Source organism: Roseovarius tolerans (genome assembly GCF_028885395.1).
Taxonomy (GTDB): Bacteria; Pseudomonadota; Alphaproteobacteria; order Rhodobacterales; family Rhodobacteraceae; genus Roseovarius; species Roseovarius tolerans.
Genome location: NZ_CP118494.1, coordinates 620,787 through 676,567, shown reverse-complemented (window position 1 = coordinate 676,567; position 55,781 = coordinate 620,787). Strand labels below are relative to the sequence as shown.

52 protein-coding genes (1 of these 52 only partly in view) are annotated in these 55,781 nt (G+C 65.8%); 21 read left to right on the top strand and 31 right to left on the bottom strand.

The window, feature by feature from the left end:
• Window positions 1-234: 234 nt before the first annotated feature.
• The 3 genes from aroA to PVU19_RS03215 all read right to left on the bottom strand — a co-directional run bounded on the left by aroA (window position 235) and on the right by PVU19_RS03215 (window position 4,500).
• Window positions 235-1,581, bottom strand: a complete 1,347-nt coding sequence (gene aroA / locus PVU19_RS03225) for a 3-phosphoshikimate 1-carboxyvinyltransferase (RefSeq protein WP_050662389.1) — start codon at window positions 1,579-1,581, stop codon at window positions 235-237.
• An 82-nt stretch (window positions 1,582-1,663) separates the two neighbouring features.
• Window positions 1,664-3,259, bottom strand: a complete 1,596-nt coding sequence (gene serA, locus PVU19_RS03220; RefSeq protein WP_050662343.1) for a phosphoglycerate dehydrogenase — start codon at window positions 3,257-3,259, stop codon at window positions 1,664-1,666.
• Window positions 3,260-3,345: 86 nt separating this feature from the next.
• Window positions 3,346-4,500: a phosphoserine transaminase gene (locus PVU19_RS03215; RefSeq protein WP_050662344.1), complete on the bottom strand. Its 1,155-nt coding sequence runs from the start codon at window positions 4,498-4,500 to the stop codon at window positions 3,346-3,348.
• Between the two features lie 159 nt (window positions 4,501-4,659).
• Between PVU19_RS03215 and serB the strand changes: the two genes are divergently transcribed.
• Both serB and PVU19_RS03205 read left to right on the top strand, forming a co-directional pair.
• The gene (gene serB, locus PVU19_RS03210; RefSeq protein ID WP_050662345.1) at window positions 4,660-5,538 is read left to right on the top strand and encodes a phosphoserine phosphatase SerB; all 879 of its coding nucleotides are present in this window, start codon (window positions 4,660-4,662) and stop codon (window positions 5,536-5,538) included.
• An 88-nt stretch (window positions 5,539-5,626) separates the two neighbouring features.
• A complete protein-coding gene (locus PVU19_RS03205) occupies window positions 5,627-6,634 on the top strand; it encodes a Hint domain-containing protein (RefSeq protein ID WP_152911624.1) in 1,008 nt (335 codons plus the stop codon).
• Window positions 6,635-6,687: 53 nt separating this feature from the next.
• On the opposite strand, the gene PVU19_RS03200 is transcribed toward PVU19_RS03205, so the two are convergent.
• Both PVU19_RS03200 and PVU19_RS03195 read right to left on the bottom strand, forming a co-directional pair.
• The gene (locus tag PVU19_RS03200; RefSeq protein ID WP_050662390.1) at window positions 6,688-6,939 is read right to left on the bottom strand and encodes an EF-hand domain-containing protein; all 252 of its coding nucleotides are present in this window, start codon (window positions 6,937-6,939) and stop codon (window positions 6,688-6,690) included.
• Window positions 6,940-7,207: 268 nt separating this feature from the next.
• Window positions 7,208-8,203 carry an asparaginase gene (locus PVU19_RS03195; protein ID WP_050662347.1) on the bottom strand — a complete coding sequence of 332 codons (996 nt, stop codon included), beginning with the start codon at window positions 8,201-8,203 and terminating at the stop codon, window positions 7,208-7,210.
• A 237-nt stretch (window positions 8,204-8,440) separates the two neighbouring features.
• Here PVU19_RS03195 and PVU19_RS03190 point away from each other — a divergent pair, with 237 nt between their 5' ends.
• Window positions 8,441-8,920, top strand: a complete 480-nt coding sequence (locus PVU19_RS03190) for an invasion associated locus B family protein (protein WP_235575763.1) — start codon at window positions 8,441-8,443, stop codon at window positions 8,918-8,920.
• An 83-nt stretch (window positions 8,921-9,003) separates the two neighbouring features.
• Here the strand turns inward: PVU19_RS03190 and PVU19_RS03185 are convergent, their stop codons facing one another.
• Together PVU19_RS03185 and PVU19_RS03180 are read right to left on the bottom strand one after the other, a co-directional pair.
• On the bottom strand, window positions 9,004-10,623 hold the full coding sequence (locus tag PVU19_RS03185) for a DUF4139 domain-containing protein (protein ID WP_050662348.1): 1,620 nt from the start codon (window positions 10,621-10,623) through the stop codon (window positions 9,004-9,006).
• A 117-nt stretch (window positions 10,624-10,740) separates the two neighbouring features.
• Window positions 10,741-11,322: a DUF1285 domain-containing protein gene (locus PVU19_RS03180; protein WP_050662349.1), complete on the bottom strand. Its 582-nt coding sequence runs from the start codon at window positions 11,320-11,322 to the stop codon at window positions 10,741-10,743.
• Window positions 11,323-11,391: 69 nt separating this feature from the next.
• Here PVU19_RS03180 and PVU19_RS03175 point away from each other — a divergent pair, with 69 nt between their 5' ends.
• From PVU19_RS03175 to PVU19_RS03160, 4 genes are read left to right on the top strand one after another with little or no spacing between them, the layout of a single operon-like run.
• On the top strand, window positions 11,392-12,399 hold the full coding sequence (locus tag PVU19_RS03175) for an AAA family ATPase (RefSeq protein WP_050662350.1): 1,008 nt from the start codon (window positions 11,392-11,394) through the stop codon (window positions 12,397-12,399).
• A gap of 1 nt (window position 12,400) precedes the next feature.
• Window positions 12,401-13,282 carry a DUF58 domain-containing protein gene (locus PVU19_RS03170; protein ID WP_050662351.1) on the top strand — a complete coding sequence of 294 codons (882 nt, stop codon included), beginning with the start codon at window positions 12,401-12,403 and terminating at the stop codon, window positions 13,280-13,282.
• Window positions 13,279-16,038, top strand: coding sequence for a DUF4159 domain-containing protein (locus PVU19_RS03165; protein WP_200901850.1), 2,760 nt, complete (start codon window positions 13,279-13,281; stop codon window positions 16,036-16,038). The genes PVU19_RS03170 and PVU19_RS03165 overlap by 4 nt, the downstream gene beginning before the upstream one ends.
• Window positions 16,035-18,083 (top strand): hypothetical protein, encoded by a 2,049-nt coding sequence (locus PVU19_RS03160; RefSeq protein ID WP_050662353.1) that lies wholly within the window; start codon window positions 16,035-16,037, stop codon window positions 18,081-18,083. The genes PVU19_RS03165 and PVU19_RS03160 overlap by 4 nt, the downstream gene beginning before the upstream one ends.
• 241 nt (window positions 18,084-18,324) lie before the next feature.
• Here the strand turns inward: PVU19_RS03160 and PVU19_RS03155 are convergent, their stop codons facing one another.
• Genes PVU19_RS03155 through PVU19_RS03145 form a run of 3 tightly spaced genes read right to left on the bottom strand, consistent with a single transcriptional unit; the run spans window position 18,325 to window position 19,859 of the window.
• The gene (locus PVU19_RS03155) at window positions 18,325-18,684 is read right to left on the bottom strand and encodes a hypothetical protein (RefSeq protein ID WP_050662392.1); all 360 of its coding nucleotides are present in this window, start codon (window positions 18,682-18,684) and stop codon (window positions 18,325-18,327) included.
• Window positions 18,685-18,720: 36 nt separating this feature from the next.
• A complete protein-coding gene (locus tag PVU19_RS03150) occupies window positions 18,721-19,476 on the bottom strand; it encodes a DUF599 domain-containing protein (RefSeq protein ID WP_274789880.1) in 756 nt (251 codons plus the stop codon).
• A complete protein-coding gene (locus tag PVU19_RS03145) occupies window positions 19,449-19,859 on the bottom strand; it encodes a CopD family protein (protein WP_050662393.1) in 411 nt (136 codons plus the stop codon). The genes PVU19_RS03150 and PVU19_RS03145 overlap by 28 nt, the downstream gene beginning before the upstream one ends.
• Window positions 19,860-19,980: 121 nt before the next feature.
• Here PVU19_RS03145 and PVU19_RS03140 point away from each other — a divergent pair, with 121 nt between their 5' ends.
• The 6 genes from PVU19_RS03140 (at window position 19,981) to PVU19_RS03115 (ending at window position 26,266) form a co-directional block, all read left to right on the top strand.
• Entirely contained in the window at window positions 19,981-21,414 is a 1,434-nt protein-coding gene (locus PVU19_RS03140; protein ID WP_050662355.1) for an FAD-linked oxidase C-terminal domain-containing protein, read from the top strand.
• 62 nt (window positions 21,415-21,476) lie between these two features.
• Window positions 21,477-22,622, top strand: a complete 1,146-nt coding sequence (gene glcE, locus PVU19_RS03135; RefSeq protein ID WP_050662356.1) for a glycolate oxidase subunit GlcE — start codon at window positions 21,477-21,479, stop codon at window positions 22,620-22,622.
• Between the two features lie 22 nt (window positions 22,623-22,644).
• Window positions 22,645-23,967, top strand: coding sequence for a glycolate oxidase subunit GlcF (gene glcF, locus PVU19_RS03130; protein ID WP_050662357.1), 1,323 nt, complete (start codon window positions 22,645-22,647; stop codon window positions 23,965-23,967).
• Window positions 23,968-24,031: 64 nt separating this feature from the next.
• Entirely contained in the window at window positions 24,032-24,835 is an 804-nt protein-coding gene (locus tag PVU19_RS03125) for a trypsin-like serine peptidase (protein WP_050662358.1), read from the top strand.
• A complete protein-coding gene (locus PVU19_RS03120) occupies window positions 24,832-25,653 on the top strand; it encodes a trypsin-like serine peptidase (RefSeq protein WP_050662359.1) in 822 nt (273 codons plus the stop codon). The genes PVU19_RS03125 and PVU19_RS03120 overlap by 4 nt, the downstream gene beginning before the upstream one ends.
• Window positions 25,654-25,795: 142 nt before the next feature.
• Window positions 25,796-26,266, top strand: a complete 471-nt coding sequence (locus PVU19_RS03115) for an Hsp20 family protein (RefSeq protein ID WP_050662360.1) — start codon at window positions 25,796-25,798, stop codon at window positions 26,264-26,266.
• A 67-nt stretch (window positions 26,267-26,333) separates the two neighbouring features.
• Here PVU19_RS03115 and PVU19_RS03110 read toward each other — a convergent pair whose 3' ends face one another.
• Together PVU19_RS03110 and PVU19_RS03105 are read right to left on the bottom strand one after the other, a co-directional pair.
• Window positions 26,334-27,575: an META domain-containing protein gene (locus PVU19_RS03110; RefSeq protein WP_050662361.1), complete on the bottom strand. Its 1,242-nt coding sequence runs from the start codon at window positions 27,573-27,575 to the stop codon at window positions 26,334-26,336.
• A 67-nt stretch (window positions 27,576-27,642) separates the two neighbouring features.
• Complete coding sequence (locus tag PVU19_RS03105) at window positions 27,643-29,109, bottom strand: NAD-dependent succinate-semialdehyde dehydrogenase (protein ID WP_050662362.1); 1,467 nt, start codon at window positions 29,107-29,109, stop codon at window positions 27,643-27,645.
• A gap of 90 nt (window positions 29,110-29,199) precedes the next feature.
• Here PVU19_RS03105 and PVU19_RS03100 point away from each other — a divergent pair, with 90 nt between their 5' ends.
• Together PVU19_RS03100 and PVU19_RS03095 are read left to right on the top strand one after the other, a co-directional pair.
• Window positions 29,200-29,988 carry an alpha/beta hydrolase gene (locus tag PVU19_RS03100; RefSeq protein WP_050662363.1) on the top strand — a complete coding sequence of 263 codons (789 nt, stop codon included), beginning with the start codon at window positions 29,200-29,202 and terminating at the stop codon, window positions 29,986-29,988.
• 127 nt (window positions 29,989-30,115) lie between these two features.
• Entirely contained in the window at window positions 30,116-31,348 is a 1,233-nt protein-coding gene (locus PVU19_RS03095) for an MFS transporter (protein WP_050662364.1), read from the top strand.
• Here the strand turns inward: PVU19_RS03095 and PVU19_RS03090 are convergent.
• The 5 genes from PVU19_RS03090 to PVU19_RS03070 form a co-directional block, all read right to left on the bottom strand.
• Window positions 31,345-32,271, bottom strand: a complete 927-nt coding sequence (locus PVU19_RS03090; protein ID WP_050662394.1) for an alpha/beta fold hydrolase — start codon at window positions 32,269-32,271, stop codon at window positions 31,345-31,347. The two genes, PVU19_RS03095 and PVU19_RS03090, sit on opposite strands and share 4 nt — an antisense overlap.
• Window positions 32,268-33,185 carry an ornithine cyclodeaminase family protein gene (locus PVU19_RS03085; RefSeq protein WP_050662365.1) on the bottom strand — a complete coding sequence of 306 codons (918 nt, stop codon included), beginning with the start codon at window positions 33,183-33,185 and terminating at the stop codon, window positions 32,268-32,270. The genes PVU19_RS03090 and PVU19_RS03085 overlap by 4 nt, the downstream gene beginning before the upstream one ends.
• Window positions 33,186-33,222: 37 nt before the next feature.
• Complete coding sequence (locus PVU19_RS03080) at window positions 33,223-34,191, bottom strand: DMT family transporter (RefSeq protein ID WP_050662366.1); 969 nt, start codon at window positions 34,189-34,191, stop codon at window positions 33,223-33,225.
• A 122-nt stretch (window positions 34,192-34,313) separates the two neighbouring features.
• Entirely contained in the window at window positions 34,314-34,844 is a 531-nt protein-coding gene (locus PVU19_RS03075) for a peptidoglycan-binding domain-containing protein (RefSeq protein ID WP_050662367.1), read from the bottom strand.
• Between the two features lie 39 nt (window positions 34,845-34,883).
• Window positions 34,884-35,252: an OB-fold nucleic acid binding domain-containing protein gene (locus PVU19_RS03070; RefSeq protein ID WP_050662368.1), complete on the bottom strand. Its 369-nt coding sequence runs from the start codon at window positions 35,250-35,252 to the stop codon at window positions 34,884-34,886.
• Window positions 35,253-35,381: 129 nt separating this feature from the next.
• On the opposite strand from PVU19_RS03070, the gene PVU19_RS03065 reads away from it, so the two are divergent.
• Together PVU19_RS03065 and PVU19_RS03060 are read left to right on the top strand one after the other, a co-directional pair.
• Window positions 35,382-35,705, top strand: coding sequence for a 2Fe-2S iron-sulfur cluster-binding protein (locus PVU19_RS03065; protein ID WP_050662369.1), 324 nt, complete (start codon window positions 35,382-35,384; stop codon window positions 35,703-35,705).
• A 4-nt stretch (window positions 35,706-35,709) separates the two neighbouring features.
• Complete coding sequence (locus tag PVU19_RS03060) at window positions 35,710-36,462, top strand: FG-GAP repeat domain-containing protein (RefSeq protein ID WP_050662370.1); 753 nt, start codon at window positions 35,710-35,712, stop codon at window positions 36,460-36,462.
• A 94-nt stretch (window positions 36,463-36,556) separates the two neighbouring features.
• Here PVU19_RS03060 and PVU19_RS03055 read toward each other — a convergent pair whose 3' ends face one another.
• Window positions 36,557-37,450: a bestrophin family protein gene (locus PVU19_RS03055; protein ID WP_050662371.1), complete on the bottom strand. Its 894-nt coding sequence runs from the start codon at window positions 37,448-37,450 to the stop codon at window positions 36,557-36,559.
• Window positions 37,447-38,712, bottom strand: coding sequence for a phosphoribosylamine--glycine ligase (gene purD, locus PVU19_RS03050; RefSeq protein WP_050662372.1), 1,266 nt, complete (start codon window positions 38,710-38,712; stop codon window positions 37,447-37,449). The genes PVU19_RS03055 and purD overlap by 4 nt, the downstream gene beginning before the upstream one ends.
• Window positions 38,713-38,785: 73 nt before the next feature.
• Here purD and xseA point away from each other — a divergent pair, with 73 nt between their 5' ends.
• Window positions 38,786-40,276 carry an exodeoxyribonuclease VII large subunit gene (gene xseA / locus PVU19_RS03045; RefSeq protein ID WP_050662373.1) on the top strand — a complete coding sequence of 497 codons (1,491 nt, stop codon included), beginning with the start codon at window positions 38,786-38,788 and terminating at the stop codon, window positions 40,274-40,276.
• Window positions 40,277-40,365: 89 nt separating this feature from the next.
• Here the strand turns inward: xseA and PVU19_RS03040 are convergent, their stop codons facing one another.
• The 4 genes from PVU19_RS03040 to PVU19_RS03025 are packed head-to-tail and all read right to left on the bottom strand — an operon-like array spanning window position 40,366 to window position 44,054.
• A complete protein-coding gene (locus tag PVU19_RS03040; protein WP_050662374.1) occupies window positions 40,366-40,821 on the bottom strand; it encodes a YaiI/YqxD family protein in 456 nt (151 codons plus the stop codon).
• On the bottom strand, window positions 40,818-42,254 hold the full coding sequence (sthA, locus tag PVU19_RS03035; protein ID WP_050662375.1) for a Si-specific NAD(P)(+) transhydrogenase: 1,437 nt from the start codon (window positions 42,252-42,254) through the stop codon (window positions 40,818-40,820). Before sthA ends, PVU19_RS03040 begins: the two co-directional genes overlap by 4 nt.
• Window positions 42,255-42,257: 3 nt before the next feature.
• Entirely contained in the window at window positions 42,258-43,091 is an 834-nt protein-coding gene (fghA, locus tag PVU19_RS03030; protein ID WP_050662376.1) for an S-formylglutathione hydrolase, read from the bottom strand.
• A gap of 30 nt (window positions 43,092-43,121) precedes the next feature.
• Entirely contained in the window at window positions 43,122-44,054 is a 933-nt protein-coding gene (locus tag PVU19_RS03025) for an AEC family transporter (protein WP_050662377.1), read from the bottom strand.
• Window positions 44,055-44,314: 260 nt separating this feature from the next.
• On the opposite strand from PVU19_RS03025, the gene gmd reads away from it, so the two are divergent.
• The 3 genes from gmd to PVU19_RS03010 are packed head-to-tail and all read left to right on the top strand — an operon-like array spanning window position 44,315 to window position 47,887.
• Window positions 44,315-45,439: a GDP-mannose 4,6-dehydratase gene (gene gmd, locus PVU19_RS03020; RefSeq protein ID WP_050662378.1), complete on the top strand. Its 1,125-nt coding sequence runs from the start codon at window positions 44,315-44,317 to the stop codon at window positions 45,437-45,439.
• Between the two features lie 5 nt (window positions 45,440-45,444).
• The gene (fcl, locus tag PVU19_RS03015; protein ID WP_050662379.1) at window positions 45,445-46,413 is read left to right on the top strand and encodes a GDP-L-fucose synthase; all 969 of its coding nucleotides are present in this window, start codon (window positions 45,445-45,447) and stop codon (window positions 46,411-46,413) included.
• A gap of 25 nt (window positions 46,414-46,438) precedes the next feature.
• Entirely contained in the window at window positions 46,439-47,887 is a 1,449-nt protein-coding gene (locus tag PVU19_RS03010) for a mannose-1-phosphate guanylyltransferase/mannose-6-phosphate isomerase (protein ID WP_050662380.1), read from the top strand.
• Here PVU19_RS03010 and PVU19_RS03005 read toward each other — a convergent pair whose 3' ends face one another.
• The 8 genes from PVU19_RS03005 to PVU19_RS02970 form a co-directional block, all read right to left on the bottom strand.
• A complete protein-coding gene (locus PVU19_RS03005) occupies window positions 47,888-49,162 on the bottom strand; it encodes a DUF2793 domain-containing protein (RefSeq protein WP_050662381.1) in 1,275 nt (424 codons plus the stop codon).
• 95 nt (window positions 49,163-49,257) lie between these two features.
• Complete coding sequence (locus PVU19_RS03000) at window positions 49,258-50,193, bottom strand: hypothetical protein (protein ID WP_050662382.1); 936 nt, start codon at window positions 50,191-50,193, stop codon at window positions 49,258-49,260.
• Complete coding sequence (locus PVU19_RS02995; RefSeq protein WP_235575765.1) at window positions 50,190-50,717, bottom strand: winged helix DNA-binding protein; 528 nt, start codon at window positions 50,715-50,717, stop codon at window positions 50,190-50,192. The genes PVU19_RS03000 and PVU19_RS02995 overlap by 4 nt, the downstream gene beginning before the upstream one ends.
• Window positions 50,687-51,991: a TRAP transporter large permease gene (locus tag PVU19_RS02990; RefSeq protein WP_050662383.1), complete on the bottom strand. Its 1,305-nt coding sequence runs from the start codon at window positions 51,989-51,991 to the stop codon at window positions 50,687-50,689. The genes PVU19_RS02995 and PVU19_RS02990 overlap by 31 nt, the downstream gene beginning before the upstream one ends.
• Window positions 51,981-52,544, bottom strand: coding sequence for a TRAP transporter small permease (locus PVU19_RS02985; RefSeq protein WP_050662384.1), 564 nt, complete (start codon window positions 52,542-52,544; stop codon window positions 51,981-51,983). The genes PVU19_RS02990 and PVU19_RS02985 overlap by 11 nt, the downstream gene beginning before the upstream one ends.
• A gap of 70 nt (window positions 52,545-52,614) precedes the next feature.
• Complete coding sequence (locus PVU19_RS02980) at window positions 52,615-53,589, bottom strand: TRAP transporter substrate-binding protein (protein ID WP_050662385.1); 975 nt, start codon at window positions 53,587-53,589, stop codon at window positions 52,615-52,617.
• Between the two features lie 343 nt (window positions 53,590-53,932).
• Window positions 53,933-54,754 (bottom strand): HTD2 family dehydratase, encoded by an 822-nt coding sequence (locus PVU19_RS02975; protein ID WP_050662932.1) that lies wholly within the window; start codon window positions 54,752-54,754, stop codon window positions 53,933-53,935.
• A gap of 1 nt (window position 54,755) precedes the next feature.
• On the bottom strand, window positions 54,756-55,781 hold the 3' portion of the coding sequence (locus PVU19_RS02970) for an acyl-CoA dehydrogenase family protein (RefSeq protein WP_050662933.1). Its footprint extends 159 nt past the window's final position; 1,026 of the gene's 1,185 nt are visible here — the last part of the coding sequence; the start codon falls outside the window, past its right edge; the stop codon is at window positions 54,756-54,758.

Here is a 55,781-nt window from a genome sequence, read left to right as displayed (position 1 = left end):
CGCGGTGCCCGACCGCCGGGTGGGCGCAGCAACCTCGGTGGACCGCACTTTATGCCCGCCAAGCACTCCCGCGTTTTCAATGGCTTGAGACGTTGCAAAAGCGCCCGCCCGAGGGGGCGGTCGGGCGCTGCGCGGCGGTGCCTGCGGCACCTTGATTCCGCGCATTGGTGCTCACCTCAACGACAGTATAAGGCCAGAACCACCCAGCCCCAAGTCATCGACCCGGCTTCGCCCTCACCCGCGCCGGATATCCGCACCAAGCCCGGCCATCAACGGCTCGAAGATCGGAAAGGACGTGGCGATCGGGCTGCCGTCATCGACGCTGACAGGGCGTTGTGTGGCCATGCCCATCACCATGAAGGACATCGCGATACGGTGATCGAGATGGCTGACGCAGGTCTGGCCACCCGGCACATTGCCGTGCCCCAGGCCATGCACGATCCACCAGTCCGGCCCGTCCTCGACGGTCACGCCACCGGCGCGCAGCCCCGCCGCCATCGCCTCGATCCGGTCGCTTTCCTTGACGCGCAATTCCTTGACCCCGCGCATCACGGTCGGACCCGTGGCAAACGCCGCCACCACCGACAGGACGGGATATTCGTCGATCATGCTCGCGGCGCGCTCGGGCGGCACCTCGACGCCTTTCAGATCGGGCGAAAACCGCGCGCGCAGGTCGGCCACCGGCTCGCCGCCCTCTTCGCGCAGGTTCTCATACTCCAGATCGGCCCCCATCTCGCGCAGCGTGGTAAAGAGCCCCGCGCGCGTCGGGTTCAGCCCGATATTGGGCACAAGAACATCAGAGCCGGGGGTGATCACCGCCGCGCAGACCGGAAACGCAGCCGACGAGGGATCACGCGGCACCACGATGGTTTGCGGGATAAGGTCCGGCTGCCCGGTCAGGGTGATGACGCGGCCCTCCTCGGTCACTTCCGTGACGATCTCGGCCCCGAACCCGGTCAGCATGCGTTCGGTATGATCGCGGGTCGCTTCCTTTTCGATCACCACCGTTTCGCCCGGCGCGTTCAGCCCGGCCAGCAATACAGCGGATTTCACCTGTGCGGACGGCACCGGCACCTCGTAGCGCACCGGCACCGGATCGGCGGCACCGACCACGGTCATCGGCAGACGGCCGCCCGCGCGCCCCACCGCCTGCGCTCCGAATAGCGCCAAGGGGTCGGTCACCCGCGCCATCGGCCGTTTGTTGAGGCTCGCATCGCCGGTGAACGTCGCGCAAATCGGCGAGGTCGCCATCGCCCCCATGATCAGCCGCACCCCGGTGCCGGAATTGCCGCAGTCGATCACCTGTTCGGGCTCGGCAAAGCCACCAACGCCGACGCCATGCACATGCCATGTGCCCATCTCGTCGCGCGTCACCTCGGCCCCGAAGGCGCGCATCGCCTTGGCCGTATCCAGAACGTCCTCGCCCTCCAGCAGCCCGGTGATCACCGTCTCGCCCACACAGAGCGCCCCGAGGATAAGCGCGCGGTGCGAGATCGACTTGTCGCCGGGCACATTGGCCTGCCCCGTCAGAGGCCCGGATCTGTGCGAGGTCATGGGAACGGGCGTGGCGTGGCCGGACATGGGCGGCGGTCTCCTGCAAAACGCGAAATCGCCTGCCTGATAGCGCAGGCAGGCGACCTCGTCCATCGCTCTTGGGCGTGGCTCAGCCCATGTCGAATTGCAGCGGGCGTATCTGCTGGAACTTGCCCGTCGCGTGCAGCGCCTTGATCGCGGTTTCGGGAACCGGCGCGTCGACATACAAGAGCGCGATCGCCTCACCCCCGGCATCCGACCGGCCAAGGGTGAAGTTGGCGATGTTCACGCCGTTCTCGCCCATGGTCTGACCCAATGTGCCGATGATCCCCGGCACGTCCTCGTTGGTCGTGTAAAGCATGTGCTGCCCGATCTCGGCGTCGATATTGATGCCCTTGATCTGGATGAAACGCGGCTTGCCATCGCTGAACACGGTGCCGCCGATGGAGCGCTCGCGCTTGTCGGTGACGACGGTGATCTTGACATAGCCCTCAAAGGCGCCGGACTTGTCCTGCTTGGTCGTGCTAATCTTGACCCCGCGTTCCTTGGCCACGACGGGGGCGGAGACCATGTTCACCTCGGGGTTCACCGATTTCATGATTCCCGCCACGGCGGCAGAGGTCAGCGCGCCGAGGTTCATTTCGCTGGCCACCCCGTCGTAGAGGATGTTGATCGCCTTGATCGGCTCGTCGGTCATCTGGCCGATGAAATTGCCGAGATGATCCGAGAGCTTGATCCACGGGCCCATGACCTTGGCCTCTTCGGCTGTCACCGAGGGCATGTTGAGCGCGTTGGTCACAGCACCCGTGAGCAGATAATCCGACATCTGCTCAGCCACCTGCAGGGCGACGTTTTCCTGCGCCTCGGTGGTGGCCGCGCCCAGATGGGGCGTGCAGACCACGTTGGGCAGACCGAAAAGGGGGTTGTCCACCGCAGGCTCCTCGGCGAAGACGTCAAAGCCGGCGCCCGCCACATGGCCGTCTTTCAACAGATCCGCCAGCGCCTGCTCGTCCACCAGCCCGCCGCGTGCGCAGTTGATGACGCGGACGCCCTTCTTGGTCTTCTCCAGGTTCTCGCGGCTGAGGATATTGCGGGTCTGATCAGTCAGCGGCACGTGCAGGGTGATGAAATCGGCGCGCTTCAAGAGGTCGTCGAGTTCGACCTTTTCCACGCCCATCTTGTCGGCCTTTTCCTGACCAAGGAAGGGATCATAGGCCACCACCTTCATCTTGAGGCCGCGGGCGCGGTCGCAGACGATACCGCCGATATTGCCCGCGCCGATCACACCGAGCGTCTTGCCGGTCAGTTCCACGCCCATGAAGCGCGACTTTTCCCACTTACCCGCCTGAGTGGAGGCCGACGCCTCGGGGATTTGCCGCGCCACGGCGAACATCATCGCGATGGCATGCTCGGCGGTGGTGATCATGTTGCCGAAGGGCGTGTTCATCACGATCACGCCCTTTTTGCTGGCCGCGACCTTGTCGATATTGTCGGTGCCGATGCCCGCCCTCGCGATCACCTTGAGATTGGTCGCGTTGGCGAGGATTTTCTCCGTGACCTTGGTGGCCGAGCGGATGGCGAGACCGTCATACGCGCCGATCAATTCGGCGAGCTTGTCCTTGTCCTTGCCCAGATCGGGCTGGAAATCCACGTCGATGCCGCGATCGCGAAAGATCTGCACGGCGGTTTCAGAAAGTTTGTCGGATACGAGAACCTTGGGAGCCATTTTTCTGGTCCTTTGATGATACATTTCGGGGGAGGGCCCGAAGTCTTTGAAAGACTTCGGACCGATTTCTTTTCAAGAAATCGGGGTCACGCTGTCTCGGACAGCGCCGCGATTTCGGCTTCAAAAGCCCATTCGATCCACGGCATCAGCGCCGCCACATCCGCGGTCTCTACCGTGCCGCCGCACCAGATGCGCAGACCGGGAGGCGCGTCGCGATAGGCGCCGATATCATAGGCCACGCCCTCGGCCTCCAGCCGTTTGGCGACGGCCTTGGCGAACGCCGCACCGTCGCTGATGCGGTCATCGGTGAACTTCAGGCACACCGAGGTATTGGAGCGGATCGCCGGTTCATGCGCGAGGAAGGCCAGCCACGGATGCCCGGCGACAAACGCCTGCACGGCGGCGAGATTGGCATAGGCCCGCTCGCGCAGCCCGTTCATGCCGCCCACCGAGCGCGCCCAGTCGAGCGCCAGCAGGTAATCCTCGACCGCGAGCATCGACGGCGTGTTGATCGTCTCGCCCACAAAGATGCCCTCGATCAGCTTGCCGCCCTTGGTCAGGCGGAAAATCTTGGGCAGCGGCCAGGGCGGCGTGTAGCTTTCCAGCCGTTCCACCGCGCGGGGGGAAAGGATGATCATGCCATGCGCTGCCTCACCGCCGAGCACCTTCTGCCAAGAGAAGGTGGTCACGTCGAGCTTGTCCCAGGGCAGGTTCTGCGCGAAGGCGGCAGAGGTCGCGTCGCAGATCGTCAGGCCCGCACGGTCCGCCTTGATCCAGTCGCCATTGGGCACGCGCACGCCCGAGGTGGTGCCATTCCAGGTGAACACCACGTCATTGTCGGTATCGACCGTCGCCAGATCGACGATCTCGCCATAGTCGGCGGTCTTGACCTCGGCGTCGAGTTTAAGCTGCTTGACCGCGTCGGTGACCCAGCCTGCGCCAAAGCTTTCCCAGGCCAGCATCTCGACGCGGCGCTCGCCCAGCAGGTTCCACATCGCCATTTCCACGGCCCCGGTATCCGAGGCGGGCACGATGCCGATGCGGTAGTCGTCGGGTATGCCGAGAATTTCGCGCGTGCCCTCGATGGCGGCCTTGAGCTTGGCCTTGCCCACGGCAGCGCGGTGGCTGCGGCCCAGCGGCGCATCCGACAGCTTGCTCAATTCGAAAACGGGGGGTTTGGCACAGGGGCCAGAGGAAAAACGCGGATTTGCCGGCCGCGTTGCCGGTTGTTCAATAGCCATTGCTGCTATCCTTCCAGATAAGCGCCCCTCGTTGGGGAGGGGTGTCCCACCTGTCGGAGTACGGCCAAGCGGGGCCTTTCGCAAGTGCAGAAATGACGCTAGAACGCCGCCTGAGTGAAAAAATGCGACACCGCGCGCCTACGATCGGAAACCTGCCCCATGTTCACAGCCACCCTGATCGCCGCCCCCGGGGCGCTTGAGCCCGCGCTTTTCGACAACCTGCGCAATGCCTGGGGCGGCGGGGATGCGGTTTGGCTTGCCCCGGACGAGGCGGCGGAATTCAGCCTGCCGCATGTTCCCGGAAACCGCTGGCAGGTCTGGGGCGAGTTGCAGAAAATGCGCGTCGATCTGGTGGTGCAGCCCGCCGAAGGGCGGCGCAGGAAAATGCTGCTCGCGGATATGGACAGCACCATGATCGAGCAGGAATGCATCGACGAGTTGGCCGAGGTCGCGGGCGTCGGCGCGCATGTGCGCGAGATCACCGCGCGGGCGATGAATGGCGAACTGGATTTCGAGGGCGCGCTGCTGGAGCGGGTGGCGCTGCTCAAGGGCCTAAATGAGGCGGTGATCGGCGAGGTGTTGCGCGACCGGATCACCTACATGCCGGGCGGTGCCACGCTGGTGACGACGATGCGCGCGCAGGGGGCCTATTGCGCGCTTGTCTCGGGCGGGTTCACCGCCTTTACCCAAGTCGTTGCGGCGCATCTTGGCTTTGACGAGCACCGTGCCAACACGCTTCTGGCCGAGGGCGGCAAGCTTGTGGGCGATGTCGCGCGGCCCATCCTCGGGCGCGCCGCCAAGGTGCAGGCGCTGGAAGAGATCAGCACACGTTTGGGCATTTCCGAGGCCGACGTGATCGCCGTCGGCGATGGCGCGAATGATCTGGGCATGCTCGCGCGCGCAGGTGCGGGTGTGGCGCTGCATGCCAAGCCCTCGGTGGCCGCAGAATGCGATATCCGCATCAATCACGGCGATCTGACGGCGCTCTTGTATGTGCAGGGCTACGGGCGGGAAGAGTTCCATGGCCCTGCCTCTTAGGAATTGATAACAGGATACTTTTCAGGCATTTTGCGCAGGAGCAATCCGGCAACAAATCCTGGGGGGAAGAGTTGCAAGGAGGCCCGGCGTGGCCGAAGTGGAAATATTCGTGACCGGGGACGAGGTAGGCACCTTTTCCAGCGTCTCGACATCAGGCAATAACAACGGCATGAAAGTGACCCTGCAAGGGGTCGAACCGCTTGGGACGTCGAGCGATGTTTTCCGTATCGTGATCCGTCAGGTGAATGGGGATGATAACCTGTTCAGCAACGGGCAATTCGTCGATATCTACGCCTGGCCCGACGCCGACCCGCCGGAACCGCCGATTTTTTCAAGCCTTAATCCGCAGCATGACCAGTTTCAGGGGCGCGCGTCCTCCGCCGAGCATCAGATCATCACCAACCCGGCGAATATCGTGTTTGATGTCAACGGGCTGACCGCAGGCACTGTGCAATTCGGTCCGGGACTGGAGCCGCGCAGGGATCAGCAACTCTCGTTCGACACATTCTCTCCCGATCCGCCGGCCTTTCCCTGCTTTGCGGCCGGAACATTGATCGAGACCGAACGCGGGCCACTGCCGGTCGAGGTGATCCGCGCAGGGGATCTGGTGCACACCCTCGATCACGGGCTGCAACCCGTGCGCTGGAGCGGTCAGCGAGAGGTGCCGGGGCGCGGGCCGATGGCCCCGATCGAGATCGCGGCGGGGGCGCTTGGCAACTGGCGCAAGCTGGTGGTGTCACCGCAGCACCGCATGCTGATCGGCGACTGGCGCACGGAAATGTATTTCGGCCAGCCGCAGGTACTGGTCGCGGCATTGCACCTGGTCAACGGGGATACGATCCGGCAAGTGCCACGGTCTCGGGTGCGCTATGTGCATCTGGCGTTCGATCAGCATGAAGTCGTTCTTGCCGAGGGTATCCCGAGCGAGAGCCTGCATCTGGGCGAGATGGCGCTTGGCGCGCTGAGCGCGGCGAAGCATGCGGAGCTTAGGGCGTTGTTTCCGGAACTGTTTGATGTCGAGGTCGGGGACGAGAGCCCGGCCGACGCCGCCGCGCGGTGCTGTCTGCGCCGGTGGGAAACCAGACTTGTAGCCTGAGCCGCATAGAGAAGGTGCCGGGGCACGCGCGGTGGCGTGCCCCGGCCCTTGGGTCAGCCCTCGCTCGACGGCAGGGTGCCTTCCTCCTGCGCCGCGGCAAGTTCCTCTTCGCTGATCGCGCCGTCGGCATCGGCATCGGCCTTCATGAACGCATCCGTGGAGGCATCGGGCATGGCCTGCTGGAATTCCGACATGGTGATGTACCCATCGCCGTTGGCATCCATCGCCGCGAAATCTGCCGCCAGGGCGAGGCCGGGCAGGGCGAGGGTCAGGGCAAAGCCGGTGGCAAGCGTTGTCTTGGTCATCTCAGACATCCTTTCATTTCAGGGTTCGGACCGCGTTCTGTCGCGACCGTGGCCTTAACATGAGGCCGCATTGGCCCGCTGTCATCGGCCTGCCCCAAATGACTGAAAAAATTGCGAAAATCAGCCAAAACGCAGGGGCCGCATAGGCGGGACAACGCCGCCCGCACCGGGCGGGCGGGAACCTGCCCGCGTGACCCAGCCATTCGAGCGAAACGCCGCCGGAATGGCGCGTCCTGCGTATCAGTGGAACATTGCCGAGCGGTGCGACTCAGGCCAGAGCGGCGGCCGGTTTGATCATCCCGGTCTCGATGCCGCGCCAGTTGGTGATCGGCGCGTTGCGGAACTTGCGCGCGGTCGGGTGGTCGGGGTCGAGCACGCCAAGCCGCACGAGGATCGAGGCGATGGCGCATTCCGCGCCGCGCGTGCCGCCATCGGCAATCTTGAGGGCGACGCCCAGCTTGCGCTGTGGCAGGATCGCGATGAAGAACGCCTCGGCCCCGGTCTTGAGCGCCACCGGCTCGGAACAGGCGCGCATCAACTCGGTGCAGGCGCGCCCCTCGCCCGCCACCAGTTCGGGATGGGCCACCATCGCCTGCCAGAGCTGCACGGCGGCGTTCTCGACCATGCCGCCGGTCTCGGACGCAGCCGCGAACCACGCCATCGCGCGGGCCATGCCGTGCAGGGTGCAGGCCGGGTTGGGTGCCGAACAGCCGTCGATCCCGTAATAGGGCGACGTTTCGGCGGTGATTTCCTCGAACGCATCGAACACCGCCTTTTGCACCGGGTGGTCTGGTTCCACGTAATCCGGCCCACCGCCCAAGTGGCGATTGAGAGTCAAGAACCCGGCATGCTTGCCCGAACAATTGTTATGCAGCTGGCAGGGCGCCGTACCCGAGCATAGAAGCGCCTTATGCGCCGCCTTGTCCCACGGCATATGCGCACCGCAGCGAAAATCGTAATCAGTCAGATCCAGACCGTCGATCCAGCGTCGCACGCGAGAGGTATGTATCTCGCCCCCCTCATGCGAGGCGCAGGCCAGCGCCAGCTGTTCGGAGGTCAGCCCATGGGCATGCGCCGCCCCGCTGGTAATCAGCGGCAGCGCCTGCAACATCTTGGACGAGGACCGTGGCAGCACCACTTCTTCGGGATTGCCCCAGGCCTCGACGATCCCGCCCGAGGCGTCGCAAATCACGGCATGGCCCAGATGCACGCTCTCGGGGCGCGGACCACGCCAGATTTCGGTGAGGGGGATGGGATGGGTCATGCAGCTTCTCCGGTTCGACGGACCATGGCGGCGTGTGCGAAAATCCGCCAATACCGTCTTTCATTTCTCGCCTGTTTCAGGCTAATGTTGCACTGTCGAGACAGGACTGGTCGCATCTCAAAAGAATTCCGTGAAGGAATGCAAGCGACCCTTGGAATTGAGGCTCAGGACAGCTTGGAGGCTGGACACATGGTATCACGAATTGCAGGCGGCATTGCACTCGCGCTCGTCGGGTGGATGACAACCGGCGCGCTGGCGCAGGAAACAAGCACCAATCAGGTCGCCGCCAAGACCGCATGGAGCGTGTTCGAGGACACCGACCCACGCGAATGCTGGGCGGTATCGGCCCCCACGGAAACCGTCAACACGCGTGACGGTCGCGTCGTTGCCGTGCGGCGGGGCGATATCCTGCTGATGACGTTCTTTCGGCCCGGCGCGGGTGTGCAGGGTCAGATCACCTTTACCGGTGGCTATCCGTTCGCGGGCGGCTCGACCGTCAACATGAACATCGGCGGCAGCGAGTTCGAGCTGTTCACCGAGGGCGAATGGGCCTGGCCCGCCAGCACCGAGGATGACGCCAAGATATTGGCGGCGATGAAACGCGGGGCCGATGCCGTGCTGACCGCGCGTTCGGCCCGCGGCACCCAGACCAAGGACACCTTCTCGCTGCTGGGCTACACCGCCGCGGTCGAAGAAGCCGAGAAACGCTGCCAGTAACGCGGCGGATCGTGGGTAGATCAAGCGGCGGGCCGGATCGGCACCGCCGCTTTTTCATTTTTTCATGGCTGATTTGTCTCGCCTCAGCGCAGCACCTTGCCCTCGGGCCATTCCATCGCGGTGTCGAGCCGGATGGTCTGCGTTTCACCGGCGGGCAGGTCGAACTCCCAGGCGAGGATGCCGCGCATGTCATCGACATTTTCTTCGGTGGGCTTGGGCGTCGCGCTCCAGGTGATCTCCAGATCGTTCTGTTCCGACACCGGCACCCGGTCGAGCACGCGCAGCGGCCAGGCCATGCCGGTCAGGTTCTCGACCTCGATCGCCACGGCCTCCGTCATCTCGTTTGATTTGCGGATCAGCCCCCGGTCGCCCTCGTTGCGGTCGCGCAGGGTGCGGCTCAGGCGCAGCCCGTCGATGGGGCCGAAGGACAGGTCTGCCTCGTCCCCGGCGGCGATCAGGCCAAGGCCGCGCTGCCCCACGTAACGCCCATCGAGATAGAACCGCGCTTGGGATGTCGGTAGCAGGATTTCGTCTGTCTCGTTGGTGAACTCCGCCATCAGATAGGCGGTCTGATCCAACATCGGTACGGCCTGCGCGACAATCTCGGCCTGCGCCTCCAGCGAACCCAGCATCAGCCGCACGTGATCGGCGCCCGTGGTCACATCGACCGGACCCGGATAGCTGTAGGTCACCGAAAGCCCGTCGAAATCGGCGTCGGCGACCACGGCACGCTCCATCTCCGCCGCGGGCGCGGCCATCGACATGAGCGCATCGGCGCCTTTCTGACGCGCGAGGGGCCGGATTTCTTCGGGGTCGACGATGCGCGGCACCCAGGGCCAGATCTGCCCGGGCTGCGTCTGCTCGGACGGGCGCGCGGTCGAAAGGGTCAACGCCACGTCCTGCCAGTTCTCGCCGGTCGATTGACGCACAAGGGCCCCACGCTCGATCCGCAGCGCACCGCTGGCGCGCGCGAGATGCAGATCGTAAAGCGGCTGCCAGCCTGCATCGGCGATGGTGTAGGTCACGACCATGCGCCCCTCGGTGGCGGTGTCGGCTGATACCGCAACGGCGAGCATTGCGCGCGCCTCCTCCTCCGGGACCAGCGCCTTGAGCGCCTTGCGCGCCGCCTCCAGCGCCTCTTGCTGATCGGTGAGCGCGCGCTCGGCGGCGTCGGCGCGGCGGGTGGCCTCGAGCGCGGTCTGCCGCGCGGCGAGGGTCTCGGTGCCGATCATCTGCGATAGCGCGCGCAGCCGGTCGATCTCCAGCGCCGCCGCACCGTCGCCCTGACCGATCCGGTCGAGAAATGCGAGCCGGGCGCGCGCTGCCTCGGCCTCAAGCCGGATATCGTCGATCCGCGCGCGAGCGGTGCGCATCGCCTCTTCCAGCCGCTCCACCTCGGCGCGGGCCGCGAGGAGTTCGGCGCTTTCGGCCATATCGCGGGGCGGCACGTAATCGCGGCGTGTCGTCACCCCGCCCATGCGCGCGCCGTCGATGCTGACCCGCACCGACCCGAGCGGCGTGCCGCGCGGCAGATCGGCAAGGATGAGATCATGCGTTCCGGCCGGTGCAGCAAAAGGCACCTCGCGGATCACGGTCGCACCTTGCAGATATAGGGTCACCGCACTGACCCGGCTGGACAGCGCGATATCATCGGCAAGGGCCGGGGAGGCCACGAGCAACAGCGGAAGACATAGGGCACGCATGGGGCAAGACTCCTGAAAAACCTGACGGATACTTCCGACCACAGGCCTCGAAGCGCAAGCGCGCACCACCGCGATGCGCGGATTCACGCCATGCGACCGATCAGCAAAGCCGGGCGGTCAGGGTAATTCGTCCTCGGGGATGATGCGGAAGAACGCGCCGCCCGACCACAGGCCGAACCAGCCGTCTTGCCGATCCCCAATCTCGACGAGGCGGTAAAAGCTCTTGCGGTCGATGAGCGCCTCGAGATTCGCCCGCACAAGCACATACGGCGCGGGCTCTCCGGTCTCGGGGTCACGCTCTACCCGAATCGGATGGTCCGGTCCGGCGGTGACGTGATCGCCCACATTGGTCTCGAATCGCAGATTCTGATCCTGCCCTGCCCCCTCGGCCTCGACATCGACGGCGACAAACGGCGCATCATCGACGGTGATCCCGACCTTTTCCACAGGGGTGACCAGAAAATAATCATCCCCGTCGCGGCGCAGGATCGTCGAAAAGAGCCGCACCAATGCAGGCCGCGTGATCGGCGTGCCCTGGTAGAACCATGTGCCGTCACGGGCGATGCGCATGTCCAGATCGCCGCAAAACGGTGGGTTCCAGTCCTGCACCGGCGGCAATCCCCGGCCCTCTTTCGCGACCGCGCGGGCAGAGGCGGCGATGCCCTCGGCTGACGGTGTTGTGACGGATTCTGTGCTCATTGCTTTTGCCATTTCTGTCTAGCGCGATACACTCTAGGTCTAGGATATAGTTCTGACAGGAGTTTTGCCATGACCGATGACCCCGATCTTCTCGCCGGTCTCGACGCGCTGGAAGGCAAATTGGCGCAGGCCCGCGCCTCGATCACGCGGCGGTTCATCGGTCAGGAGCGGGTGGTCGACCTGTCTCTCTCGGCGCTTTTGTGCGGCGGGCACGGGTTGCTCATCGGTCTGCCCGGTCTCGGCAAGACCCGACTGGTGGAAACGCTCGGCACGGTGATGGGGCTCAATACCAACCGGGTGCAGTTCACCCCCGACCTGATGCCAGCCGACATTCTCGGCAGCGAGGTGCTGGAGACCTCGGAGGACGGAAAACGCGCCTTCAAGTTCATCGAAGGGCCGATCTTTTGCCAGCTTCTGATGGCCGACGAGATCAACCGCGCCAGCCCGCGCACGCAATCGGCGCTGTTGCAGGCAATGCAGGAGCGGCAGGTGACGGTCGCGGGGCAGAACCGCATGCTCACCCCGCCGTTTCACGTGCTGGCCACACAAAACCCGATCGAACAGGAGGGTACATACCCCCTGCCCGAGGCGCAGCTTGACCGGTTCCTGGTGCAGATCGAGGTGCCATACCCTGACCGCGACACCGAACGCGCGATCCTGCTCGCCACGACAGGAGCCGAGGAAGAAGAGGCGCATGGCGTATTTACCCCCGAGGAACTGATCGACGCGCAACAGATGCTGCGCCGCATGCCGGTGGGCGAAAAGGTGATGGAGGTCATTCTCGATCTCGTGCGCGCCTGCCGCCCCGAGGATGCGAGCGCCGACGAGAGGGTGCGCGAGAGCGTCGCCTGGGGCCCCGGCCCGCGCGCCGCACAGGCGCTGATGCTGACGGTGCGGGCGCGGGCAATGTTGCAGGGCCGTCTCGCGCCGGATGCCAGCGACGTGGCCGCGATGGCGCAGCCGGTGCTGGGGCATCGCATGGCGCTCAATTTCGCCGCAAGGGCACGCGGCGACAGCCTCAACGCATTGATCGCGCGCATGGTCGAGGACGTGACACAGGTTCAGGCCGCCGCCTGACATGGAAGACACCGTCCATACCCTGCGCCCCCGCGCCGAGGCAGAGGCCGCGCGCCTGCCGCCGCTTCTGGCGCGGGCCGAGCATCTGGCGGGCACCGTCCTTCTGGGCGAGCATGGCCGCAGACGCGCGGGGCAAGGCGACGATTTCTGGCAATACCGCCCGGTGCAGCAGGGCGACAGCCGCCGGATGATCGACTGGCGCCGCTCGGCCCGGTCAGACGCGCAGTTCGTGCGGCAACGCGAATGGCAGATCGCGCAGAGCGTCATGCTGTGGGTCGATCCTGCCGCCTCGATGCGGTTTTCCTCGGACAAGGGCCTGCCCGACAAGGCAGATCGCGCGCGGCTTCTTGCCTTGGCGATTTCGGTGCTGTTGCTGCGCGGCGGCGAACGGGTGGGCCTCACGGGCACCGCCCTCCCCCCTCGTCGCGGGCAGGCGCAGCTGGCACGGCTGACACAAGCGCTCACGCTCGACAGCGAAGAGGATTATGCAAGCCCCGACATGGCCGGCCTCGTGCCACATGGCCGGGCGCTCCTGATCTCAGATTTCATGGGCGATCTGGCGGGGCTGCGCGCCGCATTGACCAAGGCGGCGGATCGCGGGGTGCGCGGCGTGATCTATCAGGTGCTCGACCCGGCGGAAGAGGCGTTTCCCTATCGCGGGCGCACGATTTTCGAGAGCATGGGCGGCACGCTGGCGCATGAGACGCTGAAGGCCAACGACCTGCGCGACCGCTATCTGGAGCGTTTGGCCGAGCGCAAGGCCGAACTGGCCGCGCTTTGTGCCGCGACTGGCTGGCGGCACGGTCTGCACCACACCGGCGATTCGGCGCAATCGGCGCTCTTGTGGCTCTATCGCGCGATCGACAAGGGGGTGGGCGCATGATGCTCGGTCCCATCGGATTCGCCGCACCGTGGCTGTTGCTGGCGCTCGCCGCCCTGCCCATCCTGTGGATTATCCTGCGCGCCGTGCCGCCTGCGCCGATCCGGCGGCGGTTTCCCGGCGTAGCGCTGCTTCTGGGCCTCACCGATGACGATACGGTGACCGACCGCACGCCGTGGTGGCTGTTGCTTCTACGGATGCTGGCCGTCGCGGCGGTGATCGTGGGGCTGGCGGGGCCGGTGCTCAACCCGCGCGCGGACGGCGAGGCGGCAAGCCGCTTGCCGCTCCTGATCGTGACCGACGCAAGCTGGGCCAACGCGCGGGACTGGAACGCCCAAGTGGCGGTGATGGACGGCCTTCTGGCCGAGGCGGGCCGCGACGGGCGCGCCGCCGCGATCATGGAGTTGAGCGACCCCGAAGCGCCGATCTTTCGCGCCGCCGAGACATGGCGCAGCGGCTTGCCGGGGCTGACGCCCGCGCCCTGGGCCCCCACCCCCGAGACGCTGGAAGCGGTGGCAGAGATGCTGGGCGAAGACGGGTTCGAGACGCGCTGGTTCTCGGACGGGCTGGCGCATGACGGGCGCGACGCGCTGCTGGAGGCGCTGGAGGCGCGCGGGCCGGTCAAGGTGCATGAAAGCCCCCGCGCGGTGATGGCCCTGCGCCCCGCGCAACTGTCCGACGGGCTGGTCGATCTGACGGCGCTGCGGGCCGTCCCTGACGGCACACGCGAGATCACCGTCAACGCCCACGGCCTCGACCCCGCAGGCATCCCGCGCGTGCTGGCGAGCCTGCCGATGACGTTTGAGGACGAGGCGACCGAGACCACCGGCGCGCTCTCGCTGCCGCCCGAATTGCGCGCCCGCGTTACCCGGTTCGAGATCGCCGGTGAGACGCAGGCCGGGGCCGTCACGCTCACAGATGACGGGCTGAAACGGCGCGAGGTGGCGCTGATTGCGGGCCGCGAGGATCGCGAGGGGTTGGAGCTTTTGTCGCCGCTGCATTACCTTGAACAGGCGCTGGTGCCGACCGCCGATCTGCTCGACGGCGCGCTGATGGATGTGCTGCCCGCCAACCCCGATGTGATCGTGCTGGCCGATGTGGCGACGCTTTCGGGGGCCGAGCAGGCGGCCTTGCTCGAATGGGCCGAAAAGGGCGGGCTGCTCTTGCGCTTTGCCGGGCCGCGCGTCGCCGCAAGTGATGTGTCGCGCAGCGAAGAGGCCCCGCTGATGCCGGTGCGCCTGCGCGCGGGCGGTCGCACGGTGGGCGGCGCGATGAGCTGGGGAGAGCCCAAGGCGCTCGCCCCCTTCCCCGATGGCAGCCCGTTTCAGGGGCTCGATATTCCCGGTGACGTGACGGTCAGCGCGCAGGTCATGGCACAGCCTGATCCAACGCTGGCCGAGCGCGTGATCGCGCAACTGACCGACGGCACGCCGCTGGTCACGCGCAAGCGGATCGGCGCGGGGCAGGTCGTGCTTTTTCACGTGACCGCCAATGCCGAATGGTCGTCCCTGCCGCTCTCGGGCCTCTTCGTGCAGATGCTGGAACGGCTGGCGGTATCCTCGGCCATGGCCCCGCCGGACATGGCGGAACTGGAGGGCACCACATGGCAGCCCGTCGAGGTGCTCGACGGGTTCGGGCGGCTGGATGACGCGGGCACGCGGCCCGGCGTGGCAGGCGAGGATGTGCTCGATGCCCCGCTTGGTCCCGATCTCCTGCCGGGGCTTTATGACGGGCCGGAGCGGCGCGTGGCGCGCAACGTGGTGACCGCCGAGACAACCCTGACCCCCATGACATGGCCCGCGCGCATCCCCGTAGAAGGGCTGGCCCGCGCGCCTGAAACCCCGCTTGGCGGGTGGTTGCTCGCGACCGCGCTTGTGCTGTTGACGGCGGATATTCTGGCCTCGCTGGCGCTCTCGGGGCGGCTCTGGCCTGCGCGCGCGGCGGCGGTTCTAGTGTTGGCGCTTAGCCTTGGCGCGCCGCAACAGGCGCAGGCGCAGGAAAACGATGCCCGCGCGATTCAAGCGACGTCCGAGGTGGTGCTCGCGCATGTGATCACCGGCAACACGCAGGTGGACGACGCCTCGCGCGCCGGGCTGCGGGGTCTGGGGCGGATGCTCACCTTCCGCACCTCGATCGAGCCGGATCCCCCGATCAGCGTCAATCTTGAAACCGATGAACTGGCGTTCTACCCGATCCTCTACTGGCCGATCACCCCGGATCAGCCCACCCCGTCGGCAGAGGCTTATGTGAAGCTCAACGACTACCTTCGCAGCGGCGGCATGATCGTGTTCGACACCCGCGACGCCGATGTGGCGGGGTTCGGGGCCTCTTCGCCCAATGGCGCGCGGCTGCAACGGCTGGCCGCCCCTCTGGATATTCCGCCGCTGGAGCCGGTGCCGGAGGATCACGTGCTGACCCGCACGTTCTATCTGCTCAGTGATTTTCCGGGCCGTCACACCGGCCGCGCCGTCTGGGTCGAAGCCGCACCGCCTGATGCCGAACGCATCGAGGGCATGCCGTTCCGCAATCTCAATGACGGGGTGACACCGGTGGTGATCGGCGGCAATGACTGGGCCTCCGCCTGGGCGGTGAACGAGCGCGGCGATCCGCTCTTTCCGGTCGGGCGCGGCTATGCCGGAGAGCGGCAGCGCGAACTCAGCTACCGCTTTGGTGTCAATCTGGTGATGCATGTGCTGACCGGCAATTACAAATCCGATCAGGTCCATGTGCCTGCTCTGCTGGACAGGTTGGGCCAATGACGGGCAGCGTGATTTTCGACCCACTCCTGCCGGTCTGGCTGATTGCCGTGCTGGCACTGCTTGTGGCGTCGGGGCTGGCCCTCGCGCTCTGGCGGGGCCTCTCGGGCTGGGCGTTTCGCGCACTGGCCGGGCTTGTGGTGCTGGGCGCGCTGCTTGGCCCCGCCTATCAGCAGGAGGACCGCGCCCCGCTCAGCGATATCGTGCTGCTGGTCGAGGATGAAAGCGCCAGTCAGGGCCTTGGCGACCGCGAGACGATGACGCAATCGACCGCCGATGCGCTCGCCGCCCGGCTGGAGGCGCGCGACAATACCGAGGTGCGGCGCGTGTCGGTGCCGGATGCGCCCGAGAATGGCGGCACGCTGGCGATGACAGCCCTGGCACAGGCCATGGCCGAGGAACCGCGCGGCCGCATCGCCGGGGTGATCATGCTCTCTGACGGGCGCATTCACGATGCCGACCGCGCGCCGGACATGCCCGCGCCGCTGCACCTTCTGCACAGCGGGCGCGAGGGCGACTGGGACCGGCGGTTGCGCGTCGACAATGCCCCCGCCTTCGCCATTCTGGACGAAGAAGTGCGTCTCACGCTGACCATCGAGGATGACGGCGCGGCCCCCGACGGCGTGGACGAGGTGCCGCTCGACATCTCCATCGACGGTGAGGAACCGCGCCGCTTTTCGGTGCCTCTGGGCGAAGAGATGACCCTGCCCCTCACCCTGCCGCATGGCGGGCGCAACGTGCTGCAGTTCACCACGCCGATGGCCGAGGGCGAGTTGACCGACCGCAACAACACCGCGTTGGTGCAGATCAACGGCGTGCGCGACCGGCTCAGCGTGCTGCTGGTCTCGGGGCAGCCGCATCCCGGCACGCGGACATGGCGCAACCTGCTGAAATCCGACAGCTCGGTGGACCTCGTGCATTTCACGATCCTGCGCCCGCCCGAGAAACAGGACGGCGTGCCGGTGCGGGAGCTGTCGCTCATCGCCTTTCCGACGCGGGAGTTGTTCCTTGAAAAGGTTGATGATTTCGACCTGATCATCTTTGACCGCTACCGCCGTCGCGGCATCCTGCCCTCGATTTACCTCGAAAACATCCGGCAATATGTCGAAAAGGGCGGCGCGGTGCTGCTGGCGGCTGGCCCGGATTTTGCCGGGGCCGAAAGCATATATCGCGGCCCGTTCGAGGAACTGGTGCCCGCCCGCCCCACCGCGCGGGTGGTGGAAGAGGGCTATCGACCCGACGTCACAGACTTGGGCGAGCGTCATCCGGTCACCGCCGGGCTGGAGCGTGATTTCGGCGCCGAATGGGGCCGCTGGATGCGGCAGATCGAGGTGACGCCGACGGGCGGCGACGTGGTCATGTCCGGCGTAGGCGACCGCCCGCTCCTGATGCTCGACCGCGTCGGCGAGGGGCGCGTGGCGCTGCTGGCGTCGGATCACGCCTGGCTCTGGGGGCGCGGGTTCGAGGGCGGCGGGCCGCAACTCGAATTGCTGCGCCGTCTGGCGCATTGGATGATGAAGGAACCGGAGCTTGAGGAAGAGGCGCTCTGGGCCGAGGCGACGGGCCAGCAGATGCGCGTCATCCGCCGGTCGCTCTCGGATGAGGTCGGGCCGGTCACGATCACCACACCCTCGGGCGAGGTGGTGGAGCGTGATCTCGAAGAGGTCTCACCGGGGCGGTTCGAGACGCTTTATGACGGGCCCGAGATCGGGCTCTACCGGCTGGAAAATGGCGAGGAGAGCGCGGTGATCGGCCTGGGCCCCGCAGCCCCGGTGGAGTTCGAACGCACCATTGCCAGCGACGCCGCCCTGCGCCCGGTGATCGACGCCACCAATGGCGGCGTGCAGGCGATGGCCGACGGTGTGCCGCGTATCCGCGAGGTGCGCGAGGGCCGCCCCGCCGCCGGGCGCGGCTGGATCGGGATCACGCCGCGCGGGGCCTATGAGACGATGAGCGTGAGCCAGATGGCGTTGCTGCCGCCTTGGCTGGTGCTGTTGCTGGTCTCGGGACTGATCCTTGCGGGCTGGCTGCGCGAGGGGCGTAGGTAGGGGGCGAGGGTTGGCCTGGAGCGGACCTTTGCCGTGAGCCGCGCATCGACGGGCCGCGGTACGGCGATCCAAAATCAGATTGGTAGCGCTTTATATCAGCCAAGCCCGAAAAACATCCGCGCACAGAGCAGGTTGCAGCCAAATCGCCGTGCCGGGGGGCGGCCCGGCGATGCGCGGCGGCCTTCGGCCTTGTTCCGCGCAGGTGCTACAATCTAACGACAGCTCTAGGCCAAAACCTGACCTACGGCTCCAGTTCCACGCGCACCGGCTCCTCGCTCCAACCATCGACGGAACAATGCGCCTTGACGAAAATCTCGCGTGTGCCGTCGGGAATCTGGAGGTTCGTGAGCGAGCGGGTGAACGGCTGCTCGTTCACATGTGGATGATGCAAAACCCGATATCCGAGGCGATTGCCCTCGGCGTCCAGCACTTCCCAGCCATCAGCATAATGGTCCCAGCCGGTATCGGGGTGCTCGAGCGTGACATCGACGCGCCAGGACATTCCCGATTTCTCGACCTGAACGTCGAGAATCGCGGGCTCATGCGCGGTGGCGGCAGTGGCGAGACAACAGGCGGCAAGGCAAGAGATGATCTGTTTCATACCCTCCACCATAGCGCGAAAACGTTTGTCTTGCACTCACGTCTGTGTGTGGTTTTCCGCAGTATCGGGCTGCATCAGCACCGCGCGCGAGGCAGAGGCGAATTCGCGCCGGAGCAGGACCAGCGCCGTGATCGTGGCCGCCGTGATCAGCGCATAAGCCCCGAGCAGCCAAGCCGTCGCGGCAAGCGCGCAATAGAGCGCACGAAGCCCCCGATTGAACCCGCGCGCGGCGGTGATGTTGATCTCTGCGGCCTTGCGCGCCCGAGGCAGGGCCGCCGAATGATCCGGTTGGTTCGGCACGGCCCCCATGAGCACCGCACAATAGCCGAACAGCCGGTTGGACCAGACGAATTTGAGAAAGCCGTTGACCAGAAACAGAACGATCAGGAGAATTTTCACCTCCCAGACGATGATCGGGCGTTGCCCGGCACTCAGATCCCCGGCAAGGCCGATCACCCGTTCCAGGTCGCCCAGAAGGGCCAGCGCCCCGCCGATGGCAATCAGCGTGGCCGAGGCGAAAAACGAGGTGCCCTGCCGCAATTGCCCGATCACCTGAGAGTCGAAGATTCGCGGATCGCGATCGACGAATTGTACCATCCATTCACGGCGGTAGTCCGCCATCAGGTTGGAGGTGGACGGCCAGCGGCGCGGCGCGTTCTCGATCAGCAGGGTCATTCCGATCCAGACCCCGAGCAGCAGCAGCACACCGACAAGGTCGGGAAGTGTGAAATGCGACAGCTCTGGCGGCAAGGCGTCCATCGGGCTCAGAACGGGCGCACGACCACGGCCCATAGAACCGCAATCGCGCCGAACACGCTGATTTCGTTGAAGATGCGCAGAAAGCGGTCGCTTTCGGAAAATATGCCCTTGCGGGCCCGCAGCACCAGCCGCCCGGTCCAGCCGTAATGCAAGGCAAGCGCCAGTACGAGCGCCAGCTTGAGATGTGTCCACGCCGGCCAGCCCAGCCAATTCGCGAGGTAGAGCCCGGTCGCGATGGCGATCACGCCGAGACCGAGCGAAAACCGGTAAAGCCGGATGGTCAGGTCGCCAAGCGGGCCGAATTCGCCCAGCCTGTCCCATTCGCGGTGCCAGTAGATCAGCGCGCGCGGCACGGCGAAAATCGACGTCATCCAGCCCATGACGCAAAGAATATGTATGATCTTGACCCAATCCATGTGCTTTCCCTTGCCCCAGCGCGCCAAGCTGCGCAAGTGTCAGAGGGTCGCGCCGATGAAAAAGGACTCGCAACATCGGCAAATTGGTTATATAGTTTTACCAATCTTAGGAGGTGCGCATATGCAAATGCCTGACCCGAATCCCGCCATTCTCGCCAAGAAGGCCGCGCTTGTAGAGCGTCTGCAAGAGGTTCTGCCCGCCGACGCGGTGATCACCGACGCGGCCGAGACGCGGGCCTATGAATGCGACGCGCTGACCGCCTATAAATGCCCGCCACTCGCGGTGATCCTGCCCGCCTCGACGCAAGAGGTCTCGGAGGCGCTGGCGATCTGTCACGAGATGGGCGTGCCGGTGGTGCCGCGCGGGTCTGGCACGTCGCTGGCAGGTGGCGCGCTGCCCACGGCGGATAGCGTGATCCTTGGCGTGGCGCGGCTGGCCGATGTGCTGGAGACCGATTACGACAACCGCTTTATCCGGGTTCAGACCGGGCGCACCAACCTGAGCGTCACGGGGGCGGTCGAAGAGCATGGGTTCTTCTACGCACCTGACCCGTCAAGCCAGCTGGCCTGTGCCATCGCAGGCAATATCGCGATGAATTCGGGCGGCGCGCATTGCCTCAAATACGGCGTGACCACCAACAACCTGATGGGCGTGACCATGGTTCTGATGGACGGCACCGTGATGGAACTGGGCGGCGCGCATCTGGAGGCCGAAGGCTATGACCTGCTGGGTCTGATCTGCGGGTCCGAGGGGCAATTGGGCGTGGTGACCGAGGCGACATTGCGCATCCTGCGCAAGCCAGAGGGCGCGCGGCCCGTTCTCATCGGGTTTGATTCGAACGAGGTGGCCGGGGCCTGTGTCAGCGACATCATCAAGGCGGGCGTTTTGCCGGTGGCGATCGAATTCATGGACCGCCCCTGCATCCGCGCGACCGAGGATTTCGCCAAGGCGGGCTATCCTGATTGCGAGGCGTTGCTAATCATCGAGGTCGAGGGATCGGATGCCGAGATCGACGAGCAACTGGCCCTGATCGAGGGGATCGCGCGCCAGCATGACCCGGTGGAACTGCGCCAGAGCCGGTCCGCCGAGGAAAGCGCCAAGATCTGGCTGGGCCGCAAATCGGCCTTTGGCGCCATGGGCAATATCAACGATTACATGTGCCTCGACGGCACCATCCCGGTCAGCCAGCTGCCTTACGTTCTGCGCCGCATCGGCGAGATGTCGGCGCAGTACGGGTTGGACGTGGCGAATGTGTTTCACGCGGGCGATGGCAACATGCATCCGCTCATCCTGTTCGATGCCAACAAGCCGGGCGATCTGGAACTGTGCGAGGAGTTCGGGGCGGAGATCCTCAAGCTCTGCGTCGAGGTGGGTGGATGTCTCACCGGCGAGCATGGCGTGGGTATCGAGAAACGCGACCTGATGGCGCATCAGTATGCGCCAGATGATCTGGCCGCGCAGATGGACGTCAAGGATGTGTTCGATCCCAAATGGCTGCTCAACCCGGCCAAGGTCTTTCCGCTCGATTCCTCCGACCCGCGGCGCGCGGCCTGACGTGATCAACCCGGGGGTTTCACCCCCGGACCCTCTGAGTATTCTTGGCAAGAAGAAACAGCATGACACCGAAAACCGAGGCGGAACTCGCCGAGATCATCACCGGCGCCGAAGGGCCGCTGCGCATCGAGGGCGGCGGCACACGCCCCCTTGGGCGGGCCTCGAACGGGGCGCGGCTGAGCACGTCCGGGCTGACGGGCATCGAGCTATACGAGCCCGGCGCGCTGACGCTGGTTGCCAAGTCGGGCACGCCGCTGGCGGAGATCGAGGCGGCGCTGGAGGCCGAGGGGCAGCGGCTGGCCTTCGAGCCGATGGATCATCGCGGGTTGTTGGGCACGAGCGGCACACCCACCATCGGCGGCGTGGTGGCCGCCAATGTCAGCGGACCGCGCCGCATTCAGGCAGGGGCCTGCCGCGATTTCCTGCTGGGCGTGCGATTTGTCGATGGGCAGGGGCGCATCGTAAAGAATGGCGGGCGGGTGATGAAGAACGTGACCGGCTATGATCTGGTTAAGCTGATGGCCGGGAGTTACGGCACATTGGGCGTACTGACCGAAGTGGCGCTCAAAGTGCTGCCGCGCCCCCGCAGTACCGGGGTAATGCGGGTTGAGGGCCTGAGCGACACGCAGGCGATCACCGCGCTCAGCCGTGCGCTCGGCTCTCCTTACGAGGTGACCGGGGCGGCGCATCTGCAACGCGGTTTGGATGGGGCACCGGTGACGATGATCCGGCTGGAAGGGTTCGAGAATTCCGTGGCCTATCGCGCCGGAGAGTTGCAATCGCTGCTGGCGGAGTTCGGTAGTTTCACGCTGGAGACCGACCCCGAAAAGACCGAGGCCGATTGGCACTATGTCCGGGACGTGGCCCCGTTTCACGGGCGCGACGGCGATGTCTGGCGCATCTCGGTCAAGCCCACGGACGCAGCCGAAATCGTGGCCGATCTGGCCGGAACAGAGGCGCTCTATGATTGGGGCGGCGGGCTGATCTGGCTGCTGGCCCCCGAAGGATCAGGCGTGAGCGCGGGCAAGCTGCGCGCCACTTTGGCAGAAAAAGGCGGGCACGCGATGCTGATCCGGGGGGATCGGAGCCGCGCCACATTCCCGCCGCTGCCCGCGCCGGTGGCCGACCTGCAAGAGGGGCTGCGGCAGAAATTCGACCCCCGTCAAATCCTCAACCCCGGCCTGATGGCGCAGGGCGAAACCGCCTGAGCCGCGCCCGGAGAGATAGCATATGAAGACCGAATTCACCGCCGAACAGCTCGAAGATCCAAAGATCGCGCGCGCCAACGAAATCCTGCGTTCTTGCGTGCATTGCGGGTTCTGCACCGCCACCTGCCCCACCTATCAGGTTTTGGGCGATGAGCTCGATAGCCCGAGGGGGCGCATCTATCTCATCAAGGACATGCTGGAGAATGACCGCGACCCGGACGCAAAGACGGTCAAGCATATCGACCGCTGCCTGTCCTGTCTGGCCTGCATGACGACCTGCCCCTCGGGCGTGCATTACATGCATCTGGTGGATCAGGCTCGCGAATATATCGAGGAACGCTACAAGCGGCCTGTGGGCGACCGCGCCCTGCGTTGGATATTGGCGCGCATCCTGCCCTATCCGATGCGCTTTCGCGTCGCTCTGCTCGGGGCCAAGATCGGGCGGCCCTTCGCGCGGCTGATACCCGATGCGCGGCTGCGCGCGATGCTGGAGATGGCGCCCAAACAGGTGCCGCCCGTGAGCCGCAATGACGATCCGCAGACCTTCCCGGCGCAGGGCACACGCAAGAAGCGGGTCGCGCTGATGACGGGCTGTGCGCAAAAGGCGCTCAACACCGATATCAACGACGCCACCATTCGCCTGCTGACCCGGCTGGGCTGCGAGGTGGTAGTGGCCGAGGGCGCGGGCTGTTGCGGGGCGCTGACGCATCACATGGGCAAGACCGAGGAAAGCCATGCGACGGCGGCGAAGAACATCAAGGCCTGGGCGCGCGAGATGGACGGCGAGGGGCTGGATGCCATCGTGATCAACACATCCGGTTGCGGCACCACGGTCAAGGATTACGGGCATATGTTCCGGCTGGAATCGCTCGCGGCGGATGCAGCTCGGGTGAGCGATATCGCGATGGATGTGAGCGAGTTGCTGATGCAACTCGACCTGCCCGACGGTGCGGATAAGGAGATGGTGATCGCCTATCACGCCGCCTGCTCGCTCCAGCATGGACAGCAGATAAAGACCTATCCCAAGGATCTGCTCAAGCGTGCCGGATTCAGCGTCGTGGAACCGGCCGACAGCCACCTGTGCTGCGGTTCTGCTGGCACCTACAACCTGATGCAGCCGGAGATTTCCAAGAAGCTGAAGGATCGTAAGATCCGCACGCTGGAGGCCAAGCAGCCGGACGTGATCGCGGCGGGCAATATCGGATGCATGATGCAGATCGGCTCGGGCACCGGCACGCCCGTGGTGCATACGGTCGAATTGCTCGACTGGGCCACCGGCGGGCCGAAGCCGCCCGCGATGGCGCGTGCCGCGACAGGCATGTCGGGGGTTCCGATCCTGCGCTGAGCCGGTCATATTCTGGCCCCAAACGCCTGCTAACCGACAGGCGTAATGATGTGCCGGAGGTCCGATGCTGCGCCCTGTTCTTGTCACCCTTTTTGTCATGCTGGCCGGCAGCGCCATTGCACAGGATAGCCGCCTGGAACGGCTGGATGTGGGCGACGCCGCGCGACAGTGGGAGGCTGTGGGGCGGCTGGAACTCGGCGGGCGCGGGTTCTGCACTGGCGCTCTGGTGGCCCCCGATCTGGTGCTGACGGCGGCGCATTGCCTTTACGATCGCGCCACCGGTGCGCGGGTCGATCACGGTCGTATCGAATTCATGGCCGGGTGGCGCAACGGGCGCGCCGTGGCCTATCGCACGATTCGCCGGGCCGTGGTCCATCCCGATTATGATTTCGACGCCGAGGTGACGGCGGACCGGGTACGCAATGATCTGGCGCTTCTGGAACTGCATCACCCGATCAACAACACCCGCGTCACCCCGTTCGAGACCGACGAGCGCCCGCGCAAGGGGCAGGAGATCGGCGTGGTCAGCTATGCCAAGGACCGCTCTGAGGCCCCGTCTCTCCAGAACGTGTGCAAGGTGATGGCGCGCCAGCAGGGGGTGCTCATCATGTCCTGCGATGTCGATTTCGGATCGAGCGGCGCGCCGGTCTTTTCCTTCGAGGGCGGGCAGCCGCGCATCGTGTCGGTGGTCTCGGCCATGGCCGAGGTGGAAGGGCGCAAGGTATCGCTCGGCACGCAACTGGTGGCCCCGCTGCAAACCCTGCGCGCCGCGCTCGACGCGGGCCAAGGCGTGTTTCAGGATGCCGCCCCCAAGACCTTCACCTTTGGCGAGCGGCGCGACACCGGCGCGAAATTCGCCAAGCCATGATCGGGTCACGGCATATCCCGGCCCTTCTTGCCGCGCTCTGCCTGTGGGCTGGCGGGGCCGTGGCACAATCGAGCGGTCTGATCAGGCTGACCGACCGCGATGACCTGTTCGGCTGGGAGGCGGTGGGCCGCGTGGATATCGGGCGGGCTGGATTCTGCACCGGGGTGCTGATCGCGCCCGATCAGGTGCTGACAGCCGCGCATTGCGTCTATGACCGCGCCGGTCAACCCGTCGCCGCCGAAACGATCCGCTTTCGCGCCGGGCTGCGCGATGGCGAAGTGATCGCCGAGGCCAGGGTGACCGGCTATGCCACTGCCCCCGACTATGATCCGCAGGGCGGAACGCGGGTCGAGAACATCCGAAATGATGCGGCCCTCCTGCGCCTCGCCAACCCGATCAGCAGCGCGCTTGCCGCGCCATTCGCGGTGCATGAACGCCCTCGCGATGGCGAACGCGTGAGCGTCGTCTCTTACGGGCGCGACCGCGACAAGGCCCCCTCGTGGCAGCGCGAATGCAACATGCTGTGGCGCGCCGAGGGGATCATGGGCTTTGATTGCAACGTGATCTTCGGGTCGTCGGGCGCGCCGGTCTTTGCCCGGCACGGCAATCGCGCGCGCATCCTGTCGCTGGTGAGCGCAGGCAACTGGCAGGGCGAGGACCGGCGCGCCTACGGTATGGACCTGAGCACGCTTCTGCCCATGCTCAAACGTGATCTGCACGCCGCCACCGCCGGACAGGCAACCGTCAATCCCGGCTTCAAGCGGGTGCAGGTCGGTGAGGGCAAGCGCGCATCGGGCGCGCGTTTCGCCAAACCCTGAGCCATTCCATCCGCCTCTTGACAGGGGTGGCACCGCTTCCCAAATCAACTCTACCCGGTGCCACGTGATGGGCCGGGGCACGAACAGGCCTGTCCCCATGGGAAGGCCGTCAGAACAGGTATCGCTCAAAGGAGGATGACCCATGCGCAACTTTGATCTTGCACCGCTCTACCGGGCAACAGTCGGATTCGACCAGATCGCCGACCTGCTGGACCGGGTAATGGCCAGCGACGTGACGCAGCCCACCTACCCGCCCTACAATATCGAGAAGACCGCCGACGATGCCTATCGCATCTCGATCGCCGTCGCGGGCTTTGGGGCCGACGACCTCAGTGTCGAGGTAAAGGATGGCGCGCTTGTCGTCTCGGCGGCCAAGGCCGAGGATGACAGCCACCGCAGGTATCTGCATCGCGGCATCGCCACCCGCGCGTTTGAGCGCCGGTTCCAGCTGGCCGATCATGTCCGGGTGACGGGGGCGTCGCATGCCGATGGCATGCTGCATATCGACCTGGAACGCGAAATGCCCGAGGCGCTGAAACCCCGCCGCATTTCGATTGCCAGTGGCGATCAGTCCGTTGCCAAGGATGTGGTGGACGCCGAAAAGGTGAACTGAGGCGGGACACCCCGCCAAAGGCACCTTGCGCCCGGCCGTATGTCCCTCGGCCGGGCGTCTTGCCGTTTCAGGGCTGGCGTGCTTCTAGCAGCACAGTCCCGCTCTCGCCCCCGATCAGCAGCAATGCGCCATCCTCGGTGACATCGAACCGGGTCACCTGTTCGAGCGCGTCGAGCATCCGGCGCTCCTGCTCCATAAGAGGCTCGGTGCAGGCCATCATCGTGCTGCCCATGGCCCCGAACTGCATCCCCTCACCGGTGAGCGTGAAATCCCCGACGAGGCGATTACACCCGCTGCTGCCCGCGACACGGCCCGGGTTGAGGAAATTGAGGGACAGGCGCTCGGCTTCGATCAGTTCCGCGTCTCCCAGGGCCGTGACCTGCCAGGCGCCATCGGTCAGCAGCGAAGCCGGATCACCGCCGCAGCCGCGCAGATCGCGGCCATCAAGCGTGAGGTAGGCGGTGTCGGGATAGGGCATGCCGCTCATGTCGTCATGGCAGAGCTGTTCTTCGATCCGCAGATGCGCGCCCGCGTCAGGCATATCGAACTCATAGGCCCCGGGCACGACCTGCACCACGGGGCGCGGGGCCTCGCGCCTGATCTCGCCGTAGTTGCCGACCACCTCGGCGGTCTGCGCGGAAAAAGTGACGTGCCAGCCCGGCTCGTTGCCGCGTGCGCGGTAGGGCATCTCGTTTGCCGGCGGCACCTTGCGGCACTCCGGCAGATCACGGCCTTCGAGCCGGATCGTGGTCACGTCGCCCTTGTTCCAGACCGTCGTCTCGGGGTCCTTCACGCCTTCGTAGCGCGCGCCCGAACCCGCCTCGATCTGCACGAGCGGAATATCGCGGCCCTCGGCGCGCAGCACCATCTCCTCGTCCAATATGCCGACCAGAACCGGAGTATCGCCACACATCAGCTCGGTGGCGAAAGCGATCGGTGTGACCGGCTCCAGCGTCAGTTCGCCCAGATCGACGGGTGCGCGCCCGGCCTCGAACGCCAGGCCACGCAGCACCCACCGGGGTTCGCCATGCACGCGGATCACCGCACTCACCTCGCCCGACAGGCCCGGCGGCACCGCCATCTCAAAAGGCAACGGCACCTGTTTTCCGTCGGGATTGAGTGTCGCCTCGCCCAGCATCGCGCCAAAGCGGCCCTCGGCCACCACCGTGGCACGCGCCTCGGGCGGCAGGGCGATGCGCTGCAGATAGCCAAGCGTGCCTTTGACCCGGCGCACATCGTCCTCTTGCGCGACGGCGGGCAGAACCGACAGAAGCGCCGGAATACAGGTCAGAGACATGACACGGAACATGGGCCGCCTCCCTCTAGCGGTCAGGTTTTCCCTACCCTAGTCAATGCCAGCCCGCCGGTCGAGACAATCAGACACTCAGGCAGACATATTTCATTTCGAGATAATCCTCGATTCCGTGGTGGCTACCCTCGCGGCCGAGGCCGGATTGCTTGACCCCGCCGAAGGGCGCGACCTCGGTCGAGATGATGCCGGTGTTGACGCCGACGATCCCGTATTCCAGTGCTTCTGCCACCTTGTAGACGCGGCTGAGATCCTTGGCGTAGAAATAAGAGGCAAGGCCGAAGATCGTGTCATTGGCGAGGTCAATCACCTCGTCCTCGTCCTCGAACTTGAAGAGCGGCGCGAGGGGCCCGAAGGTTTCCTCGGTGGCAAAGTCCATGTCCCGGGTCGCGCCGGTGATGATGGTGGGCGGCAGAAACAGCCCGTCGGTCTCTTCGGCCCCGCCGAGAATGACAGTGCCGCCCTTGGCCGTTGCGTCGGCCACATGCTCGCGCACCTTGACCAGCGCATCGGCGTTGATCAGCGGGCCGAGCGATGTGCCCTCTTCCAGACCGTCGCCGACTTTAAGCTTTTCGACCGCCGCCTTGAGCTTGGCGGCGAAGGCGTCATAGACGCCCGATTGCACATAGATGCGGTTGGCGCAGACACAGGTCTGGCCGTTGTTGCGGAACTTGCACAGGATCGCGCCCTCGACCGCGGCATCGAGATCGGCGTCGTCAAAGACGATGAAGGGCGCGTTGCCGCCCAGTTCCATCGAACATTTCATCACGCTGTCGGCAGCCTGCCGCAGCAGGATGCGCCCGACCTCGGTGGAGCCGGTGAAGGTCAGCTTGCGCACGGCCGGGTTCTCGCAGAATTCCTTGCCCACCTCGGACGACCGCGACGAGGTGACGATGTTGAACACGCCCGCCGGGATGCCCGCGCGTTCCGCAAGCACGCCCATCACCGTGGCCGAGAGCGGCGTTTCCGCCGCCGGGCGCCCGACGAAGGCACAGCCCGCCGCCAGTGCAGGTGCCGCCTTGCGGGCGATCATCGCATTGGGGAAGTTCCAAGGCGTGATCGAGGCGGCGACGCCGATCGGCTGTTTCAGCACCATGATCCGCTTGTCGCGCTGATGGCCGGGGATCATCTCGCCATAGATGCGCTTGGCCTCTTCGCCAAAGAACTCGATGAACGAGGCACCATAGGCCACCTCGCCCTTGGCCTCGGCCAGCGGCTTGCCCTGTTCGGCGGTCAGGATCACGCCCAGATCGTGCTGGTTCTCCATCATCAGGTCGAAGAACTTGCGCAGCACGGCGGCGCGTTCCTTGCCGGTCCACTTGGCCCAGTCCTTTTGTGCGGCCTCGGCCTCGGCGATGGCGCGGGCGACCTGTGCGCGGCTGAGATCAGCGACATGGGCGATCACGTCGCCGCGCGCAGGGTTTGTGACCTCGAACGTGCCATTGTCGCCATCCACCCATTGCCCGCCGATATAGGCCTTTTCCGCCAGCAGGCTGGGATCGTTAAGCAGGGATTTCAGGTCGGTCGTGGTCATCGCGGTGTCCTCCGGGCGTGTCTTTTGGTCTCGTCATGACAGACCAGCTTGGGCTAGGAATGTCTAGGGCCAGATAAGGGAGATCACGCCATGGAACTGGACGATGCCTATGCCAATGTCCCGCATATTCCGGGTGGGGCACAGTATCCGGCGCGATGGACCGTCGCAGCCGAGGCGTTTCGCGCGCGGCTGAGCGCGGAGCGGCGTGCGGAGCTCGGCCTGCCTTATGGCAAAGGCTCGCGGCAGGCGTTCGATCTGTTTCACCCCGAGACAACGGCGCAGGGCCTCGTCGTCTTTGTCCATGGCGGTTATTGGCTGCGGTTCGACCGGTCTTACTGGTCGCATCTGGCCGCAGGGCCATTGGCGCGGGGCTGGGCTGTGGCGATGCCGTCCTATGATCTGTGTCCCGAGGTGCGGATCGCCGATATCACCCGGCAGATCAGCCGCGCCACGGCGGTGGTGGCGGGACGGGTCGAGGGGCGGATCGCGCTTGCGGGTCATTCGGCGGGCGGGCATCTGGTGGCGCGCATGGCGGTGCCGGGGGTGCTACCGGGCGAGGTGGCGGCGCGAGTGAGCCACGTCGTGCCGATCTCGCCGGTCTCGGACCTGCGGCCGTTGTTGCAAACCTCGATGAACGAGCAGTTTCGGCTGGACATGGCGGCAGCCGAGGCCGAAAGCCCGGTCCTGATGCGCCCCCTGCCCGTGCCGGTCACGGTCTGGGTCGGGGCCGAGGAGCGACCCGTGTTTCTGGATCAGGCGAGGTGGCTGGCCGAAGCCTGGGGGGCCGGACACGAGGTGGCACGGGGACGGCACCATTTCGACGTGATCGAGGCGCTGGAAGATCCGGCGAGCCGGATGGTCGGGCAGTTGCTGGGGTAACAGGCGCGCGCCGTCCCTCGTGTCCGAAACGGCCCGATGCCGCAAAACGTGATGCGCCTCATCACAAAGGCTGAATTGACCAGCCGTTCAATTGCCGTAATCTGCGCGAGAACCGCGCGAGGCCCTCATGCAAAAATCCGCCCCTCTCATCACGCCCGTCCTGATCGCGGGCTGCACGATCATCCTGATCTCCTTTGCGATCCGCGCCTCGTTCGGGGTGTTCCAGATCCCGATCGCGTCGGAGTTCAACTGGCCACGTGCGGAGTTCTCGCTCGCTATCGCGATCCAGAACCTCGCCTGGGGAATCGGCCAGCCGATTTTCGGGGCACTGGCCGAGAAACTCGGGGACCAAAAGGCGATCATCCTCGGGGCGCTGACCTACGCAGCGGGGCTGGTACTGTCGTCCTTTGCGGTCACGCCCGAGGCGCATCAGCTTTATGAGATCCTCGTGGGCTTTGGCATCGCGGGCACCGGCTTTGGCGTAATCCTCGCGGTGGTGGGGCGCGCAAGCTCTGACGAGAACCGCTCGATGAGCCTCGCCATCGCGACCGCCGCCGGATCGGCGGGGCAGGTTTTCGGCGCGCCGGTGGCAGAGTTCATGCTGTCGGCGATGACATGGCAGAGCGTGTTCCTGGTCTTTGCCGCCGTGATCCTGGCGGTGCTGGCGATGCTGCCGATGATGCGCGCGCCCGAGCCGGTGGATCGCAGCGTGATCGAGGAATCGATGGGCACGATCCTGCGCCGTGCGTTCCGCGATCCGTCCTATACGCTGATTTTCCTAGGGTTTTTCAGCTGCGGCTATCAGCTGGGCTTTATCACCGCGCATTTCCCGGCCTTTGTGACCGAGATGTGCGGCCCGATCCTGCCCGGTGGCGCGCTGCATAATATCGGGATCACCACCACCTCGGCGCTTGGTGCGGTGGCGATTTCGCTGATCGGTCTCGCCAATATCGCGGGCACGCTGACGGCAGGGTGGCTGGGTCATCGCTATTCCAAGAAGAACCTGCTGGCGGGCATCTATCTGGGCCGGACACTGATCGCGGCGGCGTTCATCATGACCCCGATCACGCCCGCCACGGTGATCTTGTTTTCCGTCTCCATGGGGGCGCTGTGGCTGGCGACGGTGCCGCTCACCTCTGGTCTGATCGCGCAGATCTACGGGCTGCGCTACATGGGCACGCTTTACGGGATCGTGTTCTTCTCGCACCAGCTTGGCAGCTTCATGGGGGTCTGGCTGGGTGGCAAGCTCTATGACCTGCATGGCGACTATTCCGTGGTGTGGTGGGTCGGTGTGGGCGTCGGCGCGTTCTCGGCGATCGTGCATCTGCCGGTCAAGGAACGGCGGTTGCAGGCGGCCTAGTCGCGCATCAGGTCGCGCATCGCGTGCAGTACCTCTTCGGTATGGGTGTAGGGCAGACCATGGCCCGCGCCCTCGATCACCTCTTGCCGGGCATTGCGGTTGATCTGCGCGAGCCGTCCCATGGCACTGAGCGGGATGATCTCGTCCTCGCGCCCCCAGATTGCCAGAACCGGCACACCCGCCTCGGCAACATCACCGTGTGCCTCGGCGAGATCCTCGGACAGCATGCCGCTCATCGAGCGTTCGATCGCGGGCACGAAACCGCGATATCTCAGCTCGTCCTGTTGCAGATTGACGATGCCCTCGACACTGCTGGGCAGGTCGCGCTCGGCCTCCGTGCCCTTGTGGAACACGCGCGGGAAGACCGCACGCATGAGCCAGCGGCTGAACGCGTTGCCTTTGGCCACCACCTGCGCCACGGGGCCAAGATCATGGCCCAGCCCGGCCGGTGCGATCATCACGATCTGGCGCAGTCGCTCGGGGTAAAGGGCCGCAAAGGCCGTGGCGATGGCCCCGCCCATGGAATAGCCCAGAAGCGTGATGTCACCGCCAAGGCCTTGATCTTCCAGCAAGTCCTCAAGTTGGGTGACGAAAAAGGCGCTGTCCTGCGGGCCATCCGGACGGTCACTATAGCCGCGCCCGTAGAGGTCATAGACCAGCACGCGAAAGCCCATGGCCCCCAGCCCCTGCGCCACCCCTTGCCAGACAAAGGAGGGCGTGGTCAGGCCATGCACGCAGACCGCGACCGGGCCGCGCGTGGCCCCCATCCAGCGGTAATGCGTGATCCCGCGCGAGAGCGTGGCGAACTCGCCGGGGGCGTGGCGTCGGACGGTGGCATCCATCTCGGGCCTGGACATCTCGCGCAGGAAAGGCGCCGCCGCCAACACCGCCAGAACAAGCGCCAGAAGCGCCAGCCAGATCATGCCGCCGCCCGCCATGCGTCGAGGATGTAGCGGCTGGTCATGAGGTCGAGATGCGCACCGCCGCCGTTCTTGAAGAGCGTGATTTCGTCATCGCTCCGGCGGTGGAACGCCTCCCGCTCATAGTAATCCGCCACCAGATGATCGCGGGGGATCGCGCCGGATTCCAGTGGGATCTTGATCTCGCCGATATGGCCCACTGTGGTCTCAAAGCTGTCGACGAAGACCCGCGTGCGGCGCAGGGCCTCGTCGTCCACCTCGCGCATGTCGGGGCGGTAGGCGCCGATCAGGTCGATATGCTGGCCGGGCTGGAACCAGTCCCCCTTGATCAGCGGATCGGTGGACATGGTGGCGGAGGTGACGATATCGGCGGCTCGCACGGCGGCCTCCAGATCATCGGCCACGGCCATGCCGCCGCACTCTGCCGCCATCTTCTCGGCATTGGCGCGGGTGCGGTTCCAGAGGGTAAAGCGCGCCTTGGGGAAGGCGGCGGAATAGGCCTGCCAGAGCGAGCGGCCCACCGTACCCGCCCCAACTATAAGGATATTTTCGCTGTCGGGCCGGGCCAGCCGGGTCGCGGCATAAAGGCTGTCGCCGGCGGTTTTCCACTTGGTGACAAGGTGAAAATCGACCAGCGCCGAGAGCGTCCCGTTGGCGTCATCATAGAGGTTCACCGCGCCGTTGATCATCGGATCGCCCTTGTCGGGATTGCCCGGAAAGATCGTTGCGCATTTCACCGCGATGCCCATCCCGTCGATCCAGGCGGAGCGGTTGAGGAGCGTGTCCTTGCCGCGATAAAGGAAGGTGTCGGCGATCTCGGCGCGGGGCAGATCGTGCCCGGCTTGCAACGCCGCACAGAGACCCAGCCAGTCGAGATGCGCCTCGCCTTCAGCGAATGGAATGATCGTCAGGCTCATCGTTTCCTCCTCGGTATCGCGTCGGTATTGCGTCGGTTTAGCGTCGGTATCGGTTTGTCTTGGGTGTCAGCCTCGCATCCTTCACCGACTCGCGCCATACCAGATAGAGACCGGAGCCGACGATGAGGGCAATTCCGATCCAGGCGGTGGCATCGGGCCATGTGCCGAACACCGTCACCCCCCACATGATCGCCATCGGCATGGCGACATATTCGAACGGTGCGGCGAAGGCGGCCTCGGACAGGCGGTAGGCCTGAGAAATGAAGAGCCCACCCAGCATGCCGGAGATGCCCAGCATGGCGAGGATCGGATAATCCCCGACCGGGGGCCAGACCCATGCGCGAAAGAGGAACTCCAGCGACGGGTGCCCCGACCCGGCAAAGCGTCCGTCGCCCAGCCCCTGCCCGATCATCGTGCTGGCGATGAGAAAGGTCAGCTGGATATAGAACGCCATGGTGGGGGCGGATTCCGTGCGGCCGATCTTGCGGGTGAGCATGTGCAGCGTGGCATAGAGAAATGCCGCCACGATGGGCAGCAACGAGGCCAGTTGAAAGGCCGAGGTGCCCGGCTTGACGATCACCAGAACCCCGACAAAACCCACGGCGATGGCGGCCCAGCGGCGGGGGCCGACAATCTCTTTGAGGAAGATCACCGAGAACACGGTGATCACCAGCGGCGAGACGAAAAAGATCGCGGTGGCATCGGCAATCGGCAGCGCGGCAAGCCCCAGAAAGAGACACATATTGGCCGAGACCACGCAGAGCCCCCGGATCAGGTGCACCACGGGACGCCGCGTGCGCAACAGGCGCGGGCCCCCGGCGAACGGCATGATGAAGCAGGTAAACGCCGTGAGACCCACCAGCGCGCGGATGAACACCACCTGATGCAGGGCATAGGCATCCGAGAGGAACTTGATCCCCACATCGTTGATCGAAAAGCACATCACCGCCGCCAAAGCATAGGCGGCGCCGATCAGGTTGGAACGCTGAACGGTGGCGGAGGTCATGAGGATCCAAGGTCAATGTCGTTGACCGATACATGAGACGCGGGGCTGCCGGATGTAAACCCCTGCAGTCGTCTGCGGACGGGTTCGGATTGACGGCCGCCAAAACCCATCCGACCCACCTCTTACCCCGCAGGGCGCTCTACCGTGACCAGCCCCAGATCACGCGCGGTTTCCAGCGACAATATCCCGCTATCGAGACCGCGCGCCGCCTGATAGCGGCGTATGGCGGCGCGGGTGCGGGCATCCATCTGCCCCGTCACCGCCCCGCGATAGACCCCGCGCGCGGCCAGCGCACGCTGCACAGAGGCCGTGAAATCCGGTGTTTGCATCTCGGCGCAGGGCACCTCGAACCACGTGGTCTTGCGCTCTTCGATGATCGCCTGCCGGGTTTCGGTCACGTAGCGTGCAGGGCGGATCACTCGGCCCGAGTTGTCCACCTCGGGTGGCGCGGTCTGGACCTGCTCGGTCACCGTCTCGATCACCGCCGGTGTCACGGTCTTGCCCCAGCAGGTGCCGGGGGCGGCCCCCGGCGGGGCCTCTTCCAGCCGGGTGAGGAGCGCGGGCTCCGAGGGGCCGGGCAATGACGCCTGACACCCCGTCAGGAGCACCCCGGTCAAGATCACCAGAACGGCGGGAAAAGGATGGCGGATCATCGGCTCGGGCCTCGGCGAGGGCGGGTTTTTGCGCGAAGCTTAGCCGGTTTCGCCCGCTTGCGAAAGCGCGCAGTCCGGATCGCTCAGCCGGTCGAGCAACGGCGAGAGATCCTCGATCAGATCGGCCACCACATGCACCACGCCGTTCTGCCGCTCCACCCGGCCGGTCACCCGCAACAGCCGCCCGGCGATGACGGCCCGGCGAAACCGCTCGAACACCTTGCGCCAGATCACCACGTTCACCACCCCGGTCTCATCCTCCAGCGTGACGAAAACCACGCCCTGCGCGGTGCCGGGACGCTGGCGCAGCAGCACCAGCCCCGCCACCGTCACCCGCGCGCCCGGGCGCGGCGCGTCGAGCCGTGCGGCGACAAGGGCAGAGGGGGGGCGCGGCAAGGGATGTGTCATGAGAACAAATATAGAACATGTAGATTTTGTCGCAACTCTTTTGCGCCTGCGTCGCAAATGGGGCTGGTCTCGGGCGGGGGGCTTGGCTAGTTAGCCCAGTGACACGCGATGAAAGGGAGCATGCCGGGCATGGCCAAAATCACCTATATCGAGCACAACGGAACCCGCCACGAGGTCGAGGTCGCCAATGGCCTGACCGTGATGGAAGGTGCACGCGACAACAACATCCCCGGCATCGAGGCCGATTGCGGCGGGGCCTGTGCGTGCTCCACCTGCCATGTCTATGTCGCACCGGACTGGGTCGAGAAACTGCCCGCCAAGGACGACATGGAAGAGGATATGCTCGATTTCGCCTATGAGCCCGACGCCGTGCGCTCGCGCCTGACCTGCCAGCTGAAGGTGAGCGACGCGCTTGACGGTCTCGTGGTGCAGATGCCCGAAAAGCAGATCTGAGCCGATGCGCGCGGCGGTCCTCATCGCCGCGCTCGGGGCCACGCTCGCCACGGCGGGCGCGGCCGGGGAGGCATGGATCACCGCCCCCGGCGCAGGCATCTCTGCCGCGCGGTTCGAGGCGCCCGACGACAGCTATCCGCATCGCATCATGGGCACCATCCCCGAGCGCCGCGTGCTGGCGGTGCGCGATGCGGCAGGCCACGAGATACGGCTTGACCTGCGGCAGGGCCCCGATCCCGACCATGTTTTCGAAGATATCGCACCGCGCGTCGTCGATGCCGATGGCGACGGGCAGAACGACGTGGTGCTGGTCGAATCGAGCCCGCGTGAGGGCGCGCAGCTGGCCATCTACACGCTGCGCCGGAGCGATCTGGTGAAATCCGCCGCCACGCCGCATATCGGCACGCGGTTTCGCTGGCTCGCCCCCGTCGCGATTGCCGATCTCGACGGCGACGGTGTGACCGATATCGCCTATGTCGAGACGCCGCATCTGGGCAAGACCCTGCGGGTCTGGAGCTGGGCTCCGGGCGGCCTCACGCAGATCGCGCATCTGCGCGGCGTGACCAATCACCGGATCGGCGACGAGGTGATCTGGGGCGGGCTGCGCGAGTGCGGTCAGGGGCCCGAGATCGTGCTGGCCGATGCGGGGTTTCGCAGCCTCGTCGCGGTAGGTTTCGACGGGGCCGAGCTTGTCGCACGCACCCTCGGACTTGAGGCCAGTGCCCCCGGCTTTGACCGGGCGATGTCCTGCCGCTGATTTTTTCTTGGCGAAAATACTCCGGGGGGTGCGGGGGGCCGGCCCCCCGCCTTGGTCGGATCGCGTCAGCGATCCGAGACCCGTTCCGCCGCTCTCAACTCAGGTAATAGTTCTTCGCTTGCAATGGCGCGGGCGGGGTCTGTCCGAGATGCGGCGCAAGGCTGATCTCGATGGTGCGGCACATCGCGTCGAGCGGCAGCCCGTTCACTGTCTCGCCAAAGGGATGCGCCAGTTCCTCGGTCACTTCGGCAAGGCCGAAGAACACATAGGCGATCACCGCCACGAAGGCGGGCGTCATCCAGCCCGCCACATCCAGCAGCGCGAGCGGCACCAGCAGGCAATAGAGATAGGTCGTCCGAAAGACGAGCAGCGAATAGACGTAAGGCAGCGGCGTGGCCGCGATCCGCTCGCATCCCGCCTGTGCCAGCGCGATCTGCCCCATCCGCTCGCTCAGCGCCTTGAGGCCGAACCCGTCTATCTGGCCCGCCTTGTGCCCGGCGGCAATCTCCTCGGTGATCCGGTCGAGCGCGGCACAGGGCGGATGCGCGGCCTGCGAGAAATCGTCATCGCACCACATCTGCGCCGCCTTGGACGGCCCCAGCTTGCGCAGTTGCGCGCGGTGCAGATGGATGAAAGCCAGCGTGAGCCGCAGCATGCGGTCCCGGCGGGCGGCATCGTCCATGAAGAGCGTCATCTCGCGGGCCAGTGCGCGCAGGTCCGCGACCAGTTGTCCCCACAGCTTGCGCGCCTCCCACCAGCGGTCATAGGCGGCGTTGTTGCGAAACCCCAGAAAGAGCGACAGCGCGATGCCGAACACGGCAAAGGGCGCGGTGCTGGTATGGGTCAGGGTCACGACATGACGGTCCACCGCCACCATCAGGACGGCAATCACCGTCACCCCGACGATGCGCGGCAGGATCTGCGGCAGGACCGATCCGCGCACTGCGAAGAGCAGCTGCAGCGTCCCCGGCTTGTCGCGCAGGATCATCCGAGCGCGCGCCAGCCGATGTCGCGGCGGCAGAACCCCTGCGGCCAGTCGATCCGGTCGACCAGCCCGTAAGCGCGGTCGGCGGCCTCTTGCAGGGTCGCGCCCCGCGCGGTCAGCGCCAGAACGCGACCGCCGCTGGCGACGAACCGGCCATCCTTGCGCGCGGTGCCCGCGTGAAACACCTGGTGAAAGCTGTCCTCGGGCGCATCCTCCACACCGTTGATGACGCTGCCCTTGTCATAGTCGCCCGGATAGCCATTGGCCGCCATCACCACGGTCAGCGCGTGATCTTCGGCCCAGTTGACCCGGGCTTCGTCCAACCGCCCCTCGGCCGCCGCCTGCATCAGGTCGAGCGCCTGACCGCCCAGGCGCATCATCAGAACCTGGCATTCCGGATCACCGAAGCGGACGTTGAATTCGACCAGCCGGGGCTGACCGTCCTCGATCATCAGCCCAACAAAGAGCACCCCCTGATAGGGCGTGCCGCGCCGCACCATTTCCGCCAGCACCGGGCGCACGATCTGGTCCAGCGCCTTCTGCGTGACCGCCTCGGTCATCACCGGCGCAGGGGAATAGGCCCCCATGCCGCCCGTGTTGGGGCCGGTATCGCCCTCGCCGACGCGCTTGTGATCCTGCGCGGTGCCGATGGGCAGCGCCGTCTCTCCGTCGCAAAGCACGAAGAACGACGCCTCCTCGCCGGTCATGAACTCCTCGATCACCACCTCGGCCCCGGCTGCGCCAAACTCGCCGCCGAACATGTCGTCGAGGGCGGCGAGCGCCTGATCCTCGGTCTCGGCCACGATCACGCCCTTGCCTGCGGCCAGCCCATCGGCCTTGACCACGATCGGTGCGCCTTGGGCCTGCACGTAGTCGCGCGCCGCCGCGTGGTCGGTGAAATGGCCATAGGCGGCCGTCGGCGCGCCCGCCGCGTCGCAGATCATCTTGGTGAAACTCTTGGAGGCCTCCAGCCGCGCCGCCTCGGCCCCTGGACCAAAGACCAGCAGACCCGCCTCGCGCAGCCTGTCGGCCACGCCTGCCGCCAGCGGGGCCTCGGGGCCGATGATCACGAAATCAATCGCCTCGGCCTCGCAGAACCCGGCCACGGCGCCACCATCGAGAATATCGAGCGTGGCGCAATCCGCGATCTCGGCGATCCCGGCATTGCCCGGGGCCACGATCAGCCGGTCGCATTTGGGGTTCTGCAACGCGGCCCATGCGATGCTGTGTTCACGGCCCCCGCCGCCGAGGATCAGGATATTCATGGCGCACAACTCCGGCTTGGCCTCGCTTGGCATGCGTTCTAGGGTGACGCGCAGGCAGACACAAGGCAGCAGCATGTCCGATCTTATCGACGATCCCGATCCCGGCGAGAACGCCCCCGAATTCTCGGTCTCGGACCTGTCGGGCGCGATCAAGCGGGTGATCGAGGGCGAGTTCAGCCATGTCCGGGTGCGCGGCGAGTTGGGGCGGATATCGCGGCCCCGCTCGGGCCATATCTATCTCGATCTCAAGGATGACCGCGCGGTCCTGTCGGGCGTGATCTGGAAGGGCGTGGCGGCGCGTCTCTCGGTCGAGCCCGAGGAAGGGATGGAGGTGGTGGCCACCGGGCGGCTGACCACCTTCCCCGGCCAGTCACGCTATCAGATCGTGATCGAGGATATCAAACCGGCGGGCATGGGCGCGCTGATGGCGATGCTGGAAAAGCGCAAGGCGGCGCTCGCGGCCGAGGGGCTCTTTGCAGCCGAGCGCAAGCAGCCCCTGCCCTACCTGCCCGAGATCATCGGGGTGGTCACCTCGCCCTCGGGCGCGGTCATTCGCGACATCCTGCACCGGCTGCGCGAGAGGTTTCCGCGCAAGGTGCTGATCTGGCCGGTGGCCGTGCAGGGCGAGCGCTGCGCGCCTGAGGTGGTGAATGCTATTCGCGGGTTCAACGCGCTTACCCCCGGCGGGGCGCTGCCGCGCCCGGATCTGATCATCGTGGCGCGCGGCGGCGGCTCGGTCGAGGATCTATGGGGTTTCAACGACGAGGCGGTGGTGCGTGCCGCCGCCGAGAGTGGCATTCCGCTGATTTCCGCCGTCGGGCACGAGACCGACACGACGCTGATTGATTACGCATCGGACAAGCGAGCGCCGACGCCGACGGCGGCGGCGGAACTGGCCGTGCCGGTGCGGCTCGATCTGCTGGCCTGGCTTGACGGGCAGGCGGCGCGGCTCAGCCATGCGCAGAGCCAGTCGATTGGTTTGCGCGGCCAGCGGCTGCGCGATCTTGCGCGCGCCCTGCCGCGCCCCGAGACCTTGCTGGAGGCCCCGCGCCAGCGGTTCGACACTTGGTCGGATCGCCTGCCTGCGGCACTCACCCGGTCAGTACAGGTGCGGCGCGTGGCGCTGTCGGATGCCGCAGGCGCGCTGCGTCCGTCGCTGTTGCGGCGTGCGGTGGAGGGGGACCGGCGGCGGTTGGCGAACACCGCCGCGCGGCTGAACATCCACGCGCTGACCCGCGATATCGACCACAAGAGGCGCGAGTTGGATCGGATGACAGCGCGGTTTTCGGATGCCGCAGGGCGACAGACCAAGGGCTGGCGCGAGCGGATCGACGCGCTGGACCGGCTGCGCGAGACGCTGGGCTACAAGGCGACGTTGCAGCGCGGCTATGCGGTGGTGCGCGGCGATGGCGCGCTGGTGACGACGCGCGATGCGGCGGCGGCGGCCAAGGCGCTGGAGATCGAATTCGCCGACGGGGTTCTGGGCGTTGGCGAAACCGCGACTGCCCCGCGCAAGGCGCCCAAGCCGAAAGAGCCGCCCAAGGGGCAAGGTAGTTTGTTCTGAAGGGGAAAGACGCGCGGTTGGGTGGCGTGGCCTGAGGCGTCGCGGCAGTGCCAAGTCGTGCAAAAGCCCGCGCCGGTCACCATGCGCCGTCAGGTGACGGATTGCCTGGCAGCCCGCACCGCGCGTTCCAATGCCTCCAGAAAGCGCGAACGGTCGGCCTTGGTGAAGCCCTTGCCGCCGCCCTGGCGGAACGGGTCGGCGGCGCGCAGATCGGCCATCAGATCGCGGGTGGCGAGCACGTTGCCGATGTTGGCCGCCGTCAGCGCCTCGCCGGTATGCTTGAGCACCTGTGCCCCGGCCTCGACGCATTTGGCGGCGAGGGGGATGTCGCCGGTGATCACCACGTCGCCCGGCCCCGCGCGTTCGGCGATCCACATGTCGGCCACGTCGGGGCCGTCGGGCACGATCACCATCTCGACCAGCGGATTGCGCGAGGGGCGCAAGCCGCCGTTGGAGACGATGAACATCCGCAGCCCGTGCCGGGTGCCCACCCGCTCGACCTCGTCCTTGACGGGGCAGGCATCGGCATCGACGTAGAGGCTCACGCGCTCTTGGCCTTCTTGGTGTCGCGCCCGACCTTATATTCCTCGGGGATCGGCATGCGGTTGAACGCGTCCAGCCCGGCGATCTTGTAGGCCTCGGCGAGCGTCGGGTAGTTGAAGGTGTTCTGCACGAAGTAATCCACCGTGCCCTTGAGGTTGAGCACCGCCTGCGCGATGTGGATCAGTTCCGTCGCCCCTTCGCCCACGATCTGCACGCCGAGCACCCGGCGGGTCTTGAGTGAGAACAGCATCTTCAGCAGCCCATGCTCCAGCCCCATGATATGCCCGCGCGAGGTCTCGCGAAAGCGGGCGACGCCGACCTCGTAGGGGATACCGCGTTCCTGCATTTCCTCTTCGGACATGCCGCAGGTGGAAATCTCGGGGACCGAATAGATGCCATAGGGGAACCACGGGCTCTCGGGCAGGGTGGGTGTCTCCAGCGCATCGCAGGCGGCGACGCGGCCCTGCTGCATCGAGGTCGAGGCGAGCGAGGGATGCCCGATCACGTCGCCCGCCGCGTAGATATGCGGCACCGACGTCCGATAGGTCTTGCGATCCACCTCCAGCCGCCCGCGATGGTCGGTTTCCAGCCCGGCGGCGCCGAGGTTGAGCTTATCCGTGGCGCCCATCCGCCCGGCGGCGAAAAGCAACATCTCGGCGCGCACGTGGCGGCCATTGGCAAGGCTCACCTCCACGTGTTTGCCCGCATCCTCGATCTTGTCGATGGCCGATCCGAGGCGCAGATCGACGCCGTTTTCGAGGATCTGATGGGTGAAATCCTGAATGATCGCGCGGTCGATAAAATCGAGGAAAGTCTCGCGCGGCTCGATCAGCGTCACCCGCACGTCGAGTGCGGAAAACATGGTCGCGTATTCCACGCCGATCACGCCCGCGCCCACCACGATCAGGCTGCGCGGGATCTGCCCGAGTTCGAGAAACTCGTCGCTGTCCACGACCGTGCTGCCGTTGAAGGGCACGGTATCGGGGCGGTAGGTCTTGGTCCCCGTGGAGATCAGGAACCGCTCGGCGGTGAGCCGCGTGACCTCGCCCGCCTCGGTCGCGACCTCGACGGTATGGGCATCGGTGAAGCGGGCCACACCGTTGAGCGTATCGACATGGTTGCGGTTGAACTGATGTTCGAGCACGTCGACCTCGTAGTCGAGCGTCTTGTGCAGGCGCATCTTGAGGTCCTGCGCCTCGATGTCCTCCTTTACCCGGTAGGAGCGGCCGTAAAAGCTACGCTCGCGCCAGCCCGAGAGGTTGAGCACCGTCTCGCGCAGGGTCTTGGAGGGGATCGTGCCGGTATGCACCGAGACGCCGCCAAGCTTGTCCTTCTTGTCGATCACCAGCACCCGCCGCTTGAGCTTGCCGGCCTGAATGGCCGCCGCGCGCCCGGCGGGGCCGGAGCCGATGATGATCAGGTCGTAATGGCTCATGACTTACTCCGCATAGAGCGCCTCGGCATGGAAGGTGACATGGTCCTCCATGAAGGTGGAGATGAAGAAATAGCTGTGATCATAGCCTTTCTGCATGCGGAACGTGCCCTCTTGCCGCCGTGCGGCCATGGCTGCGGCCAGCGTTTCGGGGCGCAAGAGCTCAAGGAACTGATCGGAGGTGCCGGTATCCACCAGCACCGGCCCGTCAAAGCCGCGCTCACCCATCAGCAGGCTGGCGTCATGGGCGGCCCATGCGGCCTCGTCCGCCCCGAGATAGGCCGCGAACTGCTTGCGGCCCCAATCGCCGCCCGTGGGGTTGCAGATCGGCGAGAAGGCCGAAACCGAGCGGAACCGGCCCGGCAGCGACATCGCCAGCGTCAGCGCGCCGTGCCCGCCCATGGAATGGCCGGTGATGGCCTGCCGGTCCATGTCGAGAGCGAACTCGCGGCCCAGAAGCGCGGGCAGTTCATCAGCCAGGTAATCCCACATGCGGAAATGCGGGGCCCAGGGCTCTTGGGTGGCGTTGACGTAGAACCCGGCCCCCTGCCCCAGATCATAGGCGTCATCATTGGCCACATCGTCGCCGCGCGGTGAGGTGTCGGGGAACACAAGTGCGATACCCTGTTCCGCCGCCCAGCCCTGCGCGCCCGCCTTGACCATGGCGTTCTCATGGGTGCAGGTCAGGCCCGAGAGATACCACAGCACCGGGACGGGGCCATCCTGCGCGTCTTCGGGCAGGAAGAGGCCAAAGGTCATGTCGCAGCCGCAGGCGTCAGATTTGTGCGTATAGACCCCCTGCGTGCCGCCGAAACATGCGTTCTGCGAAACCGTTTCCATGTCGTTCTCCTCTTTCCTCTTGGCAACTGTTCAGTAAAGCCGGGCGACCCAGCCGATCACAAGCGACACTGTTACGATGGCCGCGACCGTCGATATAAGGATGGCAGATGACACCCGTTTGGGGGCCACGCCGTAATGTTGTGCGATCATGAAGACATTGCCCGCGACCGGCAGGCTGGCGGCCGCGATCATCACCGCCGCCGCATAGGGCTGCACCTCGAACAGGAGTAGCGCCGAGATCGCCACCGCACCGGGGTGCAGCACCAGCTTGCAGAACGAGAGCCACCCCGCCACGCTGGCGCGTTCCGCCGACTTCGATGCAAGCGATGCGCCAATGGCAAAGAGCGCGCCGGGGGTGGCGGCATCGCCCAGAATGCGCACGAAGGCGTTGATCGGGTCGGGGATCGGCAGGCGCAGCGCCGACCATGCCAGCCCCAGCAGGATCGAGACGATCATCGGGTTTTTCAGCAGGCCCAGCCCCACGGTGCGAAAGATCCGCAAGCTCATCCGCCCGTCGCGCGAGCCGGTGATCAGGATCACCACCAGCGAGCCGAAGACGATCAGGTCCACGGCCAGCATGACCATCACCCAGCCGATCGCCGCCTCGCCCATCAGCATCGCCAGCATCGGCACCCCGAGAAAACCGACATTGCCGATCACCGCGCATTGCGCCTCGATCGCCGTTTCCTCCAGCCCGACGCGCCGGACCATCGCGACAATGGTCGCCAGAACATAGACCAGCGTGGTGGCCGCGAGATAGGCCAGCACGAAATTCCAGTCGAGCACGTCCGACAGCGTGAGATTGGCGGAGAACCGGAACAGCATCGCCGAGAGCGCGAAGTAAAAGACGAATTTCGTGAGCCATGCGGTGGCCTCCTCGGGGAAGAACCCGCTGCGACCAGCCCCGTAGCCCAGACCGATGATCAGGAAGAATGGCAGGGTCTGGAGAAAGATGCTCAGCATGGGGATGTGTCGTAGCAGGTTCGCAGGCCACGTCAATCGGCGGCGCATGTCCAGAGGCGGAGCCACGCGCCACGTCGGATTTGCGGCGCATTGCTGCAACAAAACGCGGCACGTCGCGACTGACGCCAAAAGGAGCGATTAACACGCGGCGGGTTTATGCTATTGAACCGCAAGCCCCGGCAGTTTGGGCGGGGTCGGCACGTATCGTCCGCCCGCAGTAAGCCGGGCCGTGAACAGTAAAATTGAGAAAAGACAAAACCATGAAGAAACGGGCTCTTATCACAGGCATCACCGGGCAGGACGGATCGTATCTGGCGGAATTCCTTCTGGACAAAGGCTATGAGGTTCACGGGATCAAGCGCCGGGCGTCGCTGTTCAACACCCAGCGCGTCGATCATCTCTATCAGGATCCGCATGTCACCAACCAGAATTTCAAGCTGCATTACGGCGACCTGACGGACAGTTCCAACCTGACCCGCATCCTGAGCGAAGTGCGGCCCAACGAGGTCTATAACCTCGGCGCGCAGAGCCATGTCGCCGTCAGTTTCGAGGCCCCCGAATATACCGCCGATGTGGATGGCATGGGCACACTGCGCCTCTTGGAGGCGATCCGCTTTCTGGGGCTGGAGAACAGCACCCGGTTCTACCAGGCCTCGACATCGGAACTCTACGGGCTGGTGCAGGAGACCCCGCAGAGCGAGACGACGCCGTTCCACCCGCGCTCGCCCTATGCGGTGGCCAAGCTCTATGCCTACTGGATCACGATCAACTATCGCGAGGCTTACGGCATGTATGCCTGCAACGGCATTCTCTTCAACCACGAGAGCCCGCGCCGCGGCGAGACCTTCGTGACCCGCAAGATCACGCGGGGGCTGGCCAATATCGCGCAGGGGCTGGAGGAATGTCTCTACATGGGCAATATCGACGCGCTGCGCGACTGGGGCCACGCCAAGGATTACGTGCGCATGCAGTGGATGATGCTGCAACAGGAGACCCCTGAGGATTTCGTGATCGCCACGGGCAAGCAATATTCGGTGCGCGAGTTCATCATCTGGTCGGCGGCGGAACTGGGCATCACGCTGGAGTTTTCCGGCGAGGGGGTTGCAGAGGTCGGGACCGTGGCGGCGGTGACCGGTGACAAGGCTCCGGCGGTGAAGCCGGGCGATGTCCTGTTGCGCATCGACCCGCGCTATTTCCGGCCGGCCGAGGTGGAGACCTTGCTGGGCGATCCGGCCAAGGCCAAGGCGAAACTGGGCTGGGTGCCCGAGATCACCGCGCAGGAGATGTGCGCCGAGATGGTTGCGGATGATCTGCGCACCGCGCAACGGCATGCGCTGCTGCGCGAGCATGGCATGGACATGCCGGTGAGTTTCGAGAACGGGTGAGCGGTATGCGGATCTATATCGCCGGGCACAGGGGCATGGTGGGTGGCGCGATCCTGCGGCGGCTAGCGGCGCGGCAGGCGTCGGGCGAGGCGATCACGCTCATCACCGCGACCCATGCGGAGCTTGATCTGACGGATCAGGCCGCCGTGCGCGCCTTCATGGCGGATCAGCGCCCCGATGTGGTGATCCTGGCCGCCGCGAAGGTGGGCGGCATCCTCGCCAACAACACCTATCCGGCGGGCTTCATCTATGAAAACCTGATGATCGAATGCAACGTAATCCATCAGGCGTATCAGGCCGGGGTGCGGCGGTTGTTGCAGTTGGGGTCAAGCTGCATCTACCCGCGCGAGGCCGCGCAGCCGATGCGCGAGGACGCGCTGCTGACCGGCACGCTGGAGCCCACCAACGAGCCCTATGCCATCGCCAAGATCGCGGGCATCAAGCTGTGCGAGAGTTACAACCGGCAGTTCGGGACCGATTACCGCTCGGTCATGCCCACGAACCTTTACGGCCCCGGCGACAATTTTCACCCCGAGAACAGCCATGTCCTGCCCGCCCTGATCCGACGCTTTCACGAGGCGGCGCAGGACGGGCGCGAGGCGGTGACGATCTGGGGATCGGGCAAGCCAATGCGCGAGTTCCTGCATGTCGATGACATGGCCGAGGCATCGCTTTTTGTCCTGGACCTCGACAAGCCCACCTATGACGCCAACACGCAGCCGATGCTGAGCCATATCAATGTCGGCACCGGGCGGGATGTGACAATTCTGGACCTGGCGCAGATGGTGGCGAAGGTGACGGGCTATGAGGGGCGGATCACCACCGACCCGAGCAAGCCCGACGGCACCCTGCGCAAGCTGATGGATGTGAGCAGACTGGCCGATATGGGCTGGCGCGCCTCGATTGCGCTGGAAGACGGGATCGCGGGCACCTATCGCTGGTTCCTGGAGCATCAAGACGAGTTTCGCGGCTGACAAGGGGGCCGAGGGAGGTTTGACCATGACTGAGGATATTCACCCGCTCCTGCTCTGCGGGGGCTCCGGCACCCGGCTCTGGCCGCTGTCGCGCAAGAGCTATCCCAAGCAGTTCACCAAGCTGACCGGCGAAGAGAGCCTGTTTCAGGCCTCGGCACGGCGTCTATCGGGGGACGGGTATGCCGCCCCCACGATCATCACCGGGTCGGATTACCGCTTTGTCGTGACCGAACAGCTGGCCGGGGTGGAGATCGCCGCCGGGGCCACGCTGATCGAGCCGGAGGGACGCAACACCGCGCCCGCCATCCTCGCGGGGGCGCTCGACTTGCAGGCGCGCGCGCCCGGGGCGCTGATGCTTGTGGCCCCGTCGGATCACGTGATCCCCGACGCGCAGGCGTTTCGCGACGCGGTGCAGGCGGCGGTGCCTGCGGCGCGGGCGGGACAGCTTGTTACCTTCGGCATCCGGCCGGACCGGGCCGAGACCGGCTATGGCTGGCTGCGCCTGAGCGCCGCCCCGGAGGCCGATTTCACGCCGGTGCCGCAGCCGCTGAAGGGCTTTGTCGAGAAGCCCGATGCAGAGACCGCAGAGGCGTTGCTGGCGGACGGCATGCATCTTTGGAATGCGGGGATTTTCCTGTTTTCCACCGAGGCCATTCTGGCCGCCTTCGAGACGTATCAGCCCGCGATGCTGGCCGCCGTGAGGCGCGCGCACGCAGCGGCGGAACGCGATCTGCATTTCCTGCGTCTCGATCCCGAGGCCTGGGCCGCGTGCGAGAGCGAGTCGATCGACTACGCGGTGATGGAAAAGGCGGACAATCTGACTGTTGTGCCATACGGTGGCGCATGGTCGGATCTGGGCGGCTGGGATGCGGTCTGGCGCGAGAGCGGGCCGGATGTGGCGGGCATCGTCACCTCGGGGCCTGCGACCGCCATCGACTGTGCGGACACGCTTTTGCGGGCCGAGGACAGCCAGCAGGCGCTGGTCGGTATCGGGCTGAGCGACGTGATCGCGGTGGCCATGCCCGACGCGGTTCTGGTGGCGCATCGGAGCCGCGCGCAGGACGTGAAAAAGGCGGTGGAGGCGCTGAAAGCGCGCGGCATGAAACAGGCCGAGACCCTGCCGCGCGACTATCGCCCCTGGGGCTGGTTCGAGAGCCTCGCCACCGGCGGGCGGTTTCAGGTCAAGCGCATCCACGTGCATCCCGGCGCCGCGCTCTCCTTGCAAAGCCACCACCACCGGTCTGAGCATTGGATCGTCGTCGAGGGCACGGCCAAGGTGACCATCGACGACGCGGTAAAGCTGATCAGCGAGAACGAGTCGGTCTATATTCCGCTGGGTGCGGTGCACCGGATGGAGAACCCCGGCAAGGTGCCGATGGTTCTGATCGAGGTGCAGACCGGCAGCTATCTGGGCGAGGATGACATCATTCGCTACGAGGATGTCTACGCGCGCGGACAGGGGGCCAAGGGCTGATCACATCCAGCGCCCGATTGCCGTGACGGTGATCTCGGGCGCGGTCGCGATTGGCGTCGCCGCATGCGCGCGCAGAGTGCCGCTGAGGTGATCACCTGCAATGGCGCTGATCCACAGGCCATCTTGGGTTGTCGCACTGGCCGTGAGGGTCGGGCGGGTGCCGGGGGCGAAGGCGGCGGGATAGCTCCATCCGTTTGGTAACGCCGCGCGAAAGAGCGCGCCGTCGACCTGATCGGGCGCGTCGAGCGTGAGGCTGTGCTGGCAGATCTGGGTGCCGTCGGGATAGCGCACATAACTGCCATCGGGGCCGCTGTCGCGGGTGATGTTATGCGCGCCTGAAAGTGCGGCCCACGCCCCCCACACACCGCCTGCACGGGTGCGAAAGGCCAGACGCTGACCGTCTGCATCCAGCAGGATCTGCGCCGGTTCACCGGCGGCACCGCGCAGAATGAGGCAGGTGCCGGCCCCGCTCGCGCCCGTTGTGGCCGTCGTCACCGCGTAGACGCCCGAGGCCGTGCCCGGCGTATCGAGATCAGCCAGCACCGGCACCGCCTGCGCGCCGTCCTGCCCCCAGCCGAAGGCCCCCACGCGCAGCAGCCGCCCCGCCGTCGCGTCATCCGCCGTCTGCTGCACCGCCGTGCCGGAGACCAGACCGCTCGCGGCGTCAAGGCTGAGCCCGGTGAACCATGTGCCGCCATCGGCGCTGACCTTGATCGCAAAATCATCCGACCCGGCGGTGCCCATCTCGGCGCGCCCGCCAAAGCCGGTCTGAAAGAGCAGGCTGGCCGTGTCACCCTCGGCGGCCTTGTTGATCTTGAGCTGGTGGCCCGCGCCCTCGTGATTGAGGAGGGTCGCAGGTGCGGCCACAGCCAGACGGTTGACCGCGTCGAAACCTGCATTGATGCCGACCCCGGCGAGATTGACGAGCTCGGGCGGTGCCAACGGAGCCCAAGCGCCGCCCGCCTGCCGCAACAGACGGCCCGTGCTCTTGTCGAGCGCGATCCACCCGTCCTGCGGGGCGATGAACCGCCAGGTGTCGTCGATCAGTGTCGCGATCCGGCCCGCCTGCCCGGCCCAGGCGCCTTCGGGCGCGAGGCCGATTGCCCAGACCTCGCCCTCATTCGGCGCGGCGGGCGGGGTGCTGGCCTCGACCGCCTCGACGGCGAGTTGCACCACCGTGTCGAGCGTCGAGAGCGCCTCGTTATGGGTGACATGCTTTTGCGCCTGCGACGGTTGAATGAACGGCAGGGCAAGGCGCGGGGAATGGTCGGGCATCGGGTCGGCCTCCGGAGATGGGACAATCGTAAAGACTGCGCACACTCTTGAAGCGAAGCCTTGCCAATCCCTGAACCGGGCGTGCGTTGCGTGCCCTAGCCGTGCCGTGCGAGGCGGCGGATGAGCGGGGCCATGATCAGCGGCGTGAGATACATCGGCAGTTGGTAGCAACCGATGAACAGCAGCAGCGCCGCGCCGGTCTCGGGCGGCAGCGCGCCGAGAAAGAGTGCGAGATTGCGGTTGCCCGCGACAATGGCGAGAGCGGGGGCGGCGGTGGCCTCGGGGCCGTTGCGCAGAAGGAGCAGCGCGCCGATCTGCGCCCCGAAATTGAGCGTGAAGACGGCGGCAAGCGTCAGCCAGAGTTCCGTTGACGGGGCGAGGATCGCAGGCCCCACCGCCGACATCAGCCCCACGACCACCACGGACATCACCAGCGTGATGGTGCCGTCGACAGCGCCCTGCCCTTCGGCGGCGCGCAGCCACGGCACCGCACGGCGCAGGAGCATGCCCGCGCCCCCCGCCACTGCGATCACCGCCAGCAGGCGCAGCGCGGCCATCGCCACAACTTCGGGCGCGCCGAAGACCGGCAGCACCCAGAAGACCGGCAACACCGTCAGCGGCAAGAGCGCCGTGCCCAGCACCAGCTGCCGCAGGGCCGGGGCCGGGTCGCCGCCCGCCATGATGGTGAGGCCCGGACTACCGGTAAGCGGGGCGGCGGCCAGCACCAGCACCGCACCGATGCCGATGATCGAGTCCATCGCGCCAAGCACCCAGAGCCCGGCAATCGCGCAAAGCGGCAGGACCACCTGCAGGATCAGCGTGGCGATCAGGAAGCGTGGCAGGGTGCGCGCGCCGGGAAAGGCCACGACAACATCGACCCGAAGGGTGGCCAGGAACAGCATCAGCGCGATCAGCGGAAAGATCAGCGGCTCCATCGCGCGGGCAAGACTGGGGGCGAGGATGCCCACCACAAGCCCGAGCACCAGAACAAGCCGCCCATGCCGCGCCAGCGCGTGAAGAGCCGGTATCACAGCGCCGCCGCCCCCCGCGCCGCCTGATCGTAGCTGCCCGAGAGCGTGCGCAGGAGGCCCGCGAGACGCGACAGTTCCGCCTTGTCGAGCCCCAACTGCCGCACCGAGCGGACCAGCAGACGCTCGCGTACGCGGCCGTATAGGGTGCAGTAGTCCTGCCCGACTGCGGTGATCTGCACGGTCTTTTCCTTGCCCGAGCGCCCGGTGGTGATCAGCCCGTGCCCGGCCAGTTTCTTGACCGCGTAATTCACCAGATGGGTGTCCTCGATGTTGAGCACGAGACAGATATCGGCGAGGCTCTTGGGGCGTTCGCGGTGATGCACCAGATGCACGATCAGCACTTCGAGCGGCGTCAGCCCCGGCATGCCCGAGGCCGTCATGCAGCGCACAATCCAGCGTTGAAAGGCGTTGTTCGCCATGGTCAGGGCAAACTCCATCTCCGACAGTTCCGGCAGGCCGGAATTCGCCAGATGCGCCGAGGACACGACCGGCCCTAGCGCGCCAGCATCGTCTGAGGGATCCATAGCGCAATCTCCGGGAACAGGGTCAGGATGGCGGTGGCGAGCACCAGCAGAAGGAAGAACGGAAAGGCATGGCGCGCGATCTCGAATATGCTGCGCCCGGTGATGGATTGCAGCACGAAGAGGTTGAAGCCGACCGGGGGTGTGATCTGGCTCATCTCGACCACCAGCACGAGGAAGATGCCGAACCAGATCGGGTCGATCCCCGCCGCCAGCACCATCGGCAGAATGACGGATGTGGTCAGCACGACGATAGAAATCCCATCGAGAAACATGCCCAGCACGATGAAGAACACCACCAATGCGGCCAAGAGCATGTTGGTCGAATAGCCCTGCTCGCCGATCCACGCCGCCAGCGCGCGGGGGATGCCGGTATAGCCCATGGCGACGGTGAGGAAGGCCGCCCCGGCGAGGATGAAGGAGATCATGCAGGTGGTGATCGTGGCACCGCGCAGCGCGCCCCACGTGCTCTCCCAATTGAGCGAGCCACCCAAGGCCGACAGGATCAGCGCCCCCAGCACGCCGACCACCGCCGCCTCGGTCGGTGACGCGAGGCCTGCGTAGATCGAGCCGATGACGGCGATGATCAGCAGGATGGTCGGCCCCAAGAGGATCACCGCGCGCAGCTTGTCCCCGAGCGAGGTGGCGGGTTCGGCGGCGGGCATCTTGTCGCGATGAGTCAGCGCCCAGAGCATGGTGTAGCCCGAGAAAAGCGACGCCAGCAGCAGCCCCGGGCCGATGCCCGCGAGGAACAGCCGCGCGATGCTCTGCTCGGTCGCAGCCCCGTAAACGATCAGGATGATCGAGGGCGGGATGAGAAAGCCGAAGGTGCCGGACCCGGCCAGCGTGCCGATGATCATCCGGTCATCATAGCCGCGCCGGGTGAGTTCGGGCACCGACATGCGCCCGACCGTGGCGGTGGTGGCCGCCGACGAGCCCGAGACGGCAGCGAAAAGCGCGCAGCCGAAGATATTGGCATGCAAGAGCCGCCCCGGCAGGCGACCCGTGAGCGGGGCCAGCCCCGAGAACATGTCGGACGACAGGCGCGAGCGGAACAGGATCTCGCCCATCCAGATGAACATCGGCAGCGCCGTCAGATCCCAGATATTGAGCGCGCCCCAGACCTTGGTGCCGAACACGAGTTCCGCGGGCGCGGTCGAGGCCAGCATGATCGCCGCCAGCCCCACGGCGATGAGCGCAAAGCCCACCCAGAGGCCAAGCGCCAGACAGCCGAAGAGGATCACGACGAGGATCAGCGACAGAAGTTCAATGCCCATCGGTCTTGCCCTGTTTCTCGGCCTCGGCGCGCAGGAAGGCCGGGGTCTGCCCGCGCAGCACGGCGAGCGCCTCATCCAGAAGCGCGATCCAGAAGATCACGAGGCCCAGCACCATCACACCCTGCGGTATCCAGAGCGGGAATTTCGCCATGCCGAAGGAGACCGCGTTGAATGTCCAGGAATCCCAGGCCTGAACCCCGGTGCTGTAGAGCGCGAAACTGCCCAGCCCAAGGGCAAGGACCAACACCAGCCCCGCGAGCGCGCGGCGCAATCCGGGCGGGACAGATTGCGTCAGCATTGTCACCCGCACATGGCCCGCGGCGCGCAGCGTGCCCGCGAGGGCCAGGAACACGGCCCCCACGAAAAGGAACCCGCCGAACTCTGACAGCGACGTGATGGCGATGCCGACGGGTTCCTGCCCGATGGCCAGCATCGCCTTGTCGATGACGCGGCCCATCACCTGCACCAGCACCAGCACGGCAATCGCCACCAGTGCCAATGCGGCCAGAACGAAGCCCGCATCGTAAAGACGGTCGAGCAGCCTGCGGATCATGCGCGGCCCCCTTTCTGTCAGAGGAGAGACGCGGGGCGTTTCACCCCGCGCCGGTCAGGATCAGCCAGGATCAGCGCGCGTTATAGCCCGACAGGATCGCAGCCCCCTCGTCACCGGCCTGAGCCTGCCATTCCTTGGTCATGGTCTCGCCGATCTCGCGCAGTTCGCGGGCCAATGTCTCGGAGGGCTGCGAGACCTGCATGCCGTTCTCCTTGAGGGCGGCGATCTTTTCCTCGGTCTCGGCCATCGACATTTCCCAGCCGCGCAGTTCCGCCTCGGCCGAAGCCTCGATCAGCGACTGCTGCTGATCGGCGCTCAATGCCTCGAACGCGCGGGTGTTGACGAAGACCATGTTCTTGGGCAGCCAGGCCTGCGTGTCGATATAATGGCTTACGAAATCCCAAGCCTGTGACGAGACACCGGTGGAGGGCGAGGTGATCATCGCCTCGACCCGCGAGGTGGAAAAGGCGGTGGGGATATCGCCTGCCTCGACCGTGGTCGGCACAGCGCCCATCAGGTGCGCCAGACGCTCGGTCGCGGTGTTGTAGGCGCGAAAGCTGACGCCCTGCATTTCCGAGATCGAGTCGATTTCCTCGGTCAGGTAGAGGCTTTGGCCCGGCCACGGCACGGCAAAGAGCAGGGTCAGCCCCTGATCGGCCAGCTTGGCCGCGATCTGATTGCGCGAGGCGGCCCAGAGTTTCGAGGCATCCTCATAGCTTGCCGCGAGGAACGGCACCGAATCGACGCCGAAGACCGCGTCTTCGTTGGCCAGCTGTGACATCAGGATCTCGCCGATGGGCGCAAGGCCCCGGCGCACCGAGTCGCGGATTTCCGGATGGGCATAAAGCGAGCCCGCCGAATGCACGGTGATGGTCAACTCGCCCTCGGTCGCGCTTGCGACATCATCGGCGAATTGCATGATATTCTGGGTGTGAAACACCGAATCGCCATATGGTGTCGGCATGTCCCATGCGGTCTGTGCCTGCGCGGCCCCAAAGCTCATGGCGAAGGCCGTCGACAGGGCCAGTGTGTTGAAATGTTTCATGGTCGTCTCCCTGGGTTTTGTTTTGAATTGGCGCCGGGTGTTGTCCCGGTTCTGAGGAAAGCCTGACCGGTCACTTGCAATTTGTCAACAAATTGTCATTGTGTCGCGGCAAGTTGAGCCCAACACGCGGAATCTCCGGGATTTCTGGACCGGGTGGATTGCGCACTCCTCTCGTCTCATCAGCCCGGTGGACGGGCGCGGCCGTGATCACGCCCACGGCGGGCGGCTTCCGCGCGGGCTGGACAAGGCCTTTGCAAAGGCCTTGTGACGCGCTTTGCAAAGCGCGTGAAAGCGGCGTCGACGCCGCTTTGGAAGCCGTTTGCAAACGGCTTCCCGCCTCGCCTCAGCGATAGGCGGTGGCGGCCATCGTGGCGACGCCATCGGTTTCGCGGCGCACCCGCAGGCTCAGCCCCTCGTCGCTCTCGCGCGCCTCGATCGCGACCGGCAGGTTGCAGATCAGCGGCGAGAGGCCGCGATAGGTGAACCGTGCGGGCAGGTGTCCCATGAGATGCGTGGCGAGGTTCATCATCCACACCGCCTGCATCGGGCCATGCACGACAAGGCCCTCATACCCCTCGACCCCCGTCGCGTAGGGGTGATCGTAATGGATGCGGTGGCCGTTGAAGGTAAGCGCAGAGAAGCGGAAGAGCAGCGTCGGGTCGGGGGTGATGTGCCACGCCGTGGCCCCCGGCCAGTCCTCGGCGCGCTCCGGCGCGCGGGCCTCGCCGGGCTTGGGGTCTTCGCGGTAGACGATGTCCTGCCGTTCGGATATCCGCGCCTCGCCGGAGACCTTGTAGCTATGGCGCTGCGTGACGAAGCCCAGCTTGCCGCTGCGCCCCTCCTTGAACGACACATCCTTGATCAGTGTCTCGCGGGTCACCAGATCACCGGGCGCGAAAGGCGCGTGAAACTCCAGTTCGCCCCCCGCCCACATCCGGCGCGGCAGGGGCAGCGCGGGCAGGAAGAGGCCGGTTTTCGGGTGGCAATCGCGGCCCAGCTTGTCCGGTGCCACAGCATCCGGCGCAAGACACCAATGCAGGCCCACCGGCACCTCGGCCCGGGCGAGATACCCGTCGAGCATCGCGCGATATTGCGTGATCAGACGCTCCGACATCGGCTCTGACCGCGCGTAGCCCCAGCCGATCCAGTCGTTGTAATCGCTCATCTCACACCCCCCGTCCCGACCCGTAGGATTTGGGCAGATCCAGTACCTGCTCCGCGATGTAGCACAGGATCAGGTTGGTCGAGATCGGCGCGATCTGGTAGAGCCGCGCCTCGCGCCACTTGCGCTCCACGTCGTATTCCTCGGCAAAGGCAAAGCCGCCATGGGTCTGCATGCAGGCCTCGCCTGCTTCCCAACTTGCCTCGGAGGCCAAGAGCTTGGCGGTATTGGCCTCGACGCCGGGGTTGTCGCCTGCGTCATACATCGCCGCCGCGCGGTAGACGATGGCTTCGGCCGCCATCAGATGCGCCTGCGCGCGGGCCAACGGAAACTGCACGCCCTGATTGGCGCCGATGGCCTCGCCGAACACCGCGCGGTCACGGGCATAGTCCGACCCGGTTTTCAGGAACCACTTGGCGTCACCGATGCATTCGGCGGCGATCAGGATACGCTCGGAATTCATGCCCGAGAGGATATAGCGAAAGCCCTTGCCTTCCTCGCCGATCAGGCTGTCCGCCGGGATGCGCAGGTTGTCGAAGAACACCTCGGTCGTGGCGTGGTTGATCATCGTGCGGATCGGGCGGATTTCCACGCCGTTGCCGATCTTGTCCCGCAGATCAACGAGGAACACCGAGAGGCCATCGGTTTTCGATTCGGCCTGATCACGCGGCGTGGTGCGTGCCAGCAGGATCATTAGGTCGGAATGCGCGACCCGCGAGGTCCAGATTTTCTGACCGTTGATGACATACTCATCGCCGTCGCGCCGCGCCGTGGTCTTGAGCGCGAGCGTATCGGTGCCGCTGGTGGGTTCGGTCACGCCGAACGCCTGCAGGCGCAGCGTGCCGTCGGCGATGCCCGGCAGATAGGCGGCCTTTTGCGCCTCGGACCCGTGCCGCAGCAGCGTGCCCATCGTATACATCTGCGCATGACAGGCGGCCGCATTACAGCCAGAGCGGTGGATTTCCTCGAGGATCACCGAAGCCGCCGTCAGGTTCAGTCCCGATCCGCCATATTCCTCCGGGATCATCGC

What these genes read in the sequence shown, in the direction of transcription:
- aroA (WP_050662389.1), bottom strand. Translation starts at nt 1,581, where the DNA reads ATGTCCGGCCACGCCACGCCCGTTCCCATGACCTCGCACAGATCCGGG.
- serA (WP_050662343.1), bottom strand. Translation starts at nt 3,259, where the DNA reads ATGGCTCCCAAGGTTCTCGTATCCGACAAACTTTCTGAAACCGCCGTG.
- PVU19_RS03215 (WP_050662344.1), bottom strand. Translation starts at nt 4,500, where the DNA reads ATGGCTATTGAACAACCGGCAACGCGGCCGGCAAATCCGCGTTTTTCC.
- serB (WP_050662345.1), top strand. Translation starts at nt 4,660, where the DNA reads ATGTTCACAGCCACCCTGATCGCCGCCCCCGGGGCGCTTGAGCCCGCG.
- PVU19_RS03200 (WP_050662390.1), bottom strand. Translation starts at nt 6,939, where the DNA reads ATGACCAAGACAACGCTTGCCACCGGCTTTGCCCTGACCCTCGCCCTG.
- PVU19_RS03195 (WP_050662347.1), bottom strand. Translation starts at nt 8,203, where the DNA reads ATGACCCATCCCATCCCCCTCACCGAAATCTGGCGTGGTCCGCGCCCC.
- PVU19_RS03190 (WP_235575763.1), top strand. Translation starts at nt 8,441, where the DNA reads ATGACAACCGGCGCGCTGGCGCAGGAAACAAGCACCAATCAGGTCGCC.
- PVU19_RS03185 (WP_050662348.1), bottom strand. Translation starts at nt 10,623, where the DNA reads ATGCGTGCCCTATGTCTTCCGCTGTTGCTCGTGGCCTCCCCGGCCCTT.
- PVU19_RS03180 (WP_050662349.1), bottom strand. Translation starts at nt 11,322, where the DNA reads ATGAGCACAGAATCCGTCACAACACCGTCAGCCGAGGGCATCGCCGCC.
- PVU19_RS03175 (WP_050662350.1), top strand. Translation starts at nt 11,392, where the DNA reads ATGACCGATGACCCCGATCTTCTCGCCGGTCTCGACGCGCTGGAAGGC.
- PVU19_RS03170 (WP_050662351.1), top strand. Translation starts at nt 12,401, where the DNA reads ATGGAAGACACCGTCCATACCCTGCGCCCCCGCGCCGAGGCAGAGGCC.
- PVU19_RS03165 (WP_200901850.1), top strand. Translation starts at nt 13,279, where the DNA reads ATGATGCTCGGTCCCATCGGATTCGCCGCACCGTGGCTGTTGCTGGCG.
- PVU19_RS03160 (WP_050662353.1), top strand. Translation starts at nt 16,035, where the DNA reads ATGACGGGCAGCGTGATTTTCGACCCACTCCTGCCGGTCTGGCTGATT.
- PVU19_RS03155 (WP_050662392.1), bottom strand. Translation starts at nt 18,684, where the DNA reads ATGAAACAGATCATCTCTTGCCTTGCCGCCTGTTGTCTCGCCACTGCC.
- PVU19_RS03150 (WP_274789880.1), bottom strand. Translation starts at nt 19,476, where the DNA reads ATGGGCCGTGGTCGTGCGCCCGTTCTGAGCCCGATGGACGCCTTGCCG.
- PVU19_RS03145 (WP_050662393.1), bottom strand. Translation starts at nt 19,859, where the DNA reads ATGGATTGGGTCAAGATCATACATATTCTTTGCGTCATGGGCTGGATG.
- PVU19_RS03140 (WP_050662355.1), top strand. Translation starts at nt 19,981, where the DNA reads ATGCAAATGCCTGACCCGAATCCCGCCATTCTCGCCAAGAAGGCCGCG.
- glcE (WP_050662356.1), top strand. Translation starts at nt 21,477, where the DNA reads ATGACACCGAAAACCGAGGCGGAACTCGCCGAGATCATCACCGGCGCC.
- glcF (WP_050662357.1), top strand. Translation starts at nt 22,645, where the DNA reads ATGAAGACCGAATTCACCGCCGAACAGCTCGAAGATCCAAAGATCGCG.
- PVU19_RS03125 (WP_050662358.1), top strand. Translation starts at nt 24,032, where the DNA reads ATGCTGCGCCCTGTTCTTGTCACCCTTTTTGTCATGCTGGCCGGCAGC.
- PVU19_RS03120 (WP_050662359.1), top strand. Translation starts at nt 24,832, where the DNA reads ATGATCGGGTCACGGCATATCCCGGCCCTTCTTGCCGCGCTCTGCCTG.
- PVU19_RS03115 (WP_050662360.1), top strand. Translation starts at nt 25,796, where the DNA reads ATGCGCAACTTTGATCTTGCACCGCTCTACCGGGCAACAGTCGGATTC.
- PVU19_RS03110 (WP_050662361.1), bottom strand. Translation starts at nt 27,575, where the DNA reads ATGTTCCGTGTCATGTCTCTGACCTGTATTCCGGCGCTTCTGTCGGTT.
- PVU19_RS03105 (WP_050662362.1), bottom strand. Translation starts at nt 29,109, where the DNA reads ATGACCACGACCGACCTGAAATCCCTGCTTAACGATCCCAGCCTGCTG.
- PVU19_RS03100 (WP_050662363.1), top strand. Translation starts at nt 29,200, where the DNA reads ATGGAACTGGACGATGCCTATGCCAATGTCCCGCATATTCCGGGTGGG.
- PVU19_RS03095 (WP_050662364.1), top strand. Translation starts at nt 30,116, where the DNA reads ATGCAAAAATCCGCCCCTCTCATCACGCCCGTCCTGATCGCGGGCTGC.
- PVU19_RS03090 (WP_050662394.1), bottom strand. Translation starts at nt 32,271, where the DNA reads ATGATCTGGCTGGCGCTTCTGGCGCTTGTTCTGGCGGTGTTGGCGGCG.
- PVU19_RS03085 (WP_050662365.1), bottom strand. Translation starts at nt 33,185, where the DNA reads ATGAGCCTGACGATCATTCCATTCGCTGAAGGCGAGGCGCATCTCGAC.
- PVU19_RS03080 (WP_050662366.1), bottom strand. Translation starts at nt 34,191, where the DNA reads ATGACCTCCGCCACCGTTCAGCGTTCCAACCTGATCGGCGCCGCCTAT.
- PVU19_RS03075 (WP_050662367.1), bottom strand. Translation starts at nt 34,844, where the DNA reads ATGATCCGCCATCCTTTTCCCGCCGTTCTGGTGATCTTGACCGGGGTG.
- PVU19_RS03070 (WP_050662368.1), bottom strand. Translation starts at nt 35,252, where the DNA reads ATGACACATCCCTTGCCGCGCCCCCCCTCTGCCCTTGTCGCCGCACGG.
- PVU19_RS03065 (WP_050662369.1), top strand. Translation starts at nt 35,382, where the DNA reads ATGGCCAAAATCACCTATATCGAGCACAACGGAACCCGCCACGAGGTC.
- PVU19_RS03060 (WP_050662370.1), top strand. Translation starts at nt 35,710, where the DNA reads ATGCGCGCGGCGGTCCTCATCGCCGCGCTCGGGGCCACGCTCGCCACG.
- PVU19_RS03055 (WP_050662371.1), bottom strand. Translation starts at nt 37,450, where the DNA reads ATGATCCTGCGCGACAAGCCGGGGACGCTGCAGCTGCTCTTCGCAGTG.
- purD (WP_050662372.1), bottom strand. Translation starts at nt 38,712, where the DNA reads ATGAATATCCTGATCCTCGGCGGCGGGGGCCGTGAACACAGCATCGCA.
- xseA (WP_050662373.1), top strand. Translation starts at nt 38,786, where the DNA reads ATGTCCGATCTTATCGACGATCCCGATCCCGGCGAGAACGCCCCCGAA.
- sthA (WP_050662375.1), bottom strand. Translation starts at nt 42,254, where the DNA reads ATGAGCCATTACGACCTGATCATCATCGGCTCCGGCCCCGCCGGGCGC.
- fghA (WP_050662376.1), bottom strand. Translation starts at nt 43,091, where the DNA reads ATGGAAACGGTTTCGCAGAACGCATGTTTCGGCGGCACGCAGGGGGTC.
- PVU19_RS03025 (WP_050662377.1), bottom strand. Translation starts at nt 44,054, where the DNA reads ATGCTGAGCATCTTTCTCCAGACCCTGCCATTCTTCCTGATCATCGGT.
- gmd (WP_050662378.1), top strand. Translation starts at nt 44,315, where the DNA reads ATGAAGAAACGGGCTCTTATCACAGGCATCACCGGGCAGGACGGATCG.
- fcl (WP_050662379.1), top strand. Translation starts at nt 45,445, where the DNA reads ATGCGGATCTATATCGCCGGGCACAGGGGCATGGTGGGTGGCGCGATC.
- PVU19_RS03010 (WP_050662380.1), top strand. Translation starts at nt 46,439, where the DNA reads ATGACTGAGGATATTCACCCGCTCCTGCTCTGCGGGGGCTCCGGCACC.
- PVU19_RS03005 (WP_050662381.1), bottom strand. Translation starts at nt 49,162, where the DNA reads ATGCCCGACCATTCCCCGCGCCTTGCCCTGCCGTTCATTCAACCGTCG.
- PVU19_RS02995 (WP_235575765.1), bottom strand. Translation starts at nt 50,717, where the DNA reads ATGGATCCCTCAGACGATGCTGGCGCGCTAGGGCCGGTCGTGTCCTCG.
- PVU19_RS02990 (WP_050662383.1), bottom strand. Translation starts at nt 51,991, where the DNA reads ATGGGCATTGAACTTCTGTCGCTGATCCTCGTCGTGATCCTCTTCGGC.
- PVU19_RS02985 (WP_050662384.1), bottom strand. Translation starts at nt 52,544, where the DNA reads ATGATCCGCAGGCTGCTCGACCGTCTTTACGATGCGGGCTTCGTTCTG.
- PVU19_RS02980 (WP_050662385.1), bottom strand. Translation starts at nt 53,589, where the DNA reads ATGAAACATTTCAACACACTGGCCCTGTCGACGGCCTTCGCCATGAGC.
- PVU19_RS02975 (WP_050662932.1), bottom strand. Translation starts at nt 54,754, where the DNA reads ATGAGCGATTACAACGACTGGATCGGCTGGGGCTACGCGCGGTCAGAG.